The sequence below is a fragment of the Rothia sp. HMSC064D08 genome (assembly GCF_001809525.1).
In the GTDB taxonomy this organism is placed as follows: domain Bacteria; phylum Actinomycetota; class Actinomycetes; order Actinomycetales; family Micrococcaceae; genus Rothia; species Rothia dentocariosa.
This window is the reverse complement of the sequence record NZ_KV797895.1, coordinates 1-57478: the sequence shown is the minus strand read 5'-3', so window position 1 is coordinate 57478 and position 57478 is coordinate 1. Positions and strand designations below refer to the sequence as shown.

Annotated in this window: 58 protein-coding genes, 3 tRNA genes and 2 rRNA genes (1 of these 63 cut by a window edge); 32 read left to right on the top strand and 31 right to left on the bottom strand. The window is 52.3% G+C overall.

The genetic code is table 11. The annotated features are described in order from the left end of the window. Together HMPREF2625_RS02425 and HMPREF2625_RS02420 are read left to right on the top strand one after the other, a co-directional pair. Positions 1–34: the end of an HAD family hydrolase gene (locus tag HMPREF2625_RS02425; RefSeq protein WP_070521377.1), read on the top strand. The gene continues 734 nt to the left of window position 1, outside the view; 34 of the gene's 768 nt are visible here — the last part of the coding sequence; its start codon lies beyond the left edge, outside the window; its stop codon occupies positions 32–34. Positions 35–104: 70 nt separating this feature from the next. Beyond that, on the top strand, positions 105–533 hold the full coding sequence (locus HMPREF2625_RS02420; RefSeq protein WP_070521374.1) for a hypothetical protein: 429 nt from the start codon (positions 105–107) through the stop codon (positions 531–533). A 621-nt stretch (positions 534–1154) separates the two neighbouring features. Here the strand turns inward: HMPREF2625_RS02420 and HMPREF2625_RS02415 are convergent. Continuing rightward, complete coding sequence (locus HMPREF2625_RS02415; RefSeq protein WP_070521371.1) at positions 1155–1835, bottom strand: hypothetical protein; 681 nt, start codon at positions 1833–1835, stop codon at positions 1155–1157. 264 nt (positions 1836–2099) lie between these two features. Between HMPREF2625_RS02415 and HMPREF2625_RS02410 the strand changes: the two genes are divergently transcribed. Both HMPREF2625_RS02410 and HMPREF2625_RS02405 read left to right on the top strand, forming a co-directional pair. Then, complete coding sequence (locus HMPREF2625_RS02410) at positions 2100–3230, top strand: LLM class flavin-dependent oxidoreductase (protein WP_070521368.1); 1131 nt, start codon at positions 2100–2102, stop codon at positions 3228–3230. Between the two features lie 24 nt (positions 3231–3254). After that, positions 3255–4076, top strand: coding sequence for a CE1759 family FMN reductase (locus HMPREF2625_RS02405; protein WP_083295594.1), 822 nt, complete (start codon positions 3255–3257; stop codon positions 4074–4076). Positions 4077–4258: 182 nt separating this feature from the next. Here the strand turns inward: HMPREF2625_RS02405 and HMPREF2625_RS02400 are convergent, their stop codons facing one another. From HMPREF2625_RS02400 to HMPREF2625_RS02385, 4 genes are all read right to left on the bottom strand, one after another. Further along, positions 4259–4642 carry a hypothetical protein gene (locus HMPREF2625_RS02400; protein ID WP_070521361.1) on the bottom strand — a complete coding sequence of 128 codons (384 nt, stop codon included), beginning with the start codon at positions 4640–4642 and terminating at the stop codon, positions 4259–4261. Between the two features lie 9 nt (positions 4643–4651). Further along, positions 4652–5083, bottom strand: a complete 432-nt coding sequence (locus tag HMPREF2625_RS02395) for a hypothetical protein (RefSeq protein WP_004005908.1) — start codon at positions 5081–5083, stop codon at positions 4652–4654. Between the two features lie 172 nt (positions 5084–5255). Further along, positions 5256–6998 (bottom strand): cation:proton antiporter, encoded by a 1743-nt coding sequence (locus HMPREF2625_RS02390; RefSeq protein ID WP_070521358.1) that lies wholly within the window; start codon positions 6996–6998, stop codon positions 5256–5258. 252 nt (positions 6999–7250) lie between these two features. Beyond that, positions 7251–8141, bottom strand: a complete 891-nt coding sequence (locus HMPREF2625_RS02385; protein ID WP_070521354.1) for a biotin synthase — start codon at positions 8139–8141, stop codon at positions 7251–7253. Between the two features lie 160 nt (positions 8142–8301). Between HMPREF2625_RS02385 and HMPREF2625_RS11150 the strand changes: the two genes are divergently transcribed. From HMPREF2625_RS11150 to HMPREF2625_RS02360, 5 genes are all read left to right on the top strand, one after another. Then, positions 8302–8895: a TetR/AcrR family transcriptional regulator gene (locus tag HMPREF2625_RS11150; protein ID WP_037231446.1), complete on the top strand. Its 594-nt coding sequence runs from the start codon at positions 8302–8304 to the stop codon at positions 8893–8895. A 126-nt stretch (positions 8896–9021) separates the two neighbouring features. Further along, a complete protein-coding gene (locus HMPREF2625_RS02375; protein ID WP_070521351.1) occupies positions 9022–10413 on the top strand; it encodes a galactokinase in 1392 nt (463 codons plus the stop codon). A 101-nt stretch (positions 10414–10514) separates the two neighbouring features. After that, positions 10515–10679 carry a hypothetical protein gene (locus HMPREF2625_RS02370; protein ID WP_004005912.1) on the top strand — a complete coding sequence of 55 codons (165 nt, stop codon included), beginning with the start codon at positions 10515–10517 and terminating at the stop codon, positions 10677–10679. 231 nt (positions 10680–10910) lie between these two features. Continuing rightward, the gene (locus HMPREF2625_RS02365) at positions 10911–11216 is read left to right on the top strand and encodes a glutaredoxin domain-containing protein (RefSeq protein ID WP_013398139.1); all 306 of its coding nucleotides are present in this window, start codon (positions 10911–10913) and stop codon (positions 11214–11216) included. Positions 11217–11235: 19 nt separating this feature from the next. Next, positions 11236–12054: a shikimate 5-dehydrogenase gene (locus HMPREF2625_RS02360; RefSeq protein ID WP_070521346.1), complete on the top strand. Its 819-nt coding sequence runs from the start codon at positions 11236–11238 to the stop codon at positions 12052–12054. A gap of 362 nt (positions 12055–12416) precedes the next feature. On the opposite strand, the gene HMPREF2625_RS02355 is transcribed toward HMPREF2625_RS02360, so the two are convergent. Both HMPREF2625_RS02355 and HMPREF2625_RS02350 read right to left on the bottom strand, forming a co-directional pair. Further along, positions 12417–13058 (bottom strand): rhomboid family intramembrane serine protease, encoded by a 642-nt coding sequence (locus HMPREF2625_RS02355; RefSeq protein WP_246826074.1) that lies wholly within the window; start codon positions 13056–13058, stop codon positions 12417–12419. 272 nt (positions 13059–13330) lie between these two features. After that, the gene (locus tag HMPREF2625_RS02350) at positions 13331–13858 is read right to left on the bottom strand and encodes a peptidylprolyl isomerase (protein ID WP_070521340.1); all 528 of its coding nucleotides are present in this window, start codon (positions 13856–13858) and stop codon (positions 13331–13333) included. Positions 13859–14076: 218 nt separating this feature from the next. Here HMPREF2625_RS02350 and HMPREF2625_RS02345 point away from each other — a divergent pair, with 218 nt between their 5' ends. Next, on the top strand, positions 14077–14418 hold the full coding sequence (locus HMPREF2625_RS02345; protein WP_013398143.1) for a hypothetical protein: 342 nt from the start codon (positions 14077–14079) through the stop codon (positions 14416–14418). A 144-nt stretch (positions 14419–14562) separates the two neighbouring features. Here HMPREF2625_RS02345 and HMPREF2625_RS02340 read toward each other — a convergent pair whose 3' ends face one another. From HMPREF2625_RS02340 to dnaA, 18 genes are all read right to left on the bottom strand, one after another. Continuing rightward, entirely contained in the window at positions 14563–14952 is a 390-nt protein-coding gene (locus HMPREF2625_RS02340) for a hypothetical protein (RefSeq protein ID WP_070521335.1), read from the bottom strand. A 335-nt stretch (positions 14953–15287) separates the two neighbouring features. Next, a 5S ribosomal RNA gene (rrf, locus tag HMPREF2625_RS02335) occupies positions 15288–15404 on the bottom strand. 3 nt (positions 15405–15407) lie between these two features. Next, a tRNA-Ala gene (locus HMPREF2625_RS02330) sits at positions 15408–15480 on the bottom strand. An 83-nt stretch (positions 15481–15563) separates the two neighbouring features. Next, the gene (locus HMPREF2625_RS02325; protein WP_070521331.1) at positions 15564–16607 is read right to left on the bottom strand and encodes a Tat (twin-arginine translocation) pathway signal sequence; all 1044 of its coding nucleotides are present in this window, start codon (positions 16605–16607) and stop codon (positions 15564–15566) included. A gap of 217 nt (positions 16608–16824) precedes the next feature. Continuing rightward, the gene (locus tag HMPREF2625_RS02320; RefSeq protein WP_004005920.1) at positions 16825–17310 is read right to left on the bottom strand and encodes a DUF3349 domain-containing protein; all 486 of its coding nucleotides are present in this window, start codon (positions 17308–17310) and stop codon (positions 16825–16827) included. Between the two features lie 47 nt (positions 17311–17357). After that, positions 17358–17660 (bottom strand): hypothetical protein, encoded by a 303-nt coding sequence (locus HMPREF2625_RS02315; RefSeq protein ID WP_004005921.1) that lies wholly within the window; start codon positions 17658–17660, stop codon positions 17358–17360. After that, positions 17660–18925 carry an inorganic phosphate transporter gene (locus tag HMPREF2625_RS02310; protein WP_070521328.1) on the bottom strand — a complete coding sequence of 422 codons (1266 nt, stop codon included), beginning with the start codon at positions 18923–18925 and terminating at the stop codon, positions 17660–17662. Before HMPREF2625_RS02310 ends, HMPREF2625_RS02315 begins: the two co-directional genes overlap by 1 nt. A 412-nt stretch (positions 18926–19337) precedes the next feature. Beyond that, positions 19338–19454: ribosomal RNA gene (rrf, locus tag HMPREF2625_RS02305) — 5S ribosomal RNA — on the bottom strand. Positions 19455–19457: 3 nt separating this feature from the next. Beyond that, a tRNA-Ala gene (locus HMPREF2625_RS02300) sits at positions 19458–19530 on the bottom strand. A gap of 27 nt (positions 19531–19557) precedes the next feature. After that, positions 19558–19671, bottom strand: coding sequence for a DUF2648 domain-containing protein (locus HMPREF2625_RS10845; RefSeq protein WP_115333524.1), 114 nt, complete (start codon positions 19669–19671; stop codon positions 19558–19560). A 22-nt stretch (positions 19672–19693) separates the two neighbouring features. Beyond that, a tRNA-Ile gene (locus HMPREF2625_RS02295) sits at positions 19694–19767 on the bottom strand. Between the two features lie 196 nt (positions 19768–19963). Next, positions 19964–20545, bottom strand: a complete 582-nt coding sequence (locus tag HMPREF2625_RS02290; RefSeq protein WP_070521323.1) for a DUF3566 domain-containing protein — start codon at positions 20543–20545, stop codon at positions 19964–19966. Continuing rightward, a complete protein-coding gene (gene gyrA, locus HMPREF2625_RS02285; protein ID WP_070521320.1) occupies positions 20545–23190 on the bottom strand; it encodes a DNA gyrase subunit A in 2646 nt (881 codons plus the stop codon). Before gyrA ends, HMPREF2625_RS02290 begins: the two co-directional genes overlap by 1 nt. 78 nt (positions 23191–23268) lie before the next feature. Beyond that, positions 23269–25329, bottom strand: a complete 2061-nt coding sequence (gene gyrB, locus HMPREF2625_RS02280; RefSeq protein WP_210394376.1) for a DNA topoisomerase (ATP-hydrolyzing) subunit B — start codon at positions 25327–25329, stop codon at positions 23269–23271. 247 nt (positions 25330–25576) lie between these two features. Continuing rightward, on the bottom strand, positions 25577–26242 hold the full coding sequence (locus HMPREF2625_RS02275) for a DciA family protein (RefSeq protein WP_083295593.1): 666 nt from the start codon (positions 26240–26242) through the stop codon (positions 25577–25579). Beyond that, positions 26239–27450, bottom strand: a complete 1212-nt coding sequence (recF, locus tag HMPREF2625_RS02270; protein WP_070521313.1) for a DNA replication/repair protein RecF — start codon at positions 27448–27450, stop codon at positions 26239–26241. Before recF ends, HMPREF2625_RS02275 begins: the two co-directional genes overlap by 4 nt. A 66-nt stretch (positions 27451–27516) precedes the next feature. After that, positions 27517–28644 carry a DNA polymerase III subunit beta gene (gene dnaN / locus HMPREF2625_RS02265; protein WP_048752405.1) on the bottom strand — a complete coding sequence of 376 codons (1128 nt, stop codon included), beginning with the start codon at positions 28642–28644 and terminating at the stop codon, positions 27517–27519. Positions 28645–29259: 615 nt separating this feature from the next. After that, positions 29260–30921 (bottom strand): chromosomal replication initiator protein DnaA, encoded by a 1662-nt coding sequence (dnaA, locus tag HMPREF2625_RS02260; protein WP_070521309.1) that lies wholly within the window; start codon positions 30919–30921, stop codon positions 29260–29262. 444 nt (positions 30922–31365) lie between these two features. Here dnaA and rpmH point away from each other — a divergent pair, with 444 nt between their 5' ends. The 8 genes from rpmH (at position 31366) to HMPREF2625_RS02220 (ending at position 37724) form a co-directional block, all read left to right on the top strand. Next, the gene (gene rpmH, locus HMPREF2625_RS02255; protein ID WP_004005930.1) at positions 31366–31503 is read left to right on the top strand and encodes a 50S ribosomal protein L34; all 138 of its coding nucleotides are present in this window, start codon (positions 31366–31368) and stop codon (positions 31501–31503) included. A 64-nt stretch (positions 31504–31567) separates the two neighbouring features. Further along, positions 31568–31972: a ribonuclease P protein component gene (rnpA, locus tag HMPREF2625_RS02250; protein ID WP_070521306.1), complete on the top strand. Its 405-nt coding sequence runs from the start codon at positions 31568–31570 to the stop codon at positions 31970–31972. Continuing rightward, positions 31953–32399: a membrane protein insertion efficiency factor YidD gene (yidD, locus tag HMPREF2625_RS02245; RefSeq protein ID WP_048755430.1), complete on the top strand. Its 447-nt coding sequence runs from the start codon at positions 31953–31955 to the stop codon at positions 32397–32399. Before rnpA ends, yidD begins: the two co-directional genes overlap by 20 nt. Positions 32400–32453: 54 nt before the next feature. After that, a complete protein-coding gene (gene yidC, locus HMPREF2625_RS02240) occupies positions 32454–33482 on the top strand; it encodes a membrane protein insertase YidC (protein WP_070521303.1) in 1029 nt (342 codons plus the stop codon). Between the two features lie 29 nt (positions 33483–33511). After that, positions 33512–34066 (top strand): Jag family protein, encoded by a 555-nt coding sequence (locus tag HMPREF2625_RS02235; RefSeq protein ID WP_070521300.1) that lies wholly within the window; start codon positions 33512–33514, stop codon positions 34064–34066. After that, positions 34067–34699 carry a 16S rRNA (guanine(527)-N(7))-methyltransferase RsmG gene (gene rsmG, locus HMPREF2625_RS02230; protein WP_070521297.1) on the top strand — a complete coding sequence of 211 codons (633 nt, stop codon included), beginning with the start codon at positions 34067–34069 and terminating at the stop codon, positions 34697–34699. Positions 34700–35203: 504 nt separating this feature from the next. Then, complete coding sequence (locus tag HMPREF2625_RS02225; RefSeq protein ID WP_004005936.1) at positions 35204–36040, top strand: ParA family protein; 837 nt, start codon at positions 35204–35206, stop codon at positions 36038–36040. Between the two features lie 211 nt (positions 36041–36251). Next, positions 36252–37724, top strand: coding sequence for a ParB/RepB/Spo0J family partition protein (locus HMPREF2625_RS02220; protein ID WP_070521294.1), 1473 nt, complete (start codon positions 36252–36254; stop codon positions 37722–37724). 585 nt (positions 37725–38309) lie between these two features. Here the strand turns inward: HMPREF2625_RS02220 and trxA are convergent. The 5 genes from trxA to HMPREF2625_RS02195 all read right to left on the bottom strand — a co-directional run bounded on the left by trxA (position 38310) and on the right by HMPREF2625_RS02195 (position 43486). Next, positions 38310–38636, bottom strand: a complete 327-nt coding sequence (gene trxA / locus HMPREF2625_RS02215) for a thioredoxin (protein ID WP_070521291.1) — start codon at positions 38634–38636, stop codon at positions 38310–38312. A gap of 15 nt (positions 38637–38651) precedes the next feature. Continuing rightward, positions 38652–39695, bottom strand: a complete 1044-nt coding sequence (gene trxB / locus HMPREF2625_RS02210) for a thioredoxin-disulfide reductase (RefSeq protein WP_048778930.1) — start codon at positions 39693–39695, stop codon at positions 38652–38654. A gap of 257 nt (positions 39696–39952) precedes the next feature. Beyond that, entirely contained in the window at positions 39953–41188 is a 1236-nt protein-coding gene (locus tag HMPREF2625_RS02205; protein WP_048778931.1) for a hypothetical protein, read from the bottom strand. 90 nt (positions 41189–41278) lie between these two features. Then, entirely contained in the window at positions 41279–42964 is a 1686-nt protein-coding gene (gene murJ / locus HMPREF2625_RS02200; protein ID WP_048752390.1) for a murein biosynthesis integral membrane protein MurJ, read from the bottom strand. A gap of 21 nt (positions 42965–42985) precedes the next feature. Then, entirely contained in the window at positions 42986–43486 is a 501-nt protein-coding gene (locus HMPREF2625_RS02195; RefSeq protein ID WP_004005942.1) for an NUDIX hydrolase, read from the bottom strand. Positions 43487–43588: 102 nt separating this feature from the next. Between HMPREF2625_RS02195 and HMPREF2625_RS02190 the strand changes: the two genes are divergently transcribed. The 7 genes from HMPREF2625_RS02190 (at position 43589) to rplI (ending at position 48192) form a co-directional block, all read left to right on the top strand. Further along, positions 43589–45013, top strand: coding sequence for a CCA tRNA nucleotidyltransferase (locus HMPREF2625_RS02190; protein WP_070521287.1), 1425 nt, complete (start codon positions 43589–43591; stop codon positions 45011–45013). 160 nt (positions 45014–45173) lie between these two features. Continuing rightward, positions 45174–45542, top strand: a complete 369-nt coding sequence (locus HMPREF2625_RS02185) for a TM2 domain-containing protein (protein ID WP_141744401.1) — start codon at positions 45174–45176, stop codon at positions 45540–45542. Positions 45543–45764: 222 nt separating this feature from the next. Next, entirely contained in the window at positions 45765–46127 is a 363-nt protein-coding gene (locus HMPREF2625_RS02180; RefSeq protein WP_070521284.1) for a TM2 domain-containing protein, read from the top strand. A 225-nt stretch (positions 46128–46352) separates the two neighbouring features. After that, positions 46353–46655 (top strand): 30S ribosomal protein S6, encoded by a 303-nt coding sequence (rpsF, locus tag HMPREF2625_RS02175; RefSeq protein WP_004005946.1) that lies wholly within the window; start codon positions 46353–46355, stop codon positions 46653–46655. An 85-nt stretch (positions 46656–46740) separates the two neighbouring features. Next, positions 46741–47391 carry a single-stranded DNA-binding protein gene (locus HMPREF2625_RS02170; protein WP_004005947.1) on the top strand — a complete coding sequence of 217 codons (651 nt, stop codon included), beginning with the start codon at positions 46741–46743 and terminating at the stop codon, positions 47389–47391. A gap of 88 nt (positions 47392–47479) precedes the next feature. Beyond that, positions 47480–47716, top strand: coding sequence for a 30S ribosomal protein S18 (rpsR, locus tag HMPREF2625_RS02165; protein ID WP_004005948.1), 237 nt, complete (start codon positions 47480–47482; stop codon positions 47714–47716). A 23-nt stretch (positions 47717–47739) separates the two neighbouring features. Then, complete coding sequence (gene rplI / locus HMPREF2625_RS02160) at positions 47740–48192, top strand: 50S ribosomal protein L9 (protein ID WP_004005949.1); 453 nt, start codon at positions 47740–47742, stop codon at positions 48190–48192. 139 nt (positions 48193–48331) lie between these two features. Here rplI and HMPREF2625_RS02155 read toward each other — a convergent pair whose 3' ends face one another. Then, the gene (locus HMPREF2625_RS02155) at positions 48332–49324 is read right to left on the bottom strand and encodes an alpha/beta fold hydrolase (RefSeq protein ID WP_070521281.1); all 993 of its coding nucleotides are present in this window, start codon (positions 49322–49324) and stop codon (positions 48332–48334) included. A 326-nt stretch (positions 49325–49650) separates the two neighbouring features. Here HMPREF2625_RS02155 and HMPREF2625_RS02150 point away from each other — a divergent pair, with 326 nt between their 5' ends. From HMPREF2625_RS02150 to dnaB, 7 genes are all read left to right on the top strand, one after another. Further along, positions 49651–50691 carry an ABC transporter ATP-binding protein gene (locus tag HMPREF2625_RS02150; protein WP_070521278.1) on the top strand — a complete coding sequence of 347 codons (1041 nt, stop codon included), beginning with the start codon at positions 49651–49653 and terminating at the stop codon, positions 50689–50691. Then, positions 50692–51579, top strand: coding sequence for an ABC transporter permease subunit (locus HMPREF2625_RS02145; protein ID WP_070521274.1), 888 nt, complete (start codon positions 50692–50694; stop codon positions 51577–51579). 119 nt (positions 51580–51698) lie between these two features. After that, positions 51699–52016: a hypothetical protein gene (locus tag HMPREF2625_RS02140; protein ID WP_004005956.1), complete on the top strand. Its 318-nt coding sequence runs from the start codon at positions 51699–51701 to the stop codon at positions 52014–52016. Positions 52017–52732: 716 nt separating this feature from the next. Next, complete coding sequence (locus HMPREF2625_RS02135) at positions 52733–53533, top strand: class I SAM-dependent methyltransferase (RefSeq protein WP_004005957.1); 801 nt, start codon at positions 52733–52735, stop codon at positions 53531–53533. A 172-nt stretch (positions 53534–53705) separates the two neighbouring features. Next, the gene (locus tag HMPREF2625_RS02130) at positions 53706–54875 is read left to right on the top strand and encodes a nucleotide disphospho-sugar-binding domain-containing protein (protein ID WP_246826584.1); all 1170 of its coding nucleotides are present in this window, start codon (positions 53706–53708) and stop codon (positions 54873–54875) included. A gap of 43 nt (positions 54876–54918) precedes the next feature. Beyond that, entirely contained in the window at positions 54919–55782 is an 864-nt protein-coding gene (locus tag HMPREF2625_RS02125; RefSeq protein WP_070521268.1) for an SDR family oxidoreductase, read from the top strand. A gap of 111 nt (positions 55783–55893) precedes the next feature. After that, positions 55894–57252, top strand: coding sequence for a replicative DNA helicase (dnaB, locus tag HMPREF2625_RS02120; protein ID WP_070521264.1), 1359 nt, complete (start codon positions 55894–55896; stop codon positions 57250–57252). The last annotated feature ends 226 nt before the right edge of the window (positions 57253–57478 follow it).

The window sequence follows — 57478 nt, the reverse complement described above, 5'->3', positions numbered from 1 at the left end:
GTGGAAATTTATTGACTCTTCGTTGGGTGCATAGATTCTGCGTTTCACGTGAAACTTTTTGCAAAAACAACGTTTATAGATTGTTAAAGCGGGGTAGATGGCGAATGTCTTCAACAAATAAGGGACGCAATCCCGAGAGCTTTGGCGATGCTTTTCGGCAGGCCGCCCGTGAGTCTTTGGTGAAGAATCAGCGCGAGCGTAGAAGCGATATTGTTTCCATCGCCCCGATTCAACTGGCGCTCGCCGCGTTGGCGATAGGTATTTATGCCCTGTGGAATATTTGGTTGTGCCTGATCCCGCTGGGAGTGGTGCTGGTGCTCATGTGGGTGCGTTACACCATGCAGCGGCAGATTTCCCGCGATTTTGTGCAGCTGGATGCGGCGCGCACGGCCTGGCACAAAACCCGCGATAAGCAGTATTTAGAGTTTATGGCGGAAAATGCCGGGCACATCCTGAGGGAGAATAAGGCGCTGACGAAGGATGCGCGCAAGCGTGTACAGGAGTACGCCGACTACGCATCATCCCGGCTTTAATCCGCTGCCCCGCTCCCCGTTTTACGCGGAAGAAAGGCTCTTTCACATGGAGGAAAGAGCCTTTTGCGGCGATTCTGCCTGCTGAGTAGTACACCCAGGGGTGTTTTGATCACCCCTGCCGAGTACATTGCTGCATTTATTACATATATGTAATAAATGCAGCAACGTACCTAACCTAAACCCATGCTTCCCCATTCCGGACTTCTTCTTTAAGTTCTCCCTTCATCACCTGATCCAAGAAATTTTGGGCAAAATTTTGAGCTTGAGAATACGACTCTGGGAACATTTGAGGTTCATCTACTGATTTTGCGATAAGTTTCCTGTATTCCTGTATCATTCCAGTTCTCAGGGAAAATTAACCCCTGACAATATGGGTCAAGGTTATTTTCTAGCCTTTTAGCTTCCAGTGCTTTGTACAGATCTACCGCACGTATCCCGAGAGACTGCTGCGCAAGTACTGGAATATCAACAAGATCTTTAATACGTGTGCTCCGAGAACCGCAATGTCCTACCCCTGGATATACCTGCATAGTTGCAGTTACTTTATCTGCAATATGATCTACCTAAATTCCGCGTCCCGTCGAGCGGGTGCAATATCAGAATATCTTCCTTTACCATCTTTCACTGAGGTGCGTGCCTGAAGGTATGTTCGTGCCAAGATTCTTCTTTCATAGTCGTGTTTTTATAAATTTTCCGGGATATTTCAACTCGATCTGAGGGATAGATGATATCGGGATTACCAATATGCCCATGACCTTCAACCGGCATAATTTTTTCGCCAGATTCTAGGTATGAATCCAAAGCCGGATGCGCAGAAACACGTGTTTCAATCCTGGTTTTGAGAAGCTCACCCATAATCCAGGGTGCGGACGCCGAGTAAACCCTGTAAGAGTACTTGTGCACTGCATCCACAACATCAGACCAGTGAACCTCATGCTCTTTCTGAATAAGTTCCTGCAGAACGAGTGAAACCTTCTCAAGATCGCGGCCTTCCCGCAAGAAATCACAGATCAGTCGGGTTGGAGGAACCAAGGGAAGACCTTCAACAATAGTGGCTTCAGCAGACATATCTTGGCGACGCGACAGATGAATATCCTCGAAAGAGATCTGCTTACGTTCCCGTGAATAAAACTCATACTGCTGTGTATAGAAGTCGCCTACCCCATATACTTCGGCCGCAGAGGCAGAAGCAACAATAAATTGGGGAGAATCCCACAGTCTCTCCCCCGCACTCTTTTTGGGGTCCAGCGAAAGCCACGCCGCGCGAAGATCTCGATGGATATCCCAGCGAGCAGAGGACAAAACATATACACCTCGCCGCACCTGCTGTACATACCCTTGGCGCACTTTACGATGCAGAGTCGCGCGGCTTACCCCGCGACGTCACCTTCTAGAACTCTCAAAAATCCCTCACACAATACACCATCACAACACACCTAAAAAGCTCTGACTAGTATTTATATAAGTGACAGACACGCTATTTTACATATACTTTACAAGGCAACTATCTAAGAGTAGAGTGAGTGCCGTACACGAAGAATGTAACGTTAAGAAAGGACAAAAATCATGCAATTCGGTATCTTTAGCGTTGGCGATATCACGACCAACCCGGTTACGGGCAAGACCGTCAGCGAATACGAACGTCAGAAGAACATCGTCGAAATCGCCAAGAAGGCAGAAGAAGTCGGTCTGGATGTGTTCGCCGTCGGGCAGCACCACAACCCGCCGTTCATCGCCTCCTCCCCCACAACCACGCTCGCGTATATCGCGGCGCAGACGAAGAATATCATTCTTTCCACCTCGACCACGCTGATTACAACTACCGATCCGGTGCGCATCGCCGAGGATTACGGAACCCTGCAACATCTTGCCGATGGTCGCACCGATCTGATGCTCGGCCGCGGCAACACCGGACCCGTCTATCCCTGGTTCGGCAAGGATATTCGCGAGGGCGTAAACCTCGCTATCGAGAACTATGCTCTGTTACATAAGCTCTGGCGCGAAGAGCGTGTGAATTGGTCGGGGCGCTTCCGCACGCCGCTCAACGGATTTACCTCAACCCCGCGCCCGCTCAACGGTGTTGCCCCGTTCGTATGGCACGGCAGCATCCGTACTCCCGAAATTGCGGAGCAGGCGGCATACTACGGCGACGGCTTCTTCCACAACAATATCTTCTGGCCTAAGGAACACACGCAGCGCATGATTGAGCTGTACCGCGAACGCTACGAATATTACGGTCACGGCAGTGCCGATCAGGCTATCGTAGGTCTGGGTGGGCAGATCTTTATGCGCAAGAATTCGCAGGATGCGCGCCGCGAGTTCCGCCCCTTCTTTGATAACGCCCCGGTCTACGGCGGCGGTCCGTCGATGGAGGACTTCATGGAGCAGACCCCGCTGACCGTGGGTTCGCCACAGGAGGTTATTGAGAAGACCCTGAGCTTCCGCGATTATGCGGGGGACTACCAGCGTCAGATGTTCCTGATCGACCATGCGGGTCTGGAATTAAAGACCGTGCTGGAACAGCTGGATCTGTTGGGTGAAGAGGTTGTGCCGGTACTGCGCAAAGAGTTTGCAGCACTGAAACCCGCCCACGTGCCGGAGGCACCCACCCACGCCTCGCTGATCGACCGTAAGGAACGCGGTGAAGAACCCATTCCCGGCGGTACGCGTGCTCAGCAAGCCCAGCGGGCTGCGTAATTACGGGCGATTGTTAGGAGGAGCATGATGACGAAGACTCTCACGATTGCCGTGGTGAGCGCTGGACTCTCTAACCCGTCGAGCACCGCCCTGTTAGCGGATCAGATCACGGCGGAAACGCGACGCCAGCTTAACGCTGCCGCCGATGTGCAGATACAGGTGGAGCGTATCGAGTTACGTGAGCTGGGAAATGCTATTATGCAGTATTTCCTCACCGGCATTCCAACCCCGGCACTTGATCAGGCTCATGCCACGCTTGCACGGGCGCACGGTGTTATCACGGCTACCCCGATCTTCAAGGCGAGCTATTCGGGCCTTTTTAAGTCCTTCTGGGATACCGTCGAGGAAGGGGCGCTGGCAGGCAAGGTGATTCTTCCGGCGGCAACCGGTGGTACGGCTCGGCATTCGCTGGCCTTGGAAACCTCTCTTCGCCCGCTTCTGGCGTATATGAAGGGCATCGTTATTCCGAGCGGACTCTTTGCGGCGACTGATGATTTCGGAACGGACAATACTTTGCCGAAGCGCATCCAGGCTTCGGTCCAGGAGTTTGCAGGTCTCTTGGTCAAGCTTCATGGAGTTCAGGTATCTGCCACCTCCGAGTCTTCTGGGGGTTATCCCACAGCTGTGGCGGTTACCAGTGCACAGACTGATGGTGCCCTGGTTGGGACTGATGACTATGATGAAGCATCGGGTGCCAATAGCGGTTCATTCTCTTTGGCATTGCCAAGGGTGCCGCAGTTATCAATGCCGGTTCAGGCGATGATCCGCATCGCCTTACAGTCACCCCGTTTGAGCAGCTTCTTCAGGATGCTCACAACGGGTAACGATTATCTCGCGTGCGGTTAGATATAAGGGTGGGCGGACTATCAAAACCCGCCCACCCCTATATTCTTATTTTGGAATATATACCTGCTGACATGGCAATATTCCATAATTGACATAAGAAAATATAGGGGAGATTCAGTACAAAAGTGCACCGAATCTCCCCTTACTATCAGGTCTTCTGTGAGGGCGAATATACACCACGCTCATCTCTTGAAGGGCTTACGCTCTTCGACAGAAGCAGCATCTTTTACCCCATTCTCCACAACCTCTGGAGCATCAGGAAGATCCTCTGGCAGAGGTTCTGCATCCATATCCACAGCCGGTTCGGCAACTTCTTCATCAAGACGCTGCACCACCGGTTCGCCGATCTCTAGTTCTGATTCATCGGGACGTTTGAGCTGAGCGCCAAGATGCGTCAGTTGATCGCGGTTAACCAAGACAACTAACACCAAAGCGTTCAGGAAAAGACCAACAATAAAGAAAATCCAGCCGATCAGCATAAACCTTCCTCCACTGAGTACAGCACCTACTATCAGCAGTGCCGCCGAGCATAGATATGCGGGTGAGAGAAGGAATTTTGTGTTCATAGCAGACCTTTAGCGAACGTTTGAGCGTGGGTGAGAGCCTCGTGAACCGTTGGGTTTTGAGGGAAGAACTCCAAGTTTACCGGCGTCAGACTCGCGGGTCGAAGACTGCGCGGCTTCATCCGATGCGGAGTTTTCTTCTTCACCATCATAAGCCCCGTCATCACCCTCAGGACTGTCATGACGCTCCGCATTTTTATCGCGCATAGCGCCCACAAGGTTATTTTCCATCTCACTTAAGCTTGTCACTAAAGCGGGCGTAGGCTCTCCTTGAGCCTTGGAAATAGTGACCATGTGTGCAAGAACGTTCAATCCCAGCGCGGCAAGAACTAGAATCCATCCGAGCCACAGCAGCCATGTCTGTGAGAGGCTAATCAGCAAGGCACCGACCACGATAAGAAGTAGGGAGGTGAGATAGGCGGGCGAAAGTTTTTTAGAATTCATGGGTTTTCACAGCTTTTCAATTATGAAGAAACGCATAAAATATTCGTACACATTATGCGTTTGAACGGCGTAAAATTCCTCTTAATCCAATTTTAGATGATATGAGGTCTCAAAGCATTTCATACCGTGAATTTCCTTAATTTTCCCAGGTTCACGGTGTGAAAATCATAGCTTAACGTTGTTCATCAAATATGGCATTAGAAACATATGGCGAAGAAGGGGCATCCTTCACGATGGGAATAGTCGAAGTTCCCAGATGACTGCGGAGCATGTTATACCTTTCAAGAGCTACGCTTCCGGCGGGCAACGAAGGCAGAATAAAGTTATTATTTGTGCGCACATTCTCAGCCTGAACCAGAATATCCAACTTACGAATTACTCGGGAAACATCGTGGGAATCGTAACGATCCTGAGCTGAAATTACCGCACGCTGTGCCGCCATCAGCGCCGCATCACGCAGGCGAATATAGTCGCTTCGCTTATCCTTGAGCTTTTCGATATGGGGTTTATATTCCTCGGGCAGGCTCTCGATAATCTCATCACGGCGAGTAATAGCGGTGTACATATCCTTCACGCGGGCGTAGGTCTCTGGATCAACCGTTGCCTTTGCTTCTTCCTGCAGGGCTTCCAAAGCCGCATTCTGAGCCAGTTTGAGCAGTTCGGGAACGGCGGTATCTTCCTCATGGTTCACCTGCACCTTCAGGATCCTCACCACAAACGGCAGGGTCAGCCCGGGCACCACAAGGGTAAAGAACAGAATCGAAATCATCATCACGATAGCGTCTTCACGCACCTGTTCCATACCGTCGATCATGGGAATAGAGAGCGCAAGAATCAGGGTCACTAGGCCGCGCATCCCCGACCAGGTCATCACGATAACCTCGGCGAAGGATTCGGGAGCACCTTCATGCACCGGGCGGGCAGCCTTACCAATCAGCCAGATGACTGTGAACCACACAAGACGAATTATCATCGCGACCACAGCAATAACGGCACCATCGACGAAGAGACCGGCAATACGCTCTGAGTTGGCTTTATAGATAATTTCGCTCGCCTGCAGACCGATCAGCCCGAAAGCAATACCGGTCATAAGCAATTCAATAATCTGCCAGAAAGATGAGGTTGTTAGACGATCCTCCGCTTCTAAGGCCACCAAATACTTAGTGCTGGTGAATTGAATTGCGGCGATCACCACGGCAATAACGCCGGATGCGTGAATATTTTCTGCCACCAGGTAGGCAGCGAAGGGAATCACAAGAGTTACGGCATTTCTCGTCACCACATCGTGTGCGCGCAGACGCACATAACCACCGATCCAGCCAAACGCAAAACCGATAATAACCGCCAGAACCGAGCCTAAAGCGAAGTCCCTCATAACTTCGAGTGGTTCAATGGCGTGGTGTTCCTCCATCGCATGAATAGCAGCATGAAAGAGCACAATCGATATAGCATCGTTGAAACTACCCTCAGTCTGAAGCGTGCCAATCAGACGTCGTGGAATACCGACCGGCTCGGCGACGGCCTCAACAGCAACGGGGTCAGGGGGTGAAACTGCGGCACCGAGCGCCAGGGCGACAGCGACCGTCATTCCGGGAACCCACCACAGGGCAACACCGGCAACGGCAAGCGCAGATGCCGTGGTGAGCAGTACCGAATATAGGAGAACGGACTTCCAGCGGCGCCGGAGTGTACCCCAGGAGAATTTCACACCGATGGCCCACAGCAGCGGCGGCAGGAAGATCGGCAGAATAATATCGCTGTCGATTTCAATATGGGGTCGATCGGGAGGTAGCAGCAGCGCTCCAACACCCAGGATGGTCATCATCACGGGCCAGGGAAGATTAAGGCGATCACCAACGCTCACCATAATGACTGTTGCAAGTAGAATCAGAACTATAACGGATAAGTAGAGCATTGTCTCTCGTATCAACCCCTTGTATTTTTAGATACACTCATACTCAACTTTACCGGAGAGTCACAGGTAACAGCCCTTCTCGCAGGAGAGTTCGGGTAATGTTCACCTACAAGACGAATAACCGTAAGGTAATACTATTCCAATTTTGGAATATATCGTTTTTGCCCCGCAAAAACAGGGAACCCCTTTACCAAAATTAACCTCTGCGATCTTGGTGAAGGGGCAATTATGTTGCATGAGGGAAGCTAGATACTATGCCGACCCACAGCCACCGGAACCGCATCCGCACCCACCGGAGGCAGCGGGTTTCGGAGTCTCAACCGGCTGAGCTGAATCATGCCCACCGCGGCATCCACCTTCGGAATGCGCGTGCTGATCCGTCGAGACGGAATCGGATCCGCAGCCGCCCGAGCCACAGCCGCATCCGCCCGAGGATGCGGCAGGCTCGCTTTCGTGTCCGCCGCAGCATCCGCCGCCATCAACGGAACCGCAGGCTGAGCCGCGTGCCTCACGGTGACCCATCAAATCAACGCCGAGATCCGAAAGATACGCCAGGTACCCAGCGAGCGCATCGCGACTGCCCGAACCGGCGATCACGATCCCGCCGTGACGCAGTGCTTTGAGGGTTTCATTGACGAGCGGCCAACGCTCAATATCATCGGTAATGGTAATAGCACTCACAATATGCATGGCCAGAGATGCCAGCGAACGCAGTGAGTCTTCGTAGCCTTCGGGAAGGTGAATAACCTTATCGGGGGCAGCAAGCCGCAAGACAGAGAGGATGCGCATCAGCGTCATCGGAATCGCCTGCTGAGGTAGTTTTACGGTAATGCCGGTAGATTTCCCAGCTCCTAAAGCCACCATCCGGTCAGCGAGTTCATGAGAATCAATATCTTGGCTTATATCTAAAATTTCATAAGAATCAATAGAAATTGAACGTGTACCTAATGCTTCAGCTAATTCCTCATCTTCAGTATGAATTGCTATTACATTGCGAAATTCTTGGCGGCGAAGTGCAGATGCTGCTTCAATAAGCGCAAAATCTTGACCGTCTTCAGTGCTCAGAAGCGACTGCGCTTCATCGCGGGTCAATCCTTCTCCCCCGCTAATGCGTGCCACAAGTTCGGAATATGCGTTACTCATACCATTTATTAAACACCTACGTAAGCCTCAATTTTTACAGTTATGCCACTAGCAATTTCTATAGTTTTCTACATAAATACAATTACTTCTTCATACTCTTTACGAGAATTTATAGGTGTTTTTCATGACAGCAGAGAGATTTCACCCGTAAAATAGACGTGTGGTACTTTCTCAAGCAAAAATTTTAGACACAGCATTTGATCTTCTGGTAACCAATGGTTTAGCGGATTTGTCGATGCGCCGTTTGGCAGCTGAACTTCAAGTTGCTCCCGGCGCCCTCTATTACCATGTCAAGAATAAACAGCACCTTTTGGTGCTTCTTGCGAACTATATCTTGGATAAGAAAGCTCCAAAGGAGCTTCTTATGCCCGCGGATTCTAAGGATCCAGAGGCAGTGAAAGAGTCCTTGATCGTGCGCGGACAGGTTCTTTTCGAGACTATTTATTCCATTCCAGAATTTCCTGAAGTTATTCGCCTGGCATTGGCAACTAATCCTGAGCGGCTCAAGCCCGTGGCGGCCATTGCCTATGACGCTCAAAATATGGGGTTTGAGCCTGGGGAGGCGCTGCGCCGCGCCCGCATGCTCATTCACCTTGCCTTGAGCCTGGTGGAAGAGGCACAGGCTATTCCTGTATTGACTTCGCTGACTGCGGAAGCTGAAGAGAATCCCCTGCAGGAAATTCCTAAGCCGGTGTGTGAAGCATATACGGCTGATATTTCCACCGCGATCGATGGGCTCATGCTCTCCAAATAATTCCCGCATACAGATGCATATGCATCAGCCGGGGCTGCTGCCGTTGTGCAGTCGTGCCCCGGTACGCAGGCGTGCAGATGGTATGTTGAAGAGTACCGTTTTATCGCATTGCCTGAATGGAGTTCTATGACGACCACCGCAATCCCGCAGTGGGTTTCTCTGCCCGAGCATCAGGATGAAATTCAGCGGGTACGCCAAGCGTTTCGACAGACCTACGGTAAAGAGCCTGATGGGGTATGGTCCGCTCCCGGTCGTTTGAACCTCTTGGGTGAATACATCGACTTTCTGGGTGGTTCGTGCATGCCCATGCCGCTACCCTACCGTACCTACATTGCGGGGTCGCTGCGCCGAGACGGGGTGCTGCGCGCATCCTCTCTGCAGATGCCCGGAGACGAGCGCACAATCGTGATTCGGGATATTCAACCCGGGCACATTAAGGGCTGGTTCACCTATGTTGCCGGTGTTGCGTGGGCGATGAATCATGAGGGTGGCCGCGATATTATGCTTCCCGGCCAGTTCGGGGCTGATTTGCTCATTAACTCGCGGGTTCCCGTGGGAGGGGGGCTTTCTTCGTCCGCCGCTTTAGAATGCTCCACAGCACTGGCGCTTCTTGACCTTTCCTGCCCGCTGCGCCCCGGTTGCCCGGATACCGATGCGGTTCCTTCCGACCGCTCCCCCGATAACGATGCACTCCGGGCTCGCTTAGCGCAGGTATGCATCACCGCAGAGAATAAAGTTGCGGGTGCCCATACCGGCGGGCTCGATCAGACAGCGTCGCTGCGGTCAAAGCCAGGTCAAGCTTTGGTCGTCGATTTCCGTGATTTTTCGATAGACCCTATTCATCTGAACCTGCAGAAGCACGGGCTAAGTTTTCTTGTTGTTGATACGAATACCCCGCACGCGCTGGCACATAATGGTTTTGCCGCCCGGCGTGCCGCCTCTGAATCGTGTGTGCAAGCTCTTGGTCTCACCTATCTGCGTGATGCTCTTCCCGAAGATCTTACGTGTGCACACCACGATGAGCGCGAGGCTAAAGAGTGGCGTTTGGAACTGGTAGATTCTTCGGTTAATCGTTCTCTAACAGCGTTGGAAGAACGTGAGGGTCCGGCAACTTTCCCGCGCGGTTGGGTCCGCCATGCGTTTCACGATATGACGCTGGTGGGGCGCGCCAGCTACCTGCTCAAACATGCGGATGAGCTGGGGTATCGGGCTTTTGAAGAGGCCGGGCGCATCTTTACCGAGTCCTTTATTTCGATGCGCGACGAGCTTCGCGTTTCCCGCCCAGAGATCGACGCTGCGGTTGAAGCCTGCCTGGCACACGGGGCCTTAGGGGCGCGCATCGTTGGAGGCGGTTTCGGCGGCGCCGTGATGGCTCTTGTTAAAACATCCCGACTTGAGGAAACAGCTCAGGCGATCGCCCAAGCATACGCCGAACACGGGTACGCCGAGCCTCGTTTTCTGCCAATGGTTACCGGTTTTCCTGCGGATTGTGATTGGCTCTCGGAGAACTTTAGATAAATTTCACCCTAACTCATGTCATGATATTTCGAGGGTTGTTTATACTCTGTACAACCTCTACACTGTGTTTCAACCAGTCACCCAAAATAAAGGAGAGTCTTATGGGTTTCGATCCGAAGAACATCGTCGAGCAGGGCATCGACAAGGCAAAGAACCTCGTTAACGACAAGGCAGGTAAGGAAGTCGTCAACGACGAGCACACCTCGAAGGCCGAAGAGGTCGTCAATGAGAACGTCCAGAAGATTACCGATAAGTTCGGTAAGTAAGACTCTAGTCTTCAAGAATTCCCCGCATTCATTTTCATGATGCGGGGAATTTTTCTGTATTCGAAGGCCTTTACCAGCAGATTCATGATTCTTTCGCCTATGCTGGAATTATTGTCTCAAACGCTCTGTTTTTGTAGTGTTAGACAGCCCGCATGCAGTCTGTTGCTTTACCCCGATGGGTCACAGTAACCGCGGCGGGTTCCCTATTGTGTTATACCTTTGGAGATCAAAATGCTCGAACGTCAGCAAGCAACCCAAGAAGACGCACGCAAAGTTCAGGAAGACGGCGGAGTCGTCATCTATTGGCGCCCTGGATGCCCCTTCTGCGAGCGCCTCGATTCGTCGTTAGGCGATCTGGGTAATCACGCAACCTGGGTTAATATTTGGGAGGATCCTCAGGCGGAGGCCCATGTGAAGAGCCTCAACGACGGCAACGCGGTTGTTCCCACGCTCGATACCGGCGATATGCATTTCGTGGTGGCTGACCGACAAACCCGCGAAAAAGCCGCAACTCTCATTCGCAACACTCTTTCCTAAACCACCGAAGGACTCCCCTATGCCGCGTCCACCACTGAACCGTGATACGACCCTTTGCATTTCCCTGTCTGGACGACCGTCAAACCACGGCATCAAGTTCCACAATTATCTGTACGAGAAACACGGCCTTGATTACCTGTATAAGGCGATGACTACCACGGATATTGAGGGTGCTATCGCGGGTGTGCGCGCCCTGGGTATTCGCGGATGTTCCGTTTCTATGCCCTTCAAACAGGCGGTTATTCCGCTCATGGACGAGGTCGATCATTCGGCGCAGGTCATTGGGGCGGTCAATACTATCGTCAATACGGACGGGTACCTGCACGCCTACAATACCGACGTGATTGCAGTAGCTTCCTTGCTGAAATCGCATACTGTTGATCCTAAGCTGCCGTTTCTTCTGCGCGGTTCAGGCGGCATGGCGGCGGCCGTTGCGGGTGCCTTCTACGATGCTGGGTTCCGGGCGGGCACTATTATCGCTCGTAATGAGGATGCAGGCACGGCGCTCGCACACAGGTACGGGTATGCGTGGGCGCCTGAACCCGGCGATCTTACCGCTCCAGTGATTGTGAATGTTACCCCGATCGGTATGTCTGGCGGTGCCGAGAGCGAGCAGCTGGCGTACCCGCAACCCACGATCGAGGCGGCGTCGGTGGTATTCGATGTTGTGGCGATGCCTGTGGAAACCCCGCTGATTCGTGCCGCTCGCACTGCCGGTCGTGAGGTTATCACGGGCGGCGAGGTGATTGCTCTGCAGGCGGCTGAACAATTCCGGCTGTATACGGGCGTCACGCTTAGCCCCGATGACATTGCTCAGGCTGAGGCGCAGGCGAACTAGTCCGTACAAGCGTTCCTCTGGGTGCAGTTCGTTGATCGAGCTGCACCCGTTTTTTGTAATTACACATCCTGGGTTTTAAGTTTTCCACAGGTGGGGATAAACATGGGGAAAACCTTACATGCCTGTAATTTCGAGATGATAAAGCCTTCTATCCACAGGTATTTACGGGGTACTAACAAATGTGAAATTACATCACTGTAGTTATTCACAGTGTGGAAAACTCATGTGGATAATCAAAAAATACAGGTGTTTTTCTGTGTTTTAAAGCAATCGGTGGACCACCGTATCCCACCCTGTCCCCACGGGGAAAATTGGGATGCTGCGGCCCACCGAAAATTAGTTATCCACAGGTTTTTCGAGCGTTACCTTTGGATACTTCGTGTTCGCTGAATAATCTGAGGTGCTAAAAGCGCAGCCGTAGCAAGAGCACCGATCACAAAACCGCCCGCGTGAGCCTGCCAGGAAATCCCGGGAACGAGGAAGCCAAAGGCAACGTTCACAGCGATCATAATCATGAGGGCCCGTATATTATCCCGTTCGCGCAGAACCACCATAATCACCAGGTAGGCACCGATCAGCCCGAAAATACCGCCGGATGCGCCCACAACCTCCGCCGTTGGATCATCCAGAAGAAGCACGCCAAAAGAACCGCCTACGATGGAGAGCAGATATACGAGCAGGTACCGCCACCATCCCATCATCTGTTCAAGGGCAATACCAAAGATATAGAGGGAGAGCATATTCATCACAATATGTGAGTAATCGTTCTGTGAGTGCAAGAAACCACTGGTCAGCACACGATAGTACTCCCCCGTAAATTCGGTGTAGTCCCATTTCAGGGCAAACATGGAATACACCCAGTACTGCGGGATGATGAGCTGAAGCAGATATACCACTACGTTAATCCCGATCAGGGTGTAAGTTACGTAGGGAACGAACCTGCGCGGTGCGCGCGCCTGATATTGGCGTCCATATAGCTCTCGGTAGCAGTCAGGACAGATCATCCCGACATCCAGATTAATTTGGCATTCCCCGCAGGCGGGACGCATGCACCGTTTACACCGTGCATAGCTCACACGGTCGGAATGCCGCGGGCAGGTGGGCTCCGTCTGAGAGCTATTTTGCTGTGGATTAGATGAGTAGTCCACGTTTTTCCTTTCATACGCTCTTACTCAGTCCCTCGGTTCCCGTGGTTTGGCTCATGGATACGAGAAGAACGCAGATACGGTGAAGGACCCGTCCCGGTTGCCCAGGCGGGTCCTTTCCCAGCACGAAATTAGAGTTTCTTGATGTCGATTGAAGAGATAACGACATCCTTCACCGGGCGATCCTGTGCACCGGTTTCAACGCTTTCAATAGCGTCTACAACCTTCTTTGAATCCTCGTCAGCAACCTCACCGAAGATGGTGTGGCGACCGTTCAGCCAAGGAGTCTCTGCCGTGGTAATGAAGAACTGTGATCCGTTGGTGCCGGGGCCTGCGTTCGCCATTGCGAGCAGGTAGGGCTTAGAGAAAGAAAGCTCGGGGTGAATCTCGTCCTTGAACTGGTAGCCGGGGCCGCCAATACCCATGCCGAGAGGGTCACCGCCTTGAATCATGAAGTCCTTGATAATACGGTGGAACACCACATCTTTGTAGAGCGGAGTGTTCATGACCTCGCCGCTGCGGGGGTGCTTCCACTCTTTAGAACCGTCTGCCAGACCGATAAAGTTCTCAACGGTCAGCGGTGCATGGTTGCCAAAGAGATCAACGACGATATCACCGTAGTTGGTGTGAATAGTTGCTTGAGCTGTTGCATTAGTCATAGGTCTATTTTGTCATGTTGTCTCTATGATGCGCTAGAAGCCGCGCTATCACGGCGTCACGTTAAATTTAGCCTGCTGAGAAAACACGGGCGGTTTATCAGTATTTTTAGCTGAGGTGAGGGTTTCAACAAGCATTTTTCAGGGTAATTCCTTATGCTGAGAGGTGAACATTTACCCGCGTACGTGAGGTATTGCGGTATGACTAATGGAGGTTCACGATGTTCTGCAAAAAGCGCAAGGCTCGTAAAGCCGCGAAGAATTCGGCTGTCGTCGCCGCTATGGCCATGGCAGAGAAGGCCGATGACCTGAATATCCCCGGGCACGCAGATATGTTTGCTGAGAAGCTCACCGGCAAGAAAAAAGCCATGAAGAAGGCTCGCAAAACCGCCTCGAAAACCGCACGCAAGGCTCATAAAGAGCTGGCACGCATCGAGCGAAACGGCGGTAAGCGCCCCCGTAAGGGTCTAGCCCTGGTGGGTCTGGTTCTTGCGCTGGGTATTGGAGGCGTTGCCGCCTACAACGCGGCCCGTCCGGTTGAAGACCCCTGGAAGAGCGCCTAGTTACCCCTCTCCCCATATCCGAAAAGCCATTTTCTTGATTCCCCTGTTCTACAGGGTGGATCGCGGAAGATGGCTTTTCTGTTTTAAGGTTCCTCTAACGAGGTCATATAAGTCTGATGCCAAACCAACGTGCAAACACGTAGTTCACTGTGTATGTCCAGTGGGTTCTAGAAGCTTCAAGATGGCAATCGAGGCGAAGAGAGCCGATACCAACCAGAGGAGATCTCCCCAGCCGAAAGGTCGAAAGAATGCGACGCCAAAACCCGTGATCATCGCGGATACAGCTGCCAAGATTACCGAGGCGGTCAAGGGAATACGGCGTGGCAGAAAGAAGTGGGCGGTCCACAGTAAAGCCATCAGGAAGAAAATGGCGGATAGTCCTCGCCACCACGGTTCCAACTTGGCGATCCCGGTATCGTCCGAGGTGGCAACTGCGGCTACCCAGCCGATGATAACCAGTGCCATAACGGCCACGGTCATAAGACCTGAAGCCACGCGGGAAATATCGTTATCCTTTTTCGTCATATCGGTCATCAAGGTGCTCCTATCGCCCGGGCAGAGCTTCTATCCCACTGTTAACACCTATCACGGTTAGATCACTTAGATCACAGAGGGCGGCGCCAAAAGCATCATTGGACGGATATTGGGCTGAATATTCAGCGCCGCAGCAGATAGAGTCTGCTGAATTATCTGGTGAAGAAGACTATTTCGACAAGGATAAGTCATATGCACAGCAGAAGGCTAGTAGGTTCGGTATCGTGCAGACATGCATTCTGACCATTAGCCCGTTTTATATATGCAGCAAGTAGGCAGATATAACAAAGCAAAGAGGCCTCAGACGTCATGTCTGAGGCCTCTTCGGAAAACTAGTCCGGCGACAACCTACTCTCCCACACCCATCAAAGTGCAGTACCATCAGCGCAAAGAGGCTTAGCTACTGGGTTCGGAATGGAACCAGGCGTTTCCCTCTCACTATAATCACCGAAACGTGGAGGCGAGGGGACTCGAACCCCTAACCCTCTGCTTGCAAAGCAGATGCGCTACCAATTGCGCCACGCCCCCGCGGTGCTCTACTACTATAAACTACTTTTTATAACGTAAGCAAATCCAGCAGAGCGTTTCTGATGAGAAGTACATCACAAGATTTACAGACCCCTAAAAATTGTTTCCTTCACACGAATGTGCATTTCTTTGAGCCCCTCCAGCGTAACCCTCTGTTCACGCATATACGTTTGAGCCACATCGACGAGGTCTTCGGGATTTCCATCAATAACAATAATCAGACTGTCCTTCTCCCCCGACTTACGGCTGCTGCTTTTTCCTGAGGTATCGTCTATCCAACGTGCCGTGAAGCTCTTCAAGTTATTGAATTCCTGGGTCTCCATAGCATCCTGAAGCGCCATAGTTATCAGATTCAAACGCTCGGCACCCAAAACCTGAATTGAAATATCCGCAGTAGCACCCGAAGGAACCTGAAGTTTATTGCGCTGTACGGTATATTGCACTCGCATTCCCTGCGAGAACTGCGCGTTTTGCAGGGTTCGCAGATTTTCCTTGATCTTGTTCCATGCGCCCTTCGTGAGGCTTGCATCGACGTCAAGGGTATTCGAATCGTTGTCTTTTTGAATGCTCAACGTATCAACGGCATAGCGAGGTACTGAAACCCCAAGAATTGTTCCCCACTCAGCTTCGGATATTCCTTGTGGGGCAGGAATGGTCATAGCTGCTTCATTATCCGAGGGTTCAAGAGTAATGGACTCGGGGTGTCCATATTCCCACAAGGCCGAAAGAGCACGTGCGGTACCGGCAGAATCTTGTCGCCCACGACTCGTTATCGAGATACGCCCAACAAGTTCAAGATTATCCTCGGAGTTATCGTCCTTGTTCCGACCCTGAATCGTAAATTCTTCGACCTTGAGATAGGTTCCGTCAATATTCTCTCGAATATCGCGCTCCCATTTTTCAAGCTGTTTCCTCCGCGAAACAGTCGCCGCCGCCTCATCGCCTAATATTCCAGCACGGGCAAACTGGGGCATCATCGCAACAACGTCGGCAGCCACGATGCATCCCGCCGTCAGCAAAAGCGAGCGCCTGCTCAGAGAATTCACGCGCTGAGGAACATATTTTTTCCATCCGCTAGACTGAGCATCTTTGTGTGCAACATCGTTATTTTCCGCGTTCTGCGACATTACGATATTCCTTTCACCGGTGAGTGAGATTCTACGTTTTTATCTCTACTCCCAGAATACCCAATACCGTCGCAGAAGAACTCATCAGGACTGTCTCATCCGCTTCACATCACATGAGATTACGTTCAGGCAGATTAGTACGCGCGCCATAAACACTTAAAGCTGTGGGGCAAGAATTACTGCAATTCTTGCCCCACAGCTTTGTCTTCGGATTATCCTAGGCAGATTCAGCTTTTTGAGTCTCTTCTTCATGCTGCCCGGCGTTATTTTGTTCAAGTGCCTCGTTCTGGAGTGTCACATCGGCTGCCGCAAGTTCGGCAATACGGATTTCCCCGGTAGTGGGGTCATCATAGGTGACATATTCAGGATGCCCCTCGATCTCAGTACCGTCATTTACGTGAGTCTCCGATATTAAGAAACCGTGTGCACCTAAAATTTTGGCGACTCGGTCAATATCTTGAGGGGTTGGTGTATGGTCTACCACACGACGAATGTATTCGTTAATGCGTTGGTCACTTACATACGCCTCGCCGCGAGCGGCACGCGACTGCATAAGACGACGCACAACTTCTTGAAGCTGTTCATCAGTCAAACGCATTTTCAAAATTGCCATAACCGCTGCACGGTCTTGAACAGGAACGTCCTTCGGGTAACCGACACTGAGCCAGTCAACAACACGCGAGATGATGTTTTTATCCGGCATCGGATACCTCCTCTATACGTTCATCATATCTATCTTCAAGCATGTATTTAGTGACCTCCACCGGTCACACCAAAGATATTCCACCCAAAAGTATGGAAGATGAAATCTTTGGCGACCCACAGAATGCCAATAAACACAATTCCTATGATGATAGCAAATACAACGCTCGCGGCAATCTTTGAACCGCGACTAGGAGGTTGAATCTCGATGAGTTTACCGTCTGCCGTGTACTCGGTATCCCCCGCCAGCAAGCGCATTCCAAAGGCATAGAGTGCTGGCAAACCGGCACCTAAGAAAAGCCCAGCAAGAACAACAGGGACGATCTTTTCAAACAATTCGAAAAGAGACATTATGCACCCGCCTTTTCACGTGCCGGAGAGGGTAATTCAGGAATGTCTTGATTATCGCTTTGGCGACTCTCAAGAGTTTCGTCCTGAGTCTTCTCAGTCTCCCCACCCTTGGTGTCGTTCCAGTCGGCGGTTACGTTCGATGCGTCCACAGCATCCTTCTGGGAATGGCGCCACATCCAGATACTAAAGGCCAGCAGGATCAAGAAGACAACCAACTCGCCCACGTGATGAGTGTTCGTCAGGTTATTCAGTCCCGTACCAATCAGCCACGTAATAGCACCGATAGCGGCAGCGGCGGGAAGAGTAATAACCCAGGCGATCACCATACGCCCGGCAACACCCCAGCGTACTTCTGCACCTTTACGACCCAAACCGGTACCCAGAATTGAGCCGGTAGCAACATGGGTGGTCGAAAGTGCCATGCCAAAGTGCGAAGAGGTCAGAATAATTGCTGCGGAGGCTCCGTCGGCGGCTACGCCCTGCGGGGTATCAACTTCCACAATGCCCTTGCCTAGGGTGCGGATAATGCGCCAGCCACCCAGGTAGGTACCCAAGGCAATGGCTATGGCACAGGATGCTTTGACCCAGAACGGGATAGCATCGTCGTCTTTTACGGTACCGGAAGCAACTAGGGCTAGGAAGATCACGCCCATAGTTTTCTGCGCATCGTTGGTGCCGTGCGCCAAGGACATAAGGGATGCGGTACCCACCTGACCCCAACGGAATCCGTTGGTCTTCTTATCATCAGATACCGGCGAGGCGACGCGGTAGACCAGCCATGTACCCACCGTAGAAACAAGAGCCGCCACAACCGGGGACATCACGGCGGGAATTACGATCTTGGAAACAACGCCTTCCCACTGCACACCATTGAGCCCCATAGCGGCGAGCGCGGAGCCGATCAAACCGCCGAAAAGAGCGTGGGAAGAACTGGAGGGAAGCCCAAAAAGCCAGGTCAGCACATTCCAGAGAATACCGCCTACAAGGCCGGTAAAGACGATCAACATAAGATCGGCGCCGTTGGTACTGATATCAATCCTGTCAAGGTTTACCAGCCCTTTACCGACGGTTTTAGCAACCTCAACGGATAGAAAGGCACCCACTAGGTTCAGCGATGCTGACAACGCCACCGCTGTCTTAGGCTTAAGCGCACCGGTAGCGATGGAGGTCGCCATCGCGTTTCCGGTATCGTGAAAGCCGTTTGTGAAGTCGAAGGCTAGTGCCGTCAACACCACAATCACGAGGATGATAAGTTCAGTAGTCACATTTTGATTATGGAATGTCTCGCGTAAAATCTAAAGTATTCTTCCCCGAAACGAAATAACACTTAAAACAACATAAACCAACACAATGCCTGTGGGCTACAATGCCTCATCTTGACCTAAAAACCCGAGAAATAAAGGATATACGAATAATAAATCCACTGTATACCACGAGTCTCTTCCATGGTTTTCTGTGGTTTATAGCGTTTCCTAAGATTCTCCCCAACAGCAGGTCTCCTCATGTATAACACGTGTTCATCTACTGTTCATGTAGATGCGAGGATTTATGACGCAGCGCGATTATAAGGTTTGTAATTCTATCTAGGAACACTACATATTCGAGAGAATTCAGCGGCATTTTGGTGATAAAACGAAGGACCCCGAGTTCTATGCTCGGGGTCCTTTTCTAAAACTAGTCCGGCGACAACCTACTCTCCCACACCCATCAAAGTGCAGTACCATCAGCGCAAAGAGGCTTAGCTACTGGGTTCGGAATGGAACCAGGCGTTTCCCTCTCACTATAATCACCGAAACGTGGAGGCGAGGGGACTCGAACCCCTAACCCTCTGCTTGCAAAGCAGATGCGCTACCAATTGCGCCACGCCCCCGCATTAGCGGAAAATCGCTATGAAGTTCTAAATGGAATCTGTAGATTCCTGCCAGGCCTGACGGACCTGCTGCGACTGAACCTTTTTGAAGCCCAGAAATGCCACGATCGAGACAGCCGCAAGAACAAAGAGCTTTTTCATAGCAACCTTTCGTCATGGAGAGTGGGCGTACCAAGACTTGAACTTGGGACCTCTTCGTTATCAGCGAAGCGCTCTAACCGCCTGAGCTATACGCCCTCCCATTCCGGCGGAATTCTCCGCAAGAACGAAATATAACTATACAGATGTTTTACCCTGTTGCCAAATCTCTTAGATGTGCATTACAACACAGACAGAATCCCCATAAAACCAGAAAACCGGGGGGAGTATCACTCCGATACTCACCCCGGTCGATAACGCACAAAGACGGCGGTCTTAGATACTCAGGACTATCTTATGATTCGTCACTGAGGGTCAGCGTAATACCACCCACGAGCTTAGCGGCCAAGTTATACAAAATTGCGCCGATCATACTCAAAAGCGTAAAGATAACGGTGTTAATGACCGACAGAATAGTCGTTGCCAAAGCCACCTGACCGATATTGACCATCTGGGTAATATCAATATTGGTGTTACCGGTACCCATGGAGGTTAAGATCTGGTTCACGCCGGTAAAAGCACCCGAGGCCTGCAAGAAAAGCCAGAGGATTACCGAAGCCACAATGGTCACAATGCCCAGAGCCATAGAGAGCAGGAAGACCATCTTCGCAACCGACCAGGTATCAATTCGCTGAACTACCAGACGAGCGCGGCGAATACGCGAGCGTGGAACCGGGCGGATAGACTGGCGTCGTTGTCCCTTGTTTTTAGGGCGCGCACCATTGGCGGGACGCTTCGCAGAACGCTGCTGTGATGAACCACCAGGCTTAGATGCGTTGCTTTGCCGGTTAGAAGCATTCGTACCGCCCGCAGGGGTTCCCTGTGCTGCGGGTGCCGTTTGTTTTCCTGGAGCCGACCCCTGTGGGTTTGCGCTCATTAGTTACCTCCGTCTACATCGGTGGATGCGGTGGTTGGCTTATTTTCTTGCGTATCCACCACCTCGGAATTTATCACAGATTCTTCTGTGGCTTCCACCTCAGCGTCGTCTTCTTTCTGTTCATCTAGCTGGCGATCTTGGTTACGAGCAATACCAATAATGCTATCGCCCTTACCCGGCTTCGCAAAGATAACACCCATAGTGTCGCGTCCCTTGGCAGGAACTTCGCTCACATTGGTGCGAACAACCTTACCGCTCTGCATCACAACGAGCACCTCATCGTTCTCAGATACGATCAGGCCACCCACAAGAGCGCCACGACCTTCCACAAGCTTAGCAACCTTAATACCGAAACCGTTACGACCCTGAACGCGATATCCCTCAACGTGAGTACGCTTAGCGTATCCGCCCTCGGTCACTACGAACACGAAGGACTCAGGGATAACAACCTGTGCCGAGATCAGTTCATCACCGTCACGGAACTTCATACCGGTCACGCCCGAAGTCGAACGCCCCATAGGACGCAGAGACTCATTGTTAGCGTGGAAGCGCAGCGACATACCATTGCGCGAGATCAGCAGAATATCATCTTCGGGGGAGACGAGGAATGCAGAGACCACTTCGTCATCATCACGCAGGTTAATCGCGATTAGACCGGCGGTACGGTTCGTATCATAGTCGCTCAGGCGAGATTTCTTGACCAATCCGCCCTTCGTGGCAAGAACCAGGTACTCGGCATCCTCATAGGTCTTCAGATCCATGACCTGGGCAATATGCTCATCCGGCTGGAATTCCAGAAGGTTTGCCAAATGCTGTCCCTTGGCATCACGCCCAGCCTCTTGCAATTCATAGCCCTTGGTGCGGTATACGCGCCCCAAGTTAGTGAAGAACAGAATCCAGCTGTGCGTGGTGGTCACGAAGAAGTGCTCCACAACATCGTCGCCGCGCAGCTGAGCGCCTCGAATACCCTTACCGCCGCGATGTTGGCTGCGGTACTGGTCGCTGCGGGTGCGTTTGATGTATCCGCCGCGGGTAATCGTTACGACGACTTCTTCCTCAGGAATAAGGTCTTCCATCGACATATCACCGTTGAAACCGCGCAGAATCTCGGTACGGCGATCATCGCCATAGCGATTCACAATCTCGCCTAGTTCCTCGGAAATAATCTCGCGCTGGCGATCTTCAGAGGCAATAATCGCGTTATATTCCGAAATGAGGCGCTGCAGCTCATCGTGGCGATCCTGAATCTTCTGGCGTTCCAGAGCCGCTAGACGACGAAGCTGCATATTCAGAATTGCCTGAGCCTGCGCTTCATCAATATCCAGGAAGTCCATCAAGGCCGAACGAGCTTCATCGGCTGTGGGGGAGCGGCGGATAAGCGCAATAACCTCATCCAGAGCGTCCAGAGCCTTGAGCAGACCGCGCAGAATATGTGCTTCTTCCTCAGCCTGACGCAAACGGTACCGAGTACGACGCACAATCACATCCATCTGGTGGTTTACCCAGTGGCGGATGAAGGCATCAAGCGAGAGAGTGCGCGGAACGCCATCTACAATCGCCAGCATATTGGCGGAGAAGTTCTCCTGCAGCTGGGTGTGCTTATACAGGTTGTTGAGTACAACCTTGGGCACGGCATCGCGTTTGAGCACGATCACGAGGCGCTGACCGGTACGGCCTGAGGTTTCATCACGCAGGTCGGAAATTCCGGTGACTTTACCTTCCTTAATCAGGTCGGCAATCTTAATCGCCAGGTTATCAGGGTTTGCCTGGTATGGCAGCTCGGTCACCACAAGGCAAGTGCGCCCGTGGATCTCTTCGACATTGACGACTGCGCGCATCGTAATGGAACCGCGGCCGGTGCGGTAAGCATCCTCAATGCCCTTAGTACCCAAAATGGTGGCACCGGTGGGGAAGTCCGGTCCCTTAATACGTTCCATAAGAGCACCCAGAAGCTCTTCATTCGTGGCGTTCGGGTTCTTAAGGAACCATTCCACACCTGCGGCAACTTCACGCAGGTTATGTGGGGGAATATTGGTTGCCATACCCACGGCGATACCCGAAGACCCGTTGATCAACAGGTTCGGGATGCGCGCTGGCAGTACCGTGGGTTCAAGCGATTTACCGTCATAGTTAGGCTGGAAATCGACGGTATCTTCGTTGATGTCACGTACCATCTCCAAGGCGATAGGTGCCATCTTCGTCTCGGTATAACGCGGAGCCGCAGCGCCGTCATTACCGGGGGAACCGAAGTTACCCTGACCGAGCGCCAGGGGATAGCGCATCGTCCAACCCTGAATTAAACGTACTAGTGCATCGTAAATAGCCCTGTCGCCGTGAGGGTGGAATTGACCCATCACATCGCCAACGATGCGGGCGCATTTATTGAAAGCACGGTCGGGGCGATAACCGCCGTCGTACATTCCATAGATCACGCGACGATGTACCGGTTTAAGACCGTCGCGTACATCCGGTAGGGCACGACCGATAATAACCGCCATCGCGTAATCCAGATAAGAACGCTGCATCTCGGTCTGCAGGTCGATCTGCTCAATATTACCGTGGGGATTATCGATCAGAATCTCACCGCGGTTAGTGGCGACCTCGATATCGATATCTGGGTTTTCGCTTTGGTGTTCTTCACTCATAGTTGTTCCGTTCCTCTGTGACTCTCTCGCTTATATTCCGTTTGGGAAATATAGCCAACTGGCTATATGCCAAACCCTTTAGATATCGAGGAATCGAATGTCTTTGGCGTTCTGCTGAATAAAGTCGCGGCGGGCTTCCACATCTTCGCCCATCAGAACCGAGAAGATCTGATCGGCTGCAGCGGCATCTTCCATCTTCACCTGAAGCAGGGTACGACGCTGCGGATCCATCGTGGTATCCCACAGTTCGGTGTAGTCCATCTCGCCCAGGCCCTTATAACGCTGAATGCCGTTGTCTTTGGGTAGACGCTGATTCTTTACCTGGCCGCGTGCCAAAGCCTCATCTCGCTCGGCATCAGAGAACACATAATCATGCGGGGCATTTGACCACTTGATGCGATACAGCGGAGGCTGTGCCAAATACACATATCCGGCTTCGATGAGCGGGCGCATAAAGCGGAAGAGCAGGGTCAGCAGCAGGGTGGTGATATGTTGACCGTCCACATCGGCATCAGCCATGAGAACGATCTTGTGGTAGCGAGCCTTCTCCAGGTCGAAATCATCGCCAATACCGGTGCCGAAGGCCGTAATCATAGCCTGAATCTCAGCATTGGAAAGCGCTCGGTCAAGACGGGCACGCTCCACGTTGAGGATCTTACCGCGCAGCGGCAAAATAGCTTGGCTATTTGGATCGCGCCCCTGCACCGCCGAACCACCAGCGGAGTCACCCTCCACCAGATAAATTTCGGAGATCGACGGGTCCTTTGAGGCGCAGTCCTTGAGTTTACCGGGCATGGAGCTGGTTTCCAGCAGACCCTTACGCCGAGTCGTTTCTCGCGCTTTACGTGCCGCCATACGTGCCTGTGCCGCCGTAATAGCACGGCGCACCACATCCTTGGCGACGGCGGGGTTACGATCGAACCAATCGGCCATATGATCGTTAATCTCGCGCTGGGTAAAGGATTTTGCTTCGGAGTTACCGAGCTTTGTCTTTGTTTGCCCTTCGAACTGCGGCTCGGAAATCTTAATCGAAATAACCGCGGTCAGACCCTCACGCACGTCTTCACCGGTGAGGTTATCGTCTTTATCACGGAGCAGTTTATTCTCGCGAGCATAACGATTCACCAGAGACGTCAACGCAGCACGGAAACCCTCTTCATGAGTACCGCCTTCGTGAGTGTTGATCGTATTCGCATAGGAGTGCACCGATTCTTTATAAGAACCGGTCCACTGCATAGCCACCTCAAGCGCCATATGACGCACGGTGTCTTCAGCCTCAAAGTAGATAATATCTTCGTTAATAACGGTTTTTGAACCCGCGTTGAGGAAGTGCACGTAGTCGAAAAGACCATTATCGTAACGATAGGTGACCGTGCGGTGCCCTTCGGAGTTTGCGCCTACACGGTTAAGGGGAAGAATTTTATCTTTTTCATCCTCTTCTTCGGCAACCTCATCGCCCCCCTCAAACTGGTCACGCTCATCGGTGAGAGAAATTGTCAATCCCTTGTTCAGGAACGCCATCTGCTGGAACCTGGCACGCAGAGTCTCAAAATCAAACTCAACGGTCTCAAAAATCTCGGGATCAGGGTAGAACGTCTGAATAGTACCGGTCTTCTGAGAGGCTTTACCGCGGCGCAGGGGACCATCAGGAATACCACCGTTAGCAAAAGAAATGTGCCAGGAATAACCCTGACGGTGGACTTCGGTTATAACCTTTTTTGAGAGCGCATTAACGACAGAAATACCCACGCCGTGCAAACCACCAGAAACGGCATATCCGCCGCCGCCGAATTTACCGCCAGCGTGAAGAACAGTCATAACGACCTCGACCGTGGATTTATGCTCGGTCGGATGCTCATCCACGGGAATACCGCGGCCATCATCTTGAACGCGCACGCCACCATCGGCCTGAATTGTAACTTCAATATGGCTTGCGTAGCCTGCGAGCGCCTCATCTACGGAGTTATCGACCACCTCGTAGACCAGATGGTGTAGACCACGTTCGGTTGTCGAGCCGATATACATACCGGGACGTTTACGAACCGCTTCCAGACCCTCCAAAACGGTAATGTCAGATGCGCCGTATTCATGGGGTTGTTCAGATGTCACGAGTGCGTAACTCCTTGGGGTAGATCTCATGCCCGGTGATGTATCACCGCTGCACCCCGACGAGCGCAGCATCAGCATATTCTTTTCTATTCTACCGAATTTCACGACTTTACGCCCATATTTTGAAGGGCGTGGAACAGCTTATTTCGAATATACAGCCTTCTAAGGCTTTTCTGAGCATACTCACCCCGGTATGCGGTGGGGGATATATACCGTACCGTTATCTTCGTTTCCGGCGATTTAGGCCCTTATGACGCAAAAGTGTCAAATAAGCGGGTTATCCGTAGGTATCTCGTACCCCTCGACCTCCCGGTGCCCGTTTAGGGCCGCGCGATGCCCAGCGCCCATTATTCGGCCCATAAATACGGATGTTCGTCACTACGCCTTCGCCGAGCTCACGCGCGAACATCTGCACAATCTGATTGCGCATGAGCCTAAGCTGCGTTGCCCACGCGGTCGAATCGCATTGCACATCGACCACGGCATTCTCAAAGCGCGTGGGTTTAGCGTGCGTGGCAAGTTCGGGCCCAACGAGTTCACTCCATCGTGCCATGACGCTGGAGACCGCCACGGGTTCTTTCCACCCGCGAGATCGAATCAGGTACGAGATCACGCCGTCAAGCGGTTTAGGATCGCGAGAATCTTCTCCAGAGGCGGTATAGCCGCCCAACGCACGCATATCGACCCGCTGGGCGCGAGTTTTCCGCTGTCCCGGTTCGGCGCTCATGGCAGAGCCAAATTCACGAAGAATCTTCTTTGCCGAGAATGCGTTGAGTCGCCCCTCGCCGCGGGCGGCTGCGGCGGCGCGCATCCGTTCTACCATGGCGGCGGGGGCATCGACCTCATCACGATAGTATTCTTGCTCGGGATCAAGCGAAGATTCTTCATGATTCGATGCTTGCGTGCCTATTTCCTCACCGTCATCCCAGAGTTTCTCGCTCATGAGGACAAATCCTCAGTCTGCGGTGCTTCTATGGTTTCAGTCACATATTCGGCGTGAGCGGCACTCACCCGCACTAAGCGGTACGTCCCCAATTCCTCGGGAATATCGCTCAGTACGGCGCTGGTGAGCAAAACCTGTTCTGCCTGGGCTACTAAAGCACCGAGACGGTGACGCCGTTCTGAATCTAGCTCGGCAAAAACATCGTCAAGAATAAGAATGGGGGAGGACCCGGGGGAATCATCGTCGGCACGATGCACAAACCAGGAAGCCAACCGCAAAGAAAGCGCAACCGACCAGCTTTCTCCATGGGAAGCAAATTGTTTAACAGCTAACCCGCCCAAAAGCAGCGTTATATCGTCCCGATGCGGGCCTACCAGAGTTACCCCGCGTTCCAGTTCGGCGGTACGGCGCTCGCGCAAGCGCTGCGTCATCGCATCTTTAATGTCGTCGATGCTCATACGCGAAACATGTTCGAGTCCTCGCTCGGTAATCTCCGGAAAAACCGTCGAATCGTAGGTGAATGAGATGTCCTTTGACCCGTCGGTAAGCCCGGCGTAGGCGCGCCGCAAGTGGGGAAGCAAAAGCCATAGAACACGAAATCGTGCTGCGAGGAGCTGTGCCCCTAGCTGCGCTAATTGTTCCGACCACACATCAAGGGTGTGCATCGCGTTTTCATCGTCTGCCGCTGAGGATCCGCGGCGCTGCAATGTTTTCAACAGCGAATTGCGCTGGCGCAAAATGCGTTCGTATTCCTGACGGTACCCGGAAACAACGGGTCGCAGCGAAACCGCTAAATCATCAATAAAACGGCGTCGTCCCGCGGGTTCACCCTTGACGAGCTGCAAATCTTCGGGGGAGAACAACACGGTGCGCGTAATCCCTAAGGCTTCACGGGCGCGCACGGGAGCGGCTCGATTGATGCGCACCCGGTTGCTCGCGCCGGGTGCTATCTCGAATTCGGTGACAGTTTGTTGTGAACCGCGCACCGTGCGCACACGAATATAGGCTCGGGATGCGCCCACCCGCACGAGCGGACCATCATGGCTTACGCGGTGCGAGGAAAGATTCGCGGTGTAGTCTATAGCCTCAATAATATTGGTTTTTCCAACACCGTTAGGCCCTAAAAAAACGGTAACTCCGGCGCTCAGCGGTAGGTTGAGAAGGGGGTAGGTGCGGTAATCAAGAAGCGAAAGATGATCAAGATACACAATACCCCCTTCTATAAAAATGAATGTTTATTCTAATTTTCTATGCCCCGGCGCCGAAACGCACAATTAGTTAGCGGGCAAGCGAATCGGCTGAACCAGGTACCGGTAGCTAAGATCTTCTTCACTCAGCGGTTCATCCTGACCGGAGAGCACAGCAGGTTTAGGAGCCTCAGTGAAGGAGAAACGTACAAAATCGGTATCAAAGGCTCCCAATCCCTCCGAAAGGTACGTGGGGTTGTATGCCACCGTAATTTCGTGACCGTCCAGCTGTGCGGGCATCGATTCGGATGCGCGAGCCTCATCGCCACGCCCGGCATCGATCGAGACCTGTCCGTCTTCGGTGAACTGTAGACGCAGGGGAGTGTTACGTTCCGCCACGAGGGAAATACGGCGCGCCGCCTCCGCCAAATCTGATGTACGAACCACAGCATGAACCGCGGTTTCGGTTGGGAAGAGGGCACGAAGATTCGGGTACTGACCGTCCATGAGAACACTCGTGGTTCGGCGGGATCCCGCAGAAAAACCGATAAGATCGCCATTTTCAGGAAGTGCGATAGAAAGCTCTCCTGAGCTTGAGAGGGTACGCCCCACCTCGGTCATGGTTTTGGCCTTGAGCAGAACCGCAGCCTCAATTTCAGGGTTCTCAGGATTCCAGGTAATTTCGCGCATCGCTAGGCGATACCGGTCAGTAGCAAGAAGAGTCATGGTTGAACCGGAGATTTCCAGGCGAATACCGGTAAGCAACGGCAAAGTTTCGTCTTTGGAAACCGCAATCTGAACCTGGGAGACAGCCTTAGCGAATTCCGCGCCATCAACGGTACCGGAAATCTGCGGTAGTTCGGGAAGCTCCGGATAGTCCGCCACCGGCATACCCGCCAGCTGGAACTTTGCGGAACGACAGGTCATAAAGATTGTGGAGTCATTAGCCACGAACTCAACGTCTGCGTTAGGCAGCGAGCGACAAATTTCGGCAAGCATCTTACCCGGTACTAAACAGGTTCCTTCCTGCTCTACCGACGCCTCGATCGTCTGCTTCGCACTGATTTCATGATCGAAGCTCGAAATAGAAACTTCACCACTTTCAGCTTTGATGAGAAGGCCGTTGAGCACGGGAGAGGTGGGACGAAGAGGTAGCGAGCGTGCGGTCCAGCCAACCGCCTCGGCAAGTACGTCACGTTCAACGGTAAATTTCATCAAAGAGCCTTTCGGTGATGAAGCAAACGGGTTTGAAAAACAACGATGATGAGCTCACGGATGCGTATGGAATTGAGAACCCGACATCGTGCGTGTGTAGTTTATGCAAAACTGCATAATCCATCCTACCGGATACAGGTTCGTCAAGGAGAGGGTACAGGTTAGTTCCGCTCAGAGGGTTTAGAAAATTTTGTAATTACATCTTTAGAAAGGCAGATCATGCAGGACAGCTTCAGAAAGTTATGGAAATTGTAATTACAAAAATCTGGTGCTGTTGTCTTATCACCGTAGTCAAGACAGTTGGATACTGCGTTCGATTGGACCTGCGGGGGTGCACTTCATGTTATGTGAGGGTGTTTTCTTTAAAATACAGTAATGTTAATAACCCCTGTGGATATCGTGGAAAAACCAGAATTTCCCTGTAAAATCAAGGAAAACCCCTGTGGATATTAAGTGGACAAAAATTAGCGTTTCTGAGGATGTATTGTGTATGGATATTTATACATCTATCTTCGTCCACACACTATGAATAATCATGCACTTAATATCCACTTAACACGTCGGTTTAACGCACATGTTATCCACAGGCTGTTTAAACCTTGAAATTCCGGGGAACTACCGGCTTTCACGCTGATCCTGCTTGATTTTGTTCGTCAAATCGGTGACCTGGTTAAAGGTAGTGCGTCGTTCAGCCATTTGTGCCCCCACCTTCCGTACCGCGTGCATAACCGTTGTGTGGTCGCGGCCGCCTAATTCCTGCCCGATGCGCGGCAACGACATATCCGTAAGCTCACGCAGTAAGTACATGGCAATCTGACGCGCATTTGTGAGGGTTCGAGTGCGGGATTTTGACCGCAGATCCTCTAGAGTCACATCGAAATAGGAAGCCGTAGTCGCCAGCACTTGTCCCGAGGTAATTTCGGTATCGCCCGCATCTGTAATGAGATCCTTGAGCACAACTTCGGCTAAAGCAACATCGACGGGCTGCTTATTAAGCGAGGCGAATGCCGTTACACGAATGAGCGCGCCCTCCAACTCGCGGATATTCGCCGTAATATGCGATGCGATATATTCCATCACATCATCGGGAACGTTGAGCGATTCACTCTGTGCCTTCTTGCGCAAAATAGCGATACGAGTCTCCAACTCGGGAGGCTGAACATCGGTAATCAGACCCCACTCGAAGCGCGAACGCATACGTTCAGCAAACCCGGTGAGCTGTTTTGGCGGCAGATCAGAGGTAATCACAACCTGCTTTTGGTGATTATGCAGGGCGTTGAAAGTATGAAAGAACTCTTCCTGCGTATGTTCTTTACCCGCCAAAAACTGGATATCGTCGATCAGAAGCATATCGACATTGCGATAAATCTGTTTGAAAGATGACCCTTCATCGTCACGAATCGAATTGATGAAATCGTTCGTGAATTCCTCAGAATTTACATACCGCACGCGCAAGCTCGGGAAAAGATGCTTGGCATAGTGCCCGATCGCGTGCAGGAGATGGGTTTTACCCAGCCCCGAATCGCCATAAATAAAGAGGGGGTTATAGGCTTGGGCGGGAGACTCAGAAACAGCAAATGCTGCGGCGTGTGCAAACCGGTTAGACTGACCAATCACAAAAGTATCGAAGGTGTAATTTGGGTTCAGACGCGCCGAAGAATCCCACCCGGAATCCGAAGAAACAGCGGTATGAGTATCTGCGGCTGGGGAAGAAATATCCTCAGTCTCTGCAGGAGAAGAAATCGGTTGAGCGGAAACGGCAGAATCCATGTGATGAGGCGTGTGTACTTCGGAAAATTCGGTGGGGGAGGGGGAAGAATTCTGCGGGCGCTCGGCAAAAATGGCGGGATCAACCGGTGACGCTGTCGGTGCATCGGCAACGGGTACATCCGCAGTTTGATGAGGCGGTACAGGGGTGTGGAGCTCGGCCTCAACCTCATGAAGCGGGGGCATAGGAGAATCATCTTCGATCTGCGGTATCGAAGGTGAAACCGTCTGAGATGTTTGCGCAAGCGATTCATCAATCGTGAAAGCCTCTGATACACCGGGACCAAAAACGGTGGTCAGAGCCTGTTGGAAGGGCGCCTTGAGCTGAGACTGAAAAATATTGCGGGTTAGTTCGCTGGGAACGGCAATCAGAAGAACGGTTCCCACGAAAGCCTGAGGTTGCGCAAGACTCACAAAACCACGCAGACGCTGAGAGACCTCAGGATTTGCTTGCAGAATGCTTATGACCTGTTCCCAGCGTTCCTGAAGCTGCGTGTGCTCAGCGTTCATCAGTGGTTCCCCTCGTAAAGATGACAAAGATATGTACCGATTCTACCGTAGGTTATACACATCATAAATAGCTTATCCACAGGAGTTATACACAATGTGGAAAAAATGTGTCTTTCCTGAGGATAAACGGTTGAAAAATTCTTGAATTTCGTTATTTTTCCTTGATATATCAAGGAAATTAAGTGTATATCAAGGATGTGGAAAACTGTGGATATAATGTTTTGAATGCTCGTTGAGAACACCTGTGGATAGTCTAATCCCCACAACCTGGGGATAACCTGGGGTTATGTGTGGGGCGGATTAACTTGCTTTGTAGCATAGACTCTTCTAAAGTTGTTCTGTTGTATGTGTACCGCCTACCTCGAAGTGTCGAGGTACCATCGGGCACGAAAAAGCTTAGAAATCCTAGCCAGCGGGTAGGATTTTGTGTCCAAGGAGATAAGTATGAGTAAACGTACTTTCCAGCCGAATAACCGCCGTCGTGCGAAGAAACACGGTTTCCGTCTTCGTATGCGCACTCGTGCCGGTCGTTCTATCCTGTCGAACCGTCGTTCCAAGGGTCGTTCCAAGCTTTCGGCATAAAGAACTCAGCAAAACCCGCTAACGCATTTGTGTTAGCGGGTTTTCCACTACAGGGAAGGAAAACGTGCTGCCAATCCAGCACCGGATGCGCACCAGCTCCCAATTTTCCACGGCTTTTCGTTCCGGTACCCGCTCAGGGCGCCGGAACTTAGTTGTATATACGGCTCAAAAACCCGGAAATACAACCCGGATAGGTTTCATTGTGTCAAAAGCCGTCGGAAATGCTGTGACTCGTAACCGTGTTAAACGGCGTTTGCGTGAACTCGCTGCCGCAACCGTTAGCGCCTACCCGCAGGGACTGTATATTGCCGTGCGGGCGCTTCCCGCATCCGCTGGAGCGAACTGGGAAGAATTGCGTGCAGACTATCGAGGTGCCCTAGAATCCTCCCTGAAAAAACTTGACCGTCAAGATCAACGCTGCAATGTTGAAAACCGTGGGGGAGGGGACTATGAACCATCGTCGATGTGATGAGCGTTTTCACCCTCATCACAGCAGCACACACCATCCCCACACCCATCAGCTTGATCCCGATGAACGCCTCGCACAAGCGCCCCATGAGTTTGTGCATCCGGTATCTTTTTTACATGCGGTCTACACCTTGCCGCAGAATATTCTGATTGGGCTTATTAAGGCTTACCGTAAAGTCGTATCCCCACTCTATGGGGATGTGTGCCGGTATTATCCGACCTGCTCTGCCTACGGGTTAGAAGCGGTCACCACTCACGGAGCCCTCGGCGGTCTCAGCCTGACCGTGCGGCGCATCCTGCGGTGTAATCCCTGGGCAACCGGCGGAGTCGACCCTGTCCCGCCCGGAAAACGAACCTTTGCCTCCGGTCAGGAACCTAAAATTATGCTCCTGAACCATCCCCTAGAAACTCACTCGAACAACCACTAACGGTTGTCGAGATTCCTACAAAGACTTAGCCGAGTCATAAGGAGAAAAACTCCCGTGAACATTTTTGACATGATCCTTTGGCCCTTTAAATTGGCCGTGTCTGCGGTGCTGTGGTTCTTCCACACGATCTTTACCAGTATTGGTATGGATCCGTCTTCAGGCTTTACCTGGGTGTTGTGTATTATCTGCCTGACTCTCGTGATGCGTGCCGTAACCATTCCCCTATTTATGCGCCAAATTAAATCGATGCGCGGTATGAACGCCATGCAGGGCGATCTTGCAAAGCTGCAGGCCAAATACAAGGGTAAAAAAGATCAGCTTTCTCGCCAGGCTATGGCGCAGGAGCAGATGGCACTATTTAAGAAGCACGGCACCAGCCCCTTCTCATCCTGTTTACCGATTATTGCGCAGATGCCAATTTTCCTCGGTCTCTATCAGGTGCTCATGGGTGTTTCCGGGGCAGCCGCTAAAAATGAAGGCATTCTGCTGCTTCCCGCAGAATTGGTTAAACAGTTCAGTGAAGCCTATATCTTTGGGTCACCTATCTTCTCGACCATGATGAACCCCGGCAACGGTAACCATGCCGCTACCGTTGCCCAGGCCATCATCATGATTCTGCTCATGAGCGGTACCCAGTTCTTCATTCAGAAACAGCTCAGTGCCAAGAACATGTCCGAGGCAGCCAAAAACTCCCCAATATTCCGTCAGCAACAGATGATGATGTACGGTTTCCCCGTTATTTTCGCGGTGACGGGCATTAACTTCCCTCTTGGTGTGATGTACTACTGGACCGTCTCAAACTTCTGGGCCCTCGGGCAGCAGTGGTGGGTTATCCGTAATAACCCGACTCCCGGTTCCCAGGCTGAGAAGGAGCTCAACGAACGCCGTGCCGCTAAAGGTCTACCCCCCGTTGGGAAAACCAAGGAACAGCATGAAAAAGAGCTTGAGGAGGCGCGTGAGCGTGCCGCTGCGGGCCAGCGTCAGCAGCCCATGAGTAAGAAACGCCAGAAACAGCAGCAGCGTAAAGGCGGCGGGCAGAACAAATCGGGCAATAAAAACTCGAATAAGCCGAAACTCAACTAAACACAGCATCGATAAATTCAAGGAAAACCATGACTGAAATATTTGAAGAAACCGCAGAATCGCCAAGCACCGCATCGGAAGCTGAGGCTGTCGAAGAAATCGACGAAATCAGCATGATTGAGGAAGAAGGGGATATCGCCGCTGACTACCTCGAAGAACTTCTCGATATCGTCGATCTTGACGGAGATATTGATATTGAGGTGCGCAACCAGCGCATCTATCTCTCGGTGGTCAATGATGACGATGGGAACGAAGACCTGCGCCACCTTGTTGGTCGCCGCGGTGAGGTCTTAGACGCTCTGCAGGAACTCGTGCGCCTATCGGTTCTGGCCGCCAGCGGCAACCGTTCGCGTCTTATTCTCGATATTGCGGGTTACCGTGCACAACGTCGAGAACAGCTCACCGAAATAGCCCTCGACGCCGTCGAGAAGGTGCGTGCCTCCGGCGAAGATTTCCACCTGAAGCCACTGGGTGCCTATGAACGCAAGGTTGTACACGATGTGGTTGCTGAACAGGGACTCTACAGCGAATCCGAAGGCGAAGGCACGCGTCGCCATGTGGTGATTTCCCTTCCGGAGGCGTAAATGACGGTTCCTTGTGAAGGTCAAGACCTTGTAGCCGCTACCGCAATTTTTGGTGATCGTCTTCCTCTGGCACAGCGCTATGTGGAACATTTGGCGACGACGGGGATTGAGCGCGGGCTCATTGGTCCGCGTGAGGTACCGCGCCTATGGGCTCGTCACGTGCTCAACTGTGCCGCCGTGCAGGAATATATTGCCGAAGGTGCATCCGTGGCGGATGTAGGCTCTGGAGCGGGTCTGCCGGGGCTTTGTCTGGCTATTGCCCGCCCCGACCTTGCGATCACGCTCATAGAGCCTCTGGAGCGCCGCGTGATATGGCTTCATGAAGTGGTTGAGGATCTAGGCCTTGAGAATGTAAAAATTCTGCGTTCGCGTGCCGAGCAGGCTATCGGGCAGGTCGATGCCGATGTGGTGACTGCTCGTGCCGTATCTGCGCTGGTGGGTCTTGTGGATATTACCCTGCCGATTCTGCGTGGTACCGGTGAGCTTCTGGCTCTTAAGGGGCGCTCTGCACGAGAGGAAATTAAGAAGGCTAAGAAGAAACTCAACCGTTACGGGGCTCGCGAGACCGAAATTCTGACGGCGGGGGAGGGGCTGCTGGATGAGCCCACAACCGTTGTGCGAGTTACACTCTAGTCTCGATAAACTCTGAAGCTGCGAGCTTCATAGGGGTTGAAGATACATTCTCAGATGTATCTTCAACCCCTTTTCTTATGGTCTTTATTTGATACCGGAGAAAGAGTTTGTGGTAAGTGAGAGATGCAGGGGAACTTTCGGCGGGGCACCGTAGTTTTTCGTGAATGTGGAATACTAAAAATGAGTAATGGAACTTGTATAAATTTTCCTGGTTGAGAGGTTGATAATCGGTTCATGATGCTGTGCTGAGAGTGAATACTTGGGGATGAAATCATAAATTTTCGTGAAAAAATACGAATCCTAGACAACTTGTCGAGGGTGTACGTGGTATATCGCTGTTTTGACAGGTAATCTTAAAGAGGAACGCGCAGACCGGAGACAGCATCGGTGTTTCACGTGAAACATCCTTGATGCTCTTTATTCAATGTTTCACGTGAAACATGGTGTGCGTATCTTTATCTGGCGAAAGACACATCAACCATCAGCATCAGGCGCGGAGGATATATGACGATCACCCCCGGTGGCTCGACGCCGCCTTTACTGCCCAAGCCCCCACATACACGCGTCTTTACCATCTCGAATCAGAAGGGTGGAGTCGGTAAAACGAGTACCGCCGTGAACATTGCGGCCGCCCTTGCAGAAGCGGGAATGAACGTTTTGGTCATTGATAATGACCCCCAGGGAAATGCTTCGACGGCTCTCGGTATTGAACATGGCGTGGAGCTTCCCAGTACTTACAACACTTTGATTGACGATACTCCGCTTTCCGATATTGTGCAGGAGTGCCCTGACCTCGACAATCTGTGGTGCGCACCCGCGAATATAGATCTTGCCGGAGCAGAGATTGAACTTGTTTCGGTCGTGGCACGCGAGAAACGCCTCAAAAACGCTCTGGAGGACTATACTGAGTGGCGTGCCCAGCAGGGGATGGGACGGCTCGACTATGTATTTATCGACTGTCCTCCGAGTCTTGGACTGCTGACCGTTAATGCTTTCGTGGCGGCAGAGGAAATCCTGATTCCTATTCAGTGTGAATACTATGCCCTGGAAGGCTTGAGCCAGCTGCTCAAGAACATTCAGATGATTCAGAAACACCTGAACTCCAATCTAGAGATTAGTACGATTCTGCTGACCATGTACGATGGGCGTACCAATCTTGCGTATCAGGTAGCGGAAGAGGTACGGGAACATTTCCCAAAGGAAACTCTCCAGACCAAGATTCCGCGTTCTGTACGCATTTCGGAAGCACCGAGCTACCAACAGACCGTTATTAGCTATGATCCAACGTCTACCGGTGCTCAGGCCTATCGTGAAGCGGCGCAGGAAATTGCGCGTCGCTAAGGAGAAATACGGAGCATATGGATGTTCTGGAATATCGGCATATCAGGATTGGTAATGACTCCGATATTCTCCATAAATAAACTTTTTGAGATTTATATCTAGGGAAATACCGAATTTTCTGAGCGCAGATTTTACGGTGCTGCAAGGTTCATATGAAGTGTAATCGGCATGCATGAGAGCGGTAGGAAATTTGGTGTGAGGAAGGAAAAACATGGCAGAGAAGCGACGGGGTCTCGGAAGGGGACTGGGTGCTCTCATTCCCAATAATACGACGCCTGTTGTGACTGCTTCCGATGTTGCTGAGAAAGAGGCGGAGAAGAAGGTAGCGGCGACTCGCAAACCTCAGCAGGAGGAACAAGCCGCCGCATCCTCGGCAAAACGCCCGAAAATTCGCAACGTAAAGCCGGAGCCGCAGAAAAAATCTGCCCCGAAGAAGGAACCGTCTGCGACAACGAAACGCACAGAACAGCAAGAGGTTCACATCTCTTCGTCGCAAAAGTCTACGGAACCGAAACCTCAGGAATCTTCTGCTGAGGCTCGGAAAACTTCTGGTCCATCGAAGCCGCAAAAGGCTTCTGTGGCTAAGATGCCTAGTCTTAAAGCCCCTGCCGTGAAAGTGGGGGAGAAAAAAGAAGAGAACGTACACGTCTCATCTGCATCTTCGTCCGCATCGCATTCTGAGCAGAAATCAGATGTTTCACGTGAAACATTGTCTCAGCCTCGCGAAGTTCAGAAGAAGAAACCTCGTATGGATATGGGTGCGGCACTTCGCAATACGACGTTAACACGCCGCCCGGTAGATTTCTTCTTTGGTGAAGAAACGAAAGAAGCTGGGGAAGAGGGGAGCAGTAACCTCGTACCCGTTCCTGGAGCTCAATTCGCAGAAATCAAAGTTTCTGATATTCACCCGAACCGCAAACAGCCTCGCGTTGATTTTGATGAACAAGACATGGCTGAGCTCATTCATTCGGTTCGCGAGATTGGTGTTCTGCAGCCTATTGTGGTGCGCCCTTCACGCGAGAAAGGTGCCGAAAAATATGAGCTGGTGATGGGCGAGCGGCGTTGGCGCGCAACCCAGGCTGCGGGTCTAGAAACTATCCCCGCCATTATCCGTGACACGCAAGATATTGATCTGCTTCGAGACGCCCTGCTGGAAAACCTGCATCGTAGCCAGCTGAATCCCATTGAAGAGGCGGCCGCATATCAGCAGCTTATGGAAGAGTTCAGTACCACCCAAGAGCAGCTTGCAAAGCGTATTGGGCGTTCTCGTCCACAGATTTCGAATACGATTCGTTTGCTTAGGCTTCCTCCTCTCGTACAGCGCAGGGTAGCGGCAGGCGTTATCGCTGCCGGGCATGCGCGCGCCCTGCTGACTTTAACCGATCAGGCAAAGATAGAGACCATTGCTCAGAAGATCGTGAATGAAGGGCTTTCTGTGCGTGCTGTTGAGGAGCTTGTTGCCCATGCGAGCGAAGCTCCGGCAGAGAAAGAGCGGAAGACCCCGCAGCCACAGAAGCATCACGAGCGTTTGGATTATATAGCAGATGCGTTCGCCGACAAATTGGATACATCGGTTAAGATTTCGCTCGGTGCTCGTAAGGGCAAGATGACTATTGAGTTTGCTAATGTCGAGGATCTCAACCGTATTATTCGGGTTCTGGATTCTGATTTCAAAGGTTCTTAGTCCATGCGATAGCTTAGAATCCTTACCCGCATAATCTACTGGGGGTGGTGATGTTTCACGTGAAACATCACCACCCCCAGCCTTGTATAAGGCGTGTATATCTGGTTTAGTGAGCATCGTGGCGGGTTATTTACCTTGTCCATCTGCCATTGTCTCCGGATAAGAAGAGCTCACAGAGCTCTAAAAGACAGGTGTATGAGTCTTTGTAGGGCTTGCAGCGGTGTATATAGCAGAGCAGGGGAGTGGAGTGGGACGAGACTAATAACGAACTCCGAGCTGAGGGTAATTGTAAGCCTGCGCATCCTTTTTTGGATATTGAGGATTATAAGGGTATTTATAGAGACGAGCTAAAATCCCATGTTTTCGACACGATGAAATGGTTACAGGAAGAACTATTCCGAAGTCATACAGAGATTCATGGATAGTATCTTCATAAGATATTCTTATCTAAAATACAACCTCAAAAAGTATATAAAGTGTTTGTAGCCCTGTAAACGAGGCAGGTATAAAGATAGAAGGTGGGATGTTTCACGTGAAACATCCCACCTTCTATGGGTTTTTTGAGGATGAGGGCTTGAAGAAAACCTACTTGATGTATTCCTCAAAATCAGCAATGAGTGCCTGTTTGGGACGAGCGCCTACGCTCTTCTTTACAACCTGCCCATCTTTGAAAAGGTAGATCGCGGGAATAGAAGTAATGTCGTATTTCATAGCGGTGTCGCCGCTCTCTTCGACATTGACCTTCACGACATCGACCTTCTCGCCATATTCGGCGGCGATTTCATCGAGAACCGGGGCGACCATGCGGCAGGGACCGCACCACTCGGCCCAGAAATCAACGATTACCGGCTTGGAATTATCCAGAACCTCAGCCTTAAAGGTGGCATCGGTTACTGCTTTTGCATTGCTCATATCTGATTCTCCTGACTAAAGGTTTTCGAGGTAGTGCTGTGCGTCGAGTGCTGCTACCGCACCCGAACCGGCGGCGATAATCGCCTGACGGTAGGTTGGATCAATGACGTCGCCTGCGGCGAAAACGCCGGGCAGAGAGGTTTTTGATGAGCGTCCCTGAACCGCAATCGTGTTCTGATCGGTAATCTCCAGCTGATCCTTAACCATCTCGATACGCGGATCAGAACCGATAGCAATGAACAGTCCGTCGAGCTTCATATCGCGGGTAGCGCCAGTAACGGTATCGGTCAGAACGACCTCTTCCAGCTTGGAATCGCCGTGAATCTCGCTCACCACGGAATTCCAGAGAACTTCAATCTTGGGGTTGTCGAAGACGCGCTGCTGCATAATATCGGATGCGCGCAAAGAGTCACGGCGGTGGATCAGATAGACCTTGGATGCGTAGGTGGTGAGGAAGAGTGCTTCTTCCAGGGCAGAATCGCCGCCGCCTACCACCGCGATTTCTTTATCTTTGAAGAAGAATCCATCGCAGGTTGCGCACCATGAGACGCCGTAGCCAGAGAGTGTATCTTCACCTTCAACACCTAGCTTGCGGTACTGCGAACCGGTCGAAATAATAACGGTTTTCGCCAGGTGCACGGAACCGTCGGAGAGAATAACCTTCTTAATATCGCCGTCGAGCTCCAACTTTTCGACATCCTGGTAGCGAATATCTGTGCCGAAGCGCTCCGCCTGGGCACCGAAATTGGTCATGAGCTCGGGCCCCTGAATGCCCTGCACAAAACCGGGGAAATTTTCGACCTCGGTTGTGGTCATGAGAGCACCACCGGGGGAGAGGGAGCTCGCGAAGAGTACCGGCTCAAGGTTGGCACGCGCCGCGTAGACGGCGGCAGTGTACCCGGCAGGGCCGGAACCCACAATAATAACGTTGTGGACCTTCTGATCGCCCTCAGAGGCCGTTTCTTGGGCTTTTTCTTGGGGAGTGGAGGATGCGGCAAGGTTCAGACCGCCGAGAGCGGCGCCTCCGAACAGATTACCCAATGTATTTTCAGTGCTCATTGTTCTCTTCCTCGAATTTCTTCTGATAGTCGCTCAACGCAACAGTATCCCCAATTATTCCATTCTGGAAGCGGCTAAGCCATATTGACTGGGGTCGAAACGAACATAATGGGTACCGAAGAAAAAATGTGACGTTTTATGTTCGGGGCTGCACCCGACGGAGAATACTGGTCGGGAGGTCTTGAGAGAGTGAGATCGAGGCAAAATAAATGGCGCATCCCCATGTATGAGGATGCGCCACTCGTTGAGGCTATACGCTACTCGGCCTTAATCTCGCCAATGCGCAGACCGTAGCTGTACCCTGCGATAGGCTGCGAGAGCTTGGGTGCTTCATCGAAGACGATGATGATGTAGCCGCCCTTATCGGCAGACTGCTTGTCCTTATCCAGCTCAACCGTGACGTCCTGCCCAGAGAAGCTTCCCTTGCCAACTTCGGTGGCACCGCTCATCGAGGCTTGGTTGTTGGTGTACACGGTGAAGGAACCGCCGGAACCGCCCGTCTGCTGAATAGTTAGTTTAGAGACAACCGTGGGAGATTCTAGTTTAGCGGCAAGCCCGAATTCCTTGACGACACCACCGAAGGCGGGGCTACCAAAACCATAGCTGGACCAGGTGCTTGAGGGGTTACCATCGGTCAGTGCGGGAAGACCGGAATCCATATCCGCCATAAAGTTAGGGTTGCTCGGTACCAGACGCGATACGGAGGTAACCTTTACTGGGGCGTTGGAGGCGCTGGGCGATGCCGACGGGGAGGCTTCCTCAGATTCTGTAGACCCTGCCGTAGCGCTTGTGCTCGCCGAGGCGTTCTTGCCTTTAACCGGATTCGATGCGTGATTCGATCCCAGACCGGTCAGCGTGGTGAGCACGCCACCGGCAACAATGACCAATAGAAGCACAGCGGCGAAGGCAATAGCCCAGGTTCCGCGGTTTGTGCCCTCGTCTTCATCGTCTTCATAGACGCCGTCATCGTTTGGTCCGGAGACCATAGGTGCAACGTTCATCGAGGGGATCTGTGAGACCTCCCAGGCCTTTACAGCGCTGATAGCGGAGGTTTCGGAACCCACCATTGGAATGTTTTCGTAGGTTTGCGGCGCGGCACCGGTAAGGCTGTCACCGAAGATTTCGGCACCGAGTGCCTCATCAGGGTTGCCATCGGGAGAGACCGAAGGGTTATCGGTCAGTAGGGTGTCAAGCAAAACATCCGGGCGGCTGTATGAGGTTACCAGGTATTTATTGCCCTCAGGGGCGATTCCCATATCGAGAATCTGAATGTTGTAGCGGCTATTGACCGCCAGTGCCCGCGAATTCTTCTCCAAGAGGTGGCTGCGCACGGGAGAAGCCACCACCACCGAAACCTTACGGTTCAGAATCTGATCCTTACCTTCGAGGATCATATCTGATTCGGCGGTGATGATAATCTGTGCGGTGATTTCGTAACGGCCACCCAAAACGGTTCCGACCGGAATCTGCTGCGACAAGTTCTCTCCCGTCATGTATTTTCTCGCCTATAGTTTAGTAGGCTCTTCCAAAGATTTTACCCGGATTACGCCGGATACGGTGTTTTTAGCGGTTTGCAGGCTGGTTTAAGATTCGTTTGAGGCTCCTCGCCGTGCGAGTGCTTTCACCTTGCCCGCAATGGGCGCGAAGAGAGCATCTGCCTCACGCACGCGGAAAATCTTGAGCATCACCACATAGCTGAAGAGCATGGTGAGACCACAGATTATAAGGGTTATAACCGCTGAAATTTTTGATGCCCAGGCGAAGCCATCAAGATTGTATCCGCCCAATACCCACAATACGGCGGCGGCAATAACTCCCGCAAAACATGCCGCTAGGGTAGTACGAGCGTACATGTTGATAATACGCTTCTGCCCATAATACCCAAGTCTGCGGCGAATTTCGTAGTGGCTGATGGCGACCACGAAGAGGTTCTGCACCGGGAAAATCAGGGAGAGCGCATACACGGTGTAGCGCGGGTCAAGCAGGGAGGCAACCCCACTCATAATGACCATAACAATCGCGGCGTAGAACTGAATGAGGAAGGGGGTGCGCGCATTCTCTCGGGCATAGAGAACGCGCCCGTAGAGGAAGGATATGGTAAGTGCGGGGGTTCCCAATGCGGTAATAGCAATGAGGCGCCCAATGACGGTTGCCGCAACCGGGTCTCCGCCGCTGAAGAGCACCGCCACGGGACCGGCGAGGACGATAAGTGCGAGCGCACAGAAAACGGTGGCAATACCGGCGGTACGCATACCGTGTGAAAGGGCGTGGATGACGCTGTCACTATCGTCCGCAATGGCGGAGGAACTCATGCGGTTAAAGAGGACGGTAGCGATGGAAATGCCGATCACGCCGTGGGGGAGCGAGTAGAGCATTGAGGCGTAGTTCATTGCCTGCAAACCAGGAATCTGAATACCCATATCGGCATACTGGGCGCGGGCGCTCACCACGGATGCGGCAACCCGCGTCATGTACATATACGACAGGTTAGAGACGGCACCGGCGGCAAGGGTCCAAATCGCCAGACGAGATGCTTCCCGCAGTCCGATACCGCGCCAGCCGAAGTCCGGTTTGAGCCGCAGCCCCAGCTTCCTGAGCGGGATAAAGAGAACGATAGCCTGCAGCGCCACGCCCAGAGTTGCCGATCCGGCAAGGAAGATCGTCTGCATCGACGTCCAGCTTTCGACCGAGTGGCGTGGCGGATTGATGGTTGTATCCTGCGCCCCGAAGGTGAAAATAAAGATAAAGAGCGCAGCGATAGCAACGACGTTATTGAGCACGGGCGCCCACATGAAAGCCCCGAAGGCCTCTTTCGCGTTGAGTACCTGCCCAATGACCGTATAAAGCCCGTAGAAGAAGATTTGCGGCAAACACCAGAACGAGAATATATACCCGAGTTCTTTCTGCTCTGGCGTCCATGTAGAGCCCATAACGTTAATAATGGGGATGGCGCACGCCAGCGTAATCGCTGTAATCAGACCGATGGCCGTCACCGTAATGGTTACGAGCTTGGAAATATAACGTTCGCCGCCGTCTTGGGCTTTAGCGGCTTTGATAATCTGCGGCACGAGCACGGCGTTGAACACACCACCGGCGACCAACACGTAGATGAGGTTGGGGAGCGTATTTGCGGTCTCGAAGACGTCACCTACGGTCGAGAGGGCACCCAGTGCCACCGTGAGAAGGATTGCCTTAAGGAACCCTAGAACACGGGATACGAGCGTTCCCGCCGCCATAATGGCGCTTGAGCGTGCATCGGTACGTGCCAACTTCTTCTCCTGGTTGTGACGTTAGAGCTGGGTATTAATATACTCTCGTGCAATATCTGCGATGCGCCGTTCATTAGCGAAAGAGAGTTTCTGGCTAAGCTCCGCCAGGGGTACCCACGCAACATCGACTGCTTCATGATCGGGGTCATGCTCAATGGTTAGGCGGCCGCCGGTAGCACAAAAAAGGTAGTGATGTACCGTTTTATGGATGCGCTGCCCACTAGACGTAAACCAGTAGTCGATATACCCGAGGGTAGCAACAATGTAACCGGTAATTCCGGTTTCTTCGGCTATTTCTCGCTGAGCTGTTTCTATCAGACTTTCATGACCTTCAACATGTCCCTTAGGTAGACACCATTCGAGCTGTCTGTTGCGGTTATAGCGCGCAATGATTGCCACCGGCAGGTCGGGACTATCAAAATTAATCATGAGCCCTCCCGAAGAGACCTCTTCAAGCGCAGGCACCGGAAGCTGGGGCGCGAAGGGGCGTATTTTGGGTGCGCGCGGTACGGGAAAACTCATAGTTCTACCTTATCCGATGCGGCGCTATTTTGGGCTATGGTGCGGCTGATAGGAGCCCGCTAATATGCTCTTGCCGCTAATATCTGGCAGGATTAAGAGACTATGTCGCAAAAACTTGATGTGCTCTCAAAATATCCGGATGCTGTTGAACTCGGCGAACTCTACCGCCAAGCTGGTTTTGATCTCTACTTAGTCGGTGGTTTGGTGCGTGATGAACTACGCAATGCCCCCGGCGAGTTTACCGATTTCGATATGACCACGAACGCCACCCCCGCCCAGAGCGAGCGGATTTTGAGCGCCTGGGGAGAGCATATCTGGGATATCGGCAAAGAATACGGCACCATCAGCGCCCGCAAAAACGGCGCTGTTTACGAGGTAACGACCTACCGCGCCGAAGTGTACGTTGCTGATTCCCGCAAACCCACGGTGGAATTCGGCACCGATCTGAAGGCTGACCTAATACGGCGCGACTTCACCATCAACGCCATGGCTGCTGCGCTGCCTTCGGGGGAAATTGTGGATCTTTTCCACGGCACTAAAGATTTAGCAGAGGGCGTTTTGCGAACCCCGCGCTCGCCTCAAGAATCCTTTTCCGAAGACCCTCTTCGTATGATGCGCGCGGCACGGTTCGCTGCTCGGTTCAACCTCACTGTAGCGCCGGAAGTATTCGAAGCGATGCAGCAGATGGCACCGCGCATCGAGATTATTTCGGCGGAACGGGTGCGCGACGAACTCATCAAACTCATCTGTGCAGATTACCCGCGCGTGGGCCTGAACCTGCTCGTAGAAACCGGGCTTGCGGACTATGTTCTCCCGGAGCTGCCCGCCCTGCGCATGGAAATGGACCCTTCACACCACCATAAAGACGTTTATGAGCACTCGCTCAAAGTCATGGAACAGGCGATCGAGAAGGAAACCGACGCTGACGGCCCCTGCCCCGCGCCCGATTTTGTGCTGCGTTTCGCATCGCTTCTGCACGACATCGGCAAACCCAAAACCCGCAGATTCGAGAAAGACGGATCGGTATCTTTTCTGCAGCACGATATGGTTGGCGCGCGCATGGTCAAAAAACGGATGCGCGCCCTACGCTTCGATAACGACACCATCAAGGCGGTGGCGCGCCTCGTGGAGCTTCATATGCGCTTCTACGGCTACCGTGAGGCAGGGTGGACCGACTCGGCGGTACGTCGATACGTGCGGGATGCAGGGGAGCAGCTGCAGCGTCTCCACAGGCTTTCTCGGTCGGATGTCACCACGCGCAATAAGCGCATGGCGCGCTCGCTAGCGCAGGCATACGATGATTTGGAGCGGCGTATTGATGAGCTTGCAACCCAAGAAGAGCTGGATGCGATGCGCCCTGAACTGGATGGCGAAAAGATTATGGCGGTGCTGGGCATCGATCCTGGGCCTCTTGTGGGGCAGGCGTATAAATTCCTGCTGAACCTGCGTTTGGATGAGGGTGAACTTGGTGAAGAAGAAGCGACCCGCCGTCTGCTCGTGTGGTGGCAGGAGCACGGAGAGTCCTAAATCCCCATAATACGGCGGAATACTGCGGAAAAGAGTATGACGGAGACTACGGTGCATAAGGTTCACTAAATGCCTCTGTGAAGCTAAATTGACGTGTAGGATGGTACTCAGCGGCAGCGTTCGCCGCGCACGAATACACATTCACCGAAAGGGCATTACTATGTCTGATAACTCTGCCTTTAATCCGGCTTCTAACCCCGCATTTAACGGTTCTCAACCTCATGGACAGCCCGTACAACCTATCGCCGTAGCACCGGTCATGATGGTGCAGCAACCCAAATCCATGGCGGTGGCATATCTGCTGTGGTTTTTCCTAGGTTCCCCTGGTATTCACAAGTTTTATCTGAACCAAACGGGTCAAGGGATTCTATACCTGTGTTTATTCCTTACTGGCTGGGCAACTGTTTGGTTTCTTATCGGGATAATTCCTCTTGTAATTTTGGGCATCTTGCTCATCATTGATATTTTCCTGATACCTGGCCGGGTGAACCAACTCAACGGTGTAACCCCCGTTGTCGTGAAGCAGTAACAGCCCATTATCACAACCCCACCGCGCATTGGAGAATCCCGCATCCTCACAGTCGAGGATGCGGGATTTTTTGTCTGAACGAAGGTTGGTGCGGTGGGGGAGGAGAGGGCAGACTCCCACCGAATACACACCCCGTTCCCAGGGTTTGCGCATGTGAACTGTCTAAACTTGCAGTGAGCGCGTTATATACAGCGCGCTGAAACACTCACGAAGGAAGGAAATATGTCGCAACAGGTTTATGAACCTAAACTTTTCGCCCATGGAACCGTTCCGGGCAGCCGTACTTATGTGAACTCCGAACATGAACAGTCGACCGTCGTTGTGGTTCGCCCCAAATCCGTGATTCTCACCTATGTGCTGTGGCTTTTCCTCGGATGGTTAGGCATCCACAAGTTTTATCTGCGTCAGCCAATTCAGGGGCTACTTTATCTAACGCTCACCGGTATAACCAGTCTGCTGACGCCCATAGGTTTAGGTTGGATAACCGGTATTCCGTTAGGCCTTCTGCTCTTCAAAGACCTCTTCACGAATATCCTTCGAGTCGCTATCCTCAACCTTCGGGACTCTTCGGTTCGTTACTACTAAAACCAGAATTTTTAGTGTTCAAGACTCTAGCTTCAGGATGCGCCCGTTACACCCATGCGGTGTGGCGGGCGCATCCTTCTCTTTGCTGGATTCTGCCGCGTATTCTCGTGTAGTATAGAAGAATCTGTGTGTGCATCCTGAACAAGAGGATGCTGCACCGGGTGCCACATGAATCTCCTGCTATGGAAATCCCATAGCCGTTTAGCCCAAAGGAGGGGTTTAATCATGCGTGCATACGAACTGATGGTTATCCTCAACCCCGAGGTTGAGGACCGAGCGGTAGAGCCGTCTCTGTCGAAGTTCCTGGAAATCGTCACCAACGCTGGCGGTACCATCGACAACCTTGACATCTGGGGTCGCCGCCGTCTGGCATACGAGATCCAGAAGAAGTCCGAAGGTATCTATGCGGTTGTTAACTTCACCGCGAGCCCTGAGACCGCCGCTGAGCTCGACCGTGTTCTGAACCTGAACGAGTCCGTTATGCGTACCAAGATCATCCGCCCGGAGGATCAGAAGGTCAACAAGTAAGACTCTAAAACCGCGACCTGATTAAAATGTCAGGTTCCTATGGTTACCTAGAGTTATATACTTGAATCCATTCGAGGAGGCATCAATGGCAGGCGAAACCATTATCACTGTGGTCGGGAATCTCACCAGCGACCCTGAGCTGCGCTACACTCCCGCAGGTGCGGCGGTTGCAAACTTTACGATTGCATCTACCCCGCGTACCTACAACCGTCAAACCGGTCAGTGGGAAGACGGTGAGGCACTGTTCCTGCGTGCGTCTATTTGGCGCGACTACGCAGAGAACGTCGCAGAGACCCTGAAAAAGGGAACCCGTGTGATCGCCCAGGGCCGTTTGAAGTCTCGCTCGTATGAAACGAAGGAAGGCGAACGCCGTACCTCAATGGAGATTGAGCTCGATGAGATCGGTCCCGCTCTACGGTACGCTACCGCCCAGGTAACCCGTTCACAGCGCACCTCTGGAGGTAACTTCGGCGGTCAGCAGGGCGGTAACTTTGGCGGTAATAACTTCGGTAATAACCCCCAGCAGGGTGGTTTTAACAATTCCGCACCGCAGCAGGGCTTCGCTCAGCAGCAGGGCGGAAACGGTTACTCCAGTAATGCCGGATTCGGTGGGGGAGCCCAGCAGGCGCCCGCACAACCGGCACAGCAGCAGGCACCTGCGGCTGATCCGTGGACCTCACAGTCCGGTGGAAACTACGATTGGGGTACCGGTGCCGATGACGAACCTCCGTTCTAAAGAAACGTTCCGTCTTCCTCAAACCAAACCATATATCAATCCATCCCGCGGTTAACGCCGCGGGCTCCCAACCTAAAGGAGCACCACGATGGCTAAGGCTGAAATCCGTAAGCCCAAACCTAAGCAGAACCCCCTGAAAGCTGCTGACGTCACCGTTATCGATTACAAAGACGTCGCCTTGCTACGCAAGTTCATCTCCGATCGCGGCAAGATCCGCGCTCGCCGCGTAACTGGCGTGACCGTTCAGGAACAGCGCAAGATCGCTCAGGCAATTAAGAATGCCCGTGAGGTTGCACTGCTTCCCTATTCCGGCGCTGGCCGCTAACGAGAAGGAGAGTAACAAGTACTATGGCTAAGATTATTCTGACTCAGGAAGTAACCGGTCTGGGTGCCGCTGGTGACATCGTCACCGTTAAGAACGGCTATGCACGTAACTACCTTCTTCCTCGCGGTTTTGCCGTTTCGTGGACCGTTGGCGGCGAGAAGCAGGTTGAATCTATCCGTGCGGCCCGTGCGGCACGTGCGAAGGCATCCCTGGAAGAAGCCCAGGAGACCGCAGCTAAGCTCTCTGCTCGCCCGATTGTAGTGGCACACAAGGCTGGTGCTGATGGTCGTCTCTTCGGCTCCGTTAAGGCAGATGCTATTGCTGACGCTATTGAAGAGGCAGGTCTCGGCACCATCGACAAGCGCACCATTCACCTCGGTTCCGCTATCAAGCGCACTGGTGAATACCAGGTGACCGCTCGTCTGCACGAGGATGTTGTTGCCAACGTTACTCTGGACGTTGTAGCAGCCGCATAAGCAGGGCGTTTTTAGACGCTGTGAGGGCGTCGCATTCCGACTGGGATGCGACGCCCTTTTCATATGTGGAGCCAATTATCCGTTTTACCCGAGAAGTGCGGGGTAGGGGAGGGATATGTTTCACGTGAAACATTGACTGTTATAGAGTGCCGTCAATAAAATCTATGACCGCTCGGGTTACCTCTTCCGAATGCCCCTCGATCATATGACCACCCGTTTCGAAGATACATGTGGTGAGATTCGGGTATCGATACATAGAACTCTGCACATGCCCTCGCGGCTGGGCAAAAGGCACCACTCGGTCATCTTGTGCATGGATCAGAAAAACGGGCGGTTCCAAGCTCTCAATGGGGTATTCCTCAAGATGGACAGCCATATCCGGGTTCGTGATACTAGTATCGATCTTGGTTCCCATACGTCGTTCCCGTAGGGGGAGCATCCCATATATGGTGTGTGAGGGAAGCCCAAATAGAGGTTTGAAAAACGGAGACAGCAGCCACATGATGTAGTCATGGTTCAGAGCGGCAGGAGGCCCCATACGCGTGGGCAGCTTTCGTGGTTTTTCCTCCCAGGGTGGGGCAGAGCTGAGGAGAATAAGACCTGCTGTCCGTTCCGGATAATCCAGAGCGAAACGAAGAGCGGGGGTTCCTCCGGCAGAGGAGCCTAGCACATAGACCGTCTCGATATTGAGGATATCAAGGAGTGCCATCAGAGCCGCTGCCTGTTCTTTGGGAGTTCCTTCACCTGCAACCGAGCTTCCGGGGTACCCAAAACGCGATGGAGCAATAATCCTGTAGTGTTCCGAGAGATCCCTAACGTTCTCAAAGGCTTGGTCGTAGCCTCCATAGATACCGTGCAGAGACAGGATAACGGGAGGGTCGCTATATGCTGAGGATGACCCTGTGGGCATAATGTCGAGATATGTTATCTCTCCATAGCTGAGATGCACCGTTTTGGCCGGATACGACGCGAGTTTGTCCACAGCATCGTGGAGTGCCCGGCGGCATCGTATATCCTGAACACCCATGTAGGTTGTGGCAGCAAGCGCTGTACCACCAAGGAGGAACCAACCCCACCGGCCGTATCCTGCACGGTTTTTCTGTGGTTTCCGTGTACTGCTAGTCCCACGCATAGTTCCCTACTCCTTCGTATACGGTCTATTTTTAACTACAGTAATTTCACAGACGTGGGTGCACAACCCTAGGGGACGGGTATTAGGACTATTCTTGGAGATACTTCGATATAGTAGTATTTCTATCTCTATACGTTGGATAACTATATTTCTATAGGAATATTCTTATATACAGCATCAATGTTTCACGTGAAACGGTGGGCGTAAAAGATTGAGAAATAATAAAAATATCGGGAGGACCTCAAAAATCCTATATTCTCCGAAGTGAGAACCGTAGACTGGACGTGACAGAATATCCTTAAACTTCTGCAGAAGGATAGGTATAGATGTTACAGGTTCAGAATCTTACCAAGAGGTATGGTGATAAAACCGCCGTTAACGATATGTCTTTTATCGTTCCCGACGGTAAAGTCACCGGTTTTTTGGGTCCCAATGGGGCAGGTAAGTCGACTACGATGCGCATGCTGGTCGGACTCCATAAGCCCACCTCGGGCGAAGCCCTTGTGAACGGCAAAAATTATCAGTCCCTTAAATCTCCGCTCCATACGGTAGGAGCCCTCCTTGACGGGAAATCGGTGCATCCGGGGCGCAGTGCACGCACACACCTCATGTCTATTGCGCTTACCCACGGTATTTCGGCGAAACGTGTGGACGAAGTTATCGGCATGACCGGTCTTAGTCAGGTGGCTAAGCGGAAGGTTGGCGGTTTTTCCCTCGGTATGAACCAGCGTTTAGGTATTGCCTCAGCTATCTTGGGCGATCCCCATAACGTTATTTTGGACGAGCCGGTTAATGGTCTTGATCCCGAAGGCGTGGTGTGGGTTCGTCAGTTGGCAAAGTATTTGGCATCCGAAGGTCGGGCGGTGCTGATTTCTTCACACCTCATGAGCGAGATGGCGCAGACCGCTGACGACCTCATTATTATTGGGCGCGGTCGCCTGCTGGAACATACGTCTATTGATGAACTTATCTCGCGAGTAGGCGGTCATAAAGTTCTGGTTCGTACCGATGAACGTGACCTTTTCGCTTCGCTCCTTGCGGAACGGTCGCTTCCTTTCGAAGCGGTCGATACCGATGGTTTGTTGGTTTCGGCTGATGCTCGCGACTTGGGTGAACTTGCTTTGCGTGAACAAATTTTGCTCTATGAGCTGGCCCCTCATGAAGCAACTCTTGAGGATGTTTACCTTGAAATTACACGTTCAGAGGTTGAATATGTTTCTGATGAGCTTCCTGGTGCTGGTGCTGTAGCCGCGGGTTCTTCGGCACCGAATGCACCGGCAGCCGATCCTCAACTGCAACCGGTGACTAGTTCTCCAGAGCACAGCTTTATCGATGAAACCCAGCAGGGGAATGGGAGGAACATATAAATGAGTACTCAAACCTACGCTACTAAAAATGCGCCTGCACCGGTTGCTCATAATCTATCATTCCTGGGTGTGCTCCGCTCAGAATGGTTAAAGATGCGCTCCCTACGTTCTCAGCAGGTTCTCTTCATCATTACGGTAGTGCTGATTTTAGGACTCGCAATGCTGCTGGCTCCTGTTTTTAACGAACAATTGGCACAGTATGAGAAAGATGTGAGTACATCGCAGATTGTGAATGGGCAATCAGTCAACGGTTCCGAGATCATTGACCAGATGAAGAGCGCATCGTACACTATCGGAGTTGTAGGCGCTTCATTGGGAGGCATTATTCTTTCTTCCATGGCGACGGTATTTATTGCATCTGAATATGCCACGGGTGCCATGCAAACAAGTCAGCTAGCAGTACCGCGTCGTTCTCTTTTATATTCTGCTAAAGCCCTCGTGGTGACAGTGGTAGCTTTTGTCGTAGGAACCTTGAGCGGTATCTTGGCATTCTTCTTAGGCCAGATGATACTCACGGAAAAGCTACGAGTCTCTTTCGATGGTGAAGTACTTCGAATCACTCTTCTTCTTGGACTGTATCTTGTGGTACTTGCTTGGATGGGATTCGGGTTTGGTGCTCTCCTCCGTAATAGCGCCGGAGCTATTGTTCTTACAGTCGTTCTGCTTTTTGTGGTGACAATAGTTCTTAGTTTCTTCAGGTCTGCTGAGTGGGCAAGCGATGTTTCCAAGTATCTACCTGTCCATCTGGGCGAAAATATGTTGGTCTACGATACTGATAAGTTTAAAGATCCCAGCTACGAAGTCCGCTGTATCCTCTTCACCCTGTGGGGCTTTGTTCCCTTGGTACTTGGCTGGATTCGCTTCAAATTCAATGATATGAAGTCTTAGACTTACGGCTCATCGGATAAGAGGAAGTGCCGCCTCCTGAACATATACTGGCTGGGAGGCGGCACTTGCTGTTACATCAAGGATCATTGTTGTGAGCTACTCTCGGTTAGGCTAGATATATGGCGAAAAAATCTTTCAATCACCTTCCCCCCAGCACTCAGCTTTTGCGGGTCGGCATCATCTTCGAGGCAGTAAGTGTTGTACTTGTGATACTTGCCTTTATTCCTTTTCCCTCGCTCACGGTGAATGCCATCCTGTTTTATATCACGATAATCGTGGGTAGTTTTACCTCTGTGATCGCCTTTATCTGTGCCATAGTGGGGCTTATTCGGTTTGTGCGCCATCGCATCGCAAATATTGTATTGGCGGCGGTATCGGTGCTGATAAACCCGGTGACCGTAGTTTTGGCTGATGCTCTTCTGAACTCTAACGGCTAAATTACTGTCGCGTGGGGATTGCGCTCTTCCCAGTATTTCTTGCGGGGACTTTCAGGTGTTTTTCAGCCAAACCCCAAGGTTCCTCAAGGTAACTACGGTTAACTAGAAGTGTTGGTTCGAGAGGACTGCGATGTGAATGTGTGTGTTTCAGAGAGCGGATATGCTCTCGTGGAACTGAAAAGCGAGGCTACACGGTAGCCTCGCTTTTCAGTTTTAAAAATTTCGCCTTCTTCCGGGCGGCTATCATAATCTCATGCACGGCACCGGATACAGTGTGTAATTCTCTGCGATATATATGCCCTGTAGGGAAGTTCTGATTTCTAGCTTTGTGTCTACAGCACACACGACCCCTCGCATTCACAGATATTCCCAAGGTTTAACTCACGAGGAATAAAGGTTGACGGGTCATAGTTATATCAGGTAGTTCGAGAGGACTATCTGAAAGTTGGACTTTCCTTAGCGGAAGTGGCTCTGATTTTCGTATGTATGTGTGTGTGATTGAGGCTGAGATCGAATCTTCGGGTTCGGTCTCAGTTTCGTTTAACCCTTAGTCTGCGTTCCGCACATAAAGCCACAGAAAACAATGGCGTAGTACAGGCGTGACAAGAAGCTTGCAAGATACAGCATAAGAAGAATGCGGCTACCTCATAACGGAGTGTAGAATTAGAGCATAAAAATCTTGCATATTAAATACGAATTATTACAGGAGAGTTATCGTGCCTAAAACCCCGAACGTTCCCGGTACCGATCGTCCCGCCGAAAAAGCCGCCGGACACTGGCTGCTCGCCCAACTCGGCAAGAAAGTCCTTCGTCCTGGTGGGCGCGAAACTACAAACTGGCTGCTCAGCCGCGCGCTTGGTGGGCAGATCGATGTGGTTGAGTTCGCCCCAGGACTAGGCATTACGGCACTCGAAATCGTCAAACGCAGTCCCAAGACCTACACCGGTGTAGATCTTGATCCAAAGGCGGCTGAAATCGTGCGCGGGCGCATCGGAGACAACCCCAACTACACGGTCGTGAACGCCGGGGCGCAGGAGACCGGACTGCCTGATTCCAGCTACGACGTGGTGGTGGGTGAGGCTATGCTGACCATGCAGACCGACAAGCACAAGCTGGAAATTATGCGCGAGGCGGCGCGAATCCTGCGGCCGGGCGGCTACTACGCCATTCACGAGCTATCGCTAACCCCTGACTACCTGCGCCCTGAGATTCAGGAAGAAATTCAGAAGGACCTGGCACGAAGCATTCGCGTGAATGCACGCCCGCTTACGGTTGCCGAATGGACTCGCCTTGCCGAAGAAGCCGGGTTTGAGGTGTTAGACGTATATCAAACCGAGATGGCTCTTCTGGAACCCAAACGCATGATTGCCGATGAAGGGGTGGGCGGACTTGCCAAGATCATGTTCAACCTTGCACGCAAACCGCAGATTCGTGAGCGCGTGCTGGGTATGCGCAGTGTTTTCCGCCGTCACGCCGACCATATAGGCGCTATCGGTCTGGTTCTACGGAAGAAATAACTACGATTTGCGCGGTCAGAAAACGGAGCCTGAGTTTTCCCGATACAGTGGGCGGATTACTGAGGCTCCGTTTTACACTAGATATAGAGGCGTAGATCCCACTCAAGCATGTGTACGCCCCCCGCTGGAGAAGACAATGAGCCGTATTCTTTTCTCTCCCGAAAGTTTTAATATGGGTGAAACCACGCGCGGCATCGAAATAGCGCGTATTGCCCAAGACCGAGGGCACAAAGTCCTCTTCCATATATACTCACCCAAATACCGTGGGTTGCTGGAAAGCGCGCGGCTTCCCGTGCATCTTCGTGAACCCATCATGACTGATGACGAAGCGAAACAACTCATGGCGCTTGACCAAGGCAGGGGAGTGCGGCATCCCTTCACCACCGAGAAAGTACGCCAGAGGGTTACCGTAGAACTTGCGGCCATTCGTGACTTTAACGCAGATGCCGTGGTGATCGGCTCTAACCCGACTATGCTGATCTCCGCGCGCATCGCCGGTGTACCTATTTTCTATGCGCGCCCTTACGCATATTCAACGACCTATTTTTCTGCGAAACCTGCCGGGGAAGCCCCCGCAGCACCGGGATGGTTACGCGCACTGGCTCGGACAATATCTTATAAACCAGCCTCGTTCACTCGTGTAGCCCGCGAACATGGAATCAAACTCCCGCGCCGTACCGTCGATATGTTCAGCGCTGACGTAAACCTTATCTGTTCTCTTTTTACCGAGCTGCGCGGCGATCCGTTAACGGCGCCGGATGTCAGTGTGGGTCCTATCTACTACCGTGCTCCCGGTGAACTTCCGCAGGTTGTTCAGGAACCTAAAAAGCGACCACTTATCTACGTGGGGATGGGCTCGTCCGGGTCTGCACGCATCTTGGCGGCGGTGCTGCGGCAGCTTTCAACGGTACCGGTAGATGTGCTGGTCGGTGATGGGGTGCTGTTAGCGGATGCTGATGCGCGCTCGCTGGGCGACAATATTCACCGTGCGGGAACTGTTCCGGCTCATCTGCTTGCCGGGCACATTGATGCCTCAATTACGCACGGTGGTGAAGGAACCGTGCAGACAGCGTGTCTGGCGGGGGTACCGTTTGCGGGTATCGCCATGCAGGCTGAGCAACGCTGGAATATTGAGGAATGTGTGCGGTACGGCAACGCCCTGCGCTTCGCGAAACATGATGTGCACCGAGGTCAGATGCACGGCATTCTGGATCGTTTACTTTCAGATGAGACCATGCGCGCCAAGGCTCGACAGCTCAGCAAGGCAATGCGCGGCATGGACGGTCCAACCCGCGCCGTCGAGGTGATTGAGGGCTATCTCAAAGACTGTAATCCTGCCTAAAGGGTGCGAAACTTTGTTCACAGAACCACAGCGAGGTGAAACGATGAATATTTTGGTTGTTGGAGCATCGGGCTATGTGGGGCGTCATATTGTGGAGCAGGCGCATCGTCGCGGGCATCGGGTGCGTGCCGTGGTGCGCGATAAGGCTCGGGCTGAGAGTGCCGGGGCGTGGGGTGCACCATCGCTGGCGGATAGGGTAGATGAGTGGGTGGTTGGTGATGTAACCGACCGTTCCTTGACAGCAGGGGTGTGCGATGGCGTTGATGCGGTTATTTCGGCACTAGGGGTGACTCGGCAGAAGGCCGATCCCTGGGATATTGACTACCGTGCGAACCTAAATATATTGGAGTCTGCGCGCGCCCATGATGTCACACGTTTCTGCTATGTGAACGCTATACACGCCGAGTCGATTCGTTCGCAGCTCACGCGTGCGAAAACGGCTTTCGCGCAGGCATTGATCCAGTCGCCGCTGGCGCATCAGGTGGTGAGCCCGAGTGGATACTTCTCGGATATGAGCGCTATAGCGCAGATGGCACGCCGCGGCCGGGTGTATCTTCTGCGACCGCAAGGGCGGCTTAACCCCATTCACGGGGCGGATGTTGCCGCATACTGTCTTGATAAGGTGGAATCTGCTCAGGAGGGATCCTACGATATTGGTGGTCCCGAGGTTCTCTCGTGGCGCGAGGTAGCACAGTACGCTTTTGAGGCGGTGGGACGCCCCGCGAAGATCACGGTTATCCCGCCCCGGTTAGCAGACGGTGTGGTGAAGGGGATCGGCCTTATCAAACCGCGCGTGGCCGATACTTTATCGTTTATGCTGTGGGGCTTAACGCATGATTGTGTGGGGGAGCCGACGGGAACGAATAGTCTTCGAGAGTTCTACCGGGAACAGACACAGAATTTATAAGGCGGTGTACATTTCAACAAGCGTTCATGAGAAACTAGCATAGAAGTTCTGCAGAAATTGCTTCTGGAACGCCATAAACATCGGATAAAAACGCGATTTTGAGGAAAAAGCATGTCTGAAACTGCCATCGATTATGGTTCTCGCACCCTGCCGCACGATGATGTCGCGGAGCAGTCGGTGCTGGGCGGCATGATGCTCTCCAAAGACGCTATTGCCGATGTGGTAGAGACTCTGCATGCGGGAGATTTCTATAAGCCGCAGCATGAACTGATCTATGAGGCAATTATTTCTCTGTACGGTCACGGCAACCCCGCCGATGCGATTACGGTAGCGGATGAACTCAAGGGCCGTGGTGAACTCACACGAGTCGGTGGGGCAACATATCTGCATACGCTCATCGCTTCGGTTCCAACCGCTGCGAATGCCCAGTATTATGCTGAGATCGTCAAGGAACACGCGGTTATGCGCCGTCTGGTAGAGGCTGGCACTAAGATCGCCCAGCTCGGTTACACGAGCGAGGGCGAGGTAGACTCGCTGGTTGATCAGGCACAATCTGAGATTTACGCAATTTCAGATGGCAACGCGAAAGAGGATTACGTTACCTTCTCAGATGCCTTAGAAGCCACGATGAACGAGATTGATGCGAACTCGAACCGCTCGGATGGCGTTTATGGCGTGCCCACGAGCTTTATTGAGTTTGATGAGCTCACCGGTGGTTTGCATCCGGGGCAGATGATTGTGGTTGCCGCGCGTCCCGGCGTGGGTAAATCGACTTTGGCACTGGATATCGCTCGTTCTGCCGCGATTCATCATGATATGACGACGGTCTTTTTCTCTTTGGAAATGGGTCGCACCGAGCTTGCAATGCGTGTGCTTTCGGCGGAGGGCCGCATTTCGATGGGCCGCCTCAAGAAGGGAGATCTTGACCAGGAGGGATGGACCAACCTGGCGACCCTGCAGGGGAAAATAACTGGTGCACCGCTTTTTATTGATGATTCGCCGAACATGACGCTCATGGAGATTCGTGCGAAATGCCGTCGTCTTAAGCAGCGCAATCAATTGCAGCTTGTGGTGCTGGACTACCTGCAGCTAATGAGCTCGGGTAAGAAAGTTGAGTCTCGTCAGCAAGAGGTCTCGGAGTTTTCCCGTAGTCTCAAACTTTTGGCGAAGGAACTTGAAGTTCCGGTCATTGCGCTCTCGCAGCTGAACCGTGGTTCGGAGCAGCGCACCGATAAGCGCCCGATGATCTCTGATCTGCGTGAGTCCGGTTCGATTGAGCAGGATGCGGATATGGTGATTCTGCTGCATCGTGAGGATATGTACAATCCCGATAGCGATCGTGTGGGTGAGGCAGACATGATTATTGCGAAGCATCGTGGCGGTCCAACGAAGACTATTCCCTTGGCATTTAGCGGTAAGTACTCGCGCTTTAATAACATGGCTTCTGAGACTCCACCGCAGCAGTATTAGCGGAATCTAGCGCATTTGAGCGTAAGAAGGGCGTTGCTTGACCGGTATTTTTACTGGGAGGGCAGCGCCTTGAGTCTTTAAGAATTTTCGGAGTATAAGGAGTTTTCGTGAATGAGGCTTTCATGGAAGTAAACACCCAAAATATTATGTGATGTACTACATATTATCTCGGTTTGCAAAGCACGGAAAGCCTCTGTATAGTTGTATGAGTCGCCGCGGCGAACGG

Coding starts and splice junctions, on each gene's coding strand:
- HMPREF2625_RS02420 (WP_070521374.1), top strand. CDS start 105: ATGTCTTCAACAAATAAGGGACGCAATCCCGAGAGCTTTGGCGATGCT.
- HMPREF2625_RS02410 (WP_070521368.1), top strand. CDS start 2,100: ATGCAATTCGGTATCTTTAGCGTTGGCGATATCACGACCAACCCGGTT.
- HMPREF2625_RS02405 (WP_083295594.1), top strand. CDS start 3,255: ATGATGACGAAGACTCTCACGATTGCCGTGGTGAGCGCTGGACTCTCT.
- HMPREF2625_RS02400 (WP_070521361.1), bottom strand. CDS start 4,642: ATGAACACAAAATTCCTTCTCTCACCCGCATATCTATGCTCGGCGGCA.
- HMPREF2625_RS02395 (WP_004005908.1), bottom strand. CDS start 5,083: ATGAATTCTAAAAAACTTTCGCCCGCCTATCTCACCTCCCTACTTCTT.
- HMPREF2625_RS02390 (WP_070521358.1), bottom strand. CDS start 6,998: ATGCTCTACTTATCCGTTATAGTTCTGATTCTACTTGCAACAGTCATT.
- HMPREF2625_RS02385 (WP_070521354.1), bottom strand. CDS start 8,141: ATGAGTAACGCATATTCCGAACTTGTGGCACGCATTAGCGGGGGAGAA.
- HMPREF2625_RS02375 (WP_070521351.1), top strand. CDS start 9,022: ATGACGACCACCGCAATCCCGCAGTGGGTTTCTCTGCCCGAGCATCAG.
- HMPREF2625_RS02370 (WP_004005912.1), top strand. CDS start 10,515: ATGGGTTTCGATCCGAAGAACATCGTCGAGCAGGGCATCGACAAGGCA.
- HMPREF2625_RS02365 (WP_013398139.1), top strand. CDS start 10,911: ATGCTCGAACGTCAGCAAGCAACCCAAGAAGACGCACGCAAAGTTCAG.
- HMPREF2625_RS02360 (WP_070521346.1), top strand. CDS start 11,236: ATGCCGCGTCCACCACTGAACCGTGATACGACCCTTTGCATTTCCCTG.
- HMPREF2625_RS02355 (WP_246826074.1), bottom strand. CDS start 13,058: ATGATCTGTCCTGACTGCTACCGAGAGCTATATGGACGCCAATATCAG.
- HMPREF2625_RS02350 (WP_070521340.1), bottom strand. CDS start 13,858: ATGACTAATGCAACAGCTCAAGCAACTATTCACACCAACTACGGTGAT.
- HMPREF2625_RS02345 (WP_013398143.1), top strand. CDS start 14,077: ATGTTCTGCAAAAAGCGCAAGGCTCGTAAAGCCGCGAAGAATTCGGCT.
- HMPREF2625_RS02340 (WP_070521335.1), bottom strand. CDS start 14,952: ATGACCGATATGACGAAAAAGGATAACGATATTTCCCGCGTGGCTTCA.
- HMPREF2625_RS02325 (WP_070521331.1), bottom strand. CDS start 16,607: ATGTCGCAGAACGCGGAAAATAACGATGTTGCACACAAAGATGCTCAG.
- HMPREF2625_RS02320 (WP_004005920.1), bottom strand. CDS start 17,310: ATGCCGGATAAAAACATCATCTCGCGTGTTGTTGACTGGCTCAGTGTC.
- HMPREF2625_RS02315 (WP_004005921.1), bottom strand. CDS start 17,660: ATGTCTCTTTTCGAATTGTTTGAAAAGATCGTCCCTGTTGTTCTTGCT.
- HMPREF2625_RS10845 (WP_115333524.1), bottom strand. CDS start 19,671: ATGAAAAAGCTCTTTGTTCTTGCGGCTGTCTCGATCGTGGCATTTCTG.
- HMPREF2625_RS02290 (WP_070521323.1), bottom strand. CDS start 20,545: ATGAGCGCAAACCCACAGGGGTCGGCTCCAGGAAAACAAACGGCACCC.
- gyrA (WP_070521320.1), bottom strand. CDS start 23,190: ATGAGTGAAGAACACCAAAGCGAAAACCCAGATATCGATATCGAGGTC.
- gyrB (WP_210394376.1), bottom strand. CDS start 25,329: ATGAGATCTACCCCAAGGAGTTACGCACTCGTGACATCTGAACAACCC.
- HMPREF2625_RS02275 (WP_083295593.1), bottom strand. CDS start 26,242: ATGAGCGAGAAACTCTGGGATGACGGTGAGGAAATAGGCACGCAAGCA.
- dnaN (WP_048752405.1), bottom strand. CDS start 28,644: ATGAAATTTACCGTTGAACGTGACGTACTTGCCGAGGCGGTTGGCTGG.
- dnaA (WP_070521309.1), bottom strand. CDS start 30,921: ATGAACGCTGAGCACACGCAGCTTCAGGAACGCTGGGAACAGGTCATA.
- rpmH (WP_004005930.1), top strand. CDS start 31,366: ATGAGTAAACGTACTTTCCAGCCGAATAACCGCCGTCGTGCGAAGAAA.
- yidD (WP_048755430.1), top strand. CDS start 31,953: ATGAACCATCGTCGATGTGATGAGCGTTTTCACCCTCATCACAGCAGC.
- HMPREF2625_RS02235 (WP_070521300.1), top strand. CDS start 33,512: ATGACTGAAATATTTGAAGAAACCGCAGAATCGCCAAGCACCGCATCG.
- rsmG (WP_070521297.1), top strand. CDS start 34,067: ATGACGGTTCCTTGTGAAGGTCAAGACCTTGTAGCCGCTACCGCAATT.
- HMPREF2625_RS02225 (WP_004005936.1), top strand. CDS start 35,204: ATGACGATCACCCCCGGTGGCTCGACGCCGCCTTTACTGCCCAAGCCC.
- HMPREF2625_RS02220 (WP_070521294.1), top strand. CDS start 36,252: ATGGCAGAGAAGCGACGGGGTCTCGGAAGGGGACTGGGTGCTCTCATT.
- trxA (WP_070521291.1), bottom strand. CDS start 38,636: ATGAGCAATGCAAAAGCAGTAACCGATGCCACCTTTAAGGCTGAGGTT.
- trxB (WP_048778930.1), bottom strand. CDS start 39,695: ATGAGCACTGAAAATACATTGGGTAATCTGTTCGGAGGCGCCGCTCTC.
- HMPREF2625_RS02205 (WP_048778931.1), bottom strand. CDS start 41,188: ATGACGGGAGAGAACTTGTCGCAGCAGATTCCGGTCGGAACCGTTTTG.
- HMPREF2625_RS02195 (WP_004005942.1), bottom strand. CDS start 43,486: ATGAGTTTTCCCGTACCGCGCGCACCCAAAATACGCCCCTTCGCGCCC.
- HMPREF2625_RS02190 (WP_070521287.1), top strand. CDS start 43,589: ATGTCGCAAAAACTTGATGTGCTCTCAAAATATCCGGATGCTGTTGAA.
- HMPREF2625_RS02185 (WP_141744401.1), top strand. CDS start 45,174: ATGTCTGATAACTCTGCCTTTAATCCGGCTTCTAACCCCGCATTTAAC.
- HMPREF2625_RS02180 (WP_070521284.1), top strand. CDS start 45,765: ATGTCGCAACAGGTTTATGAACCTAAACTTTTCGCCCATGGAACCGTT.
- rpsF (WP_004005946.1), top strand. CDS start 46,353: ATGCGTGCATACGAACTGATGGTTATCCTCAACCCCGAGGTTGAGGAC.
- HMPREF2625_RS02170 (WP_004005947.1), top strand. CDS start 46,741: ATGGCAGGCGAAACCATTATCACTGTGGTCGGGAATCTCACCAGCGAC.
- rpsR (WP_004005948.1), top strand. CDS start 47,480: ATGGCTAAGGCTGAAATCCGTAAGCCCAAACCTAAGCAGAACCCCCTG.
- rplI (WP_004005949.1), top strand. CDS start 47,740: ATGGCTAAGATTATTCTGACTCAGGAAGTAACCGGTCTGGGTGCCGCT.
- HMPREF2625_RS02155 (WP_070521281.1), bottom strand. CDS start 49,324: ATGCGTGGGACTAGCAGTACACGGAAACCACAGAAAAACCGTGCAGGA.
- HMPREF2625_RS02150 (WP_070521278.1), top strand. CDS start 49,651: ATGTTACAGGTTCAGAATCTTACCAAGAGGTATGGTGATAAAACCGCC.
- HMPREF2625_RS02145 (WP_070521274.1), top strand. CDS start 50,692: ATGAGTACTCAAACCTACGCTACTAAAAATGCGCCTGCACCGGTTGCT.
- HMPREF2625_RS02140 (WP_004005956.1), top strand. CDS start 51,699: ATGGCGAAAAAATCTTTCAATCACCTTCCCCCCAGCACTCAGCTTTTG.
- HMPREF2625_RS02130 (WP_246826584.1), top strand. CDS start 53,706: ATGGGTGAAACCACGCGCGGCATCGAAATAGCGCGTATTGCCCAAGAC.
- HMPREF2625_RS02125 (WP_070521268.1), top strand. CDS start 54,919: ATGAATATTTTGGTTGTTGGAGCATCGGGCTATGTGGGGCGTCATATT.
- dnaB (WP_070521264.1), top strand. CDS start 55,894: ATGTCTGAAACTGCCATCGATTATGGTTCTCGCACCCTGCCGCACGAT.